This is a genomic window from Kitasatospora purpeofusca, from assembly GCF_036010405.1.
In the GTDB taxonomy this organism is placed as follows: Bacteria; Actinomycetota; Actinomycetes; order Streptomycetales; family Streptomycetaceae; genus Kitasatospora; species Kitasatospora purpeofusca.
This window is the reverse complement of record NZ_CP108561.1, coordinates 1720454-1775977: the sequence shown is the minus strand read 5'-3', so window position 1 is coordinate 1775977 and position 55524 is coordinate 1720454. Positions and strand designations below refer to the sequence as shown.

Sequence of the window (55524 nt, the reverse complement as noted above, 5' to 3'; positions counted from 1 at the left end):
AGGCCGACGAGCTCCCCGCCCGCGGGGCGCTCGGCCTGCGCGCCAGGAAGGCCGTCGACGACGGCCACGCCAGCGCCCTCACGGGCTTTCGCACCGCCGCCGTCGAGACCGAGGGCGACCACCTGGTCCTGGTCTCCGAGGACGGGCACCGCAGCGGGCCGGTCGACCGGGTCGTGGTCCTCACCGGCCTGCGCCCGGACCTGTCGTTCCTGTCCGAGGTCCGCCTCGGCCTCGACGAGCGCCTCCAGGCCCCCACCGCCCTCGCACCGCTGATCGACCCCAACCAGCACTCCTGCGGCACCGTCTACCCGCACGGCGCCGCCGAACTCGCCCACCCCGAGAAGGACGTCTACCTGGTCGGCATGAAGTCCTACGGTCGCGCCCCGACGTTCCTCGCCATGACCGGCTACGAGCAGGTCCGCTCCGTCGCCGCCGCCCTCGACGGCGACACCGAGGCCGCCGCCCGCGTCGAGCTCACCCTCCCCGAGACCGGGGTCTGCGGAGGCGCCGGCCTCTTCGACGAGCCCGACGCCGCCCAGGACGGCGGCGGCTGCTGCTCGGTGCCCGCCGCGCCGCAGCTGATCACCCTCGGCACCGCCGACTCCGGATCGTCCTGCTCCACCACCGGCGGCGGATGCTGACCGCGCCCGCGAGCACCGGCAGGGCCGCGGTCGGACCGGGGGGACCGGCCGCGGCCCCGCACCCGCCGGTGCCACCTCGCGGCGCGCCTCGGTCGGGGATGCGAATGCAGTCCATAACCTGAATCAACGAATTGGTGCTTACATGCACCGATTGTCGGTTCGGGCAAAACGTGCGCAACGGAGGAAAGGGCCCATGGGGACGTGGGATGATCCGGGCATGCCCCGGAGCAACAACGACCAAGTGCCCGCCGCATACGTGGCCACCGGTCAATGGCCGCGGGCGGAACTCGCTCCCGACGCCCCGGTGAGCGCGTACTACGGCCAGGCCTTCGCCCGCAATCTCGTCCGCGCCATTGAATCCGCCGGTCTGGGAACCCGAACCCTCGGGGAGAAGTCCGGCGTCGCCCACACCACCATCAGCCGCCTCATGCGCGGAAAGGTCCTCTGCGACATCGGCACCGTCGCCCGCCTGGAGATCGCCCTCGCCACCGACCTGTGGCCGGGCACCGCCGCCGTCGACCAGGCCCCCGCCCAGCGCGCCCGGGCGACCACGCAGCCGGCCGCGACAAGCTGACTCCGCCGCCTCAGGCGTCCAGCGTGATCATGCCGTCCGGGATCCACCCGCCGACGTAGCCCTCCAGCAGGACACCCAGCTCCAGCGGAAACGTTGCCACCCCGGGCCCGCCGAGCCGCCCGATCGGCCACCACGTCCCGCCCTCGATACCGGGAGGCCCGGCCACCGATGCCGGCTTCACGATGAACAGCCGGAACTCCTGACACACCGGCCTGCCTTCGACGACCGCCTCGCGGCACAGCCGGGCCACCACCGGCCCGACCCGGCCCGCGGCGAGAACGGGATCCCGGAGCCGCACCTCCCGAAACGCAGAAACGACTGCTCGGCCGCCGCCGTGAAACGCAAAGGCCACCACCAGGAATCGCCCGATTCCTGCTTGAGCAGAACTCTCCCGTCATGCGATATCACGACGACGAGAAGCTCGCGGGACTGTGTCAGCGTGGCACGGTTCACCCGGCCAATATCAACGCGGTATCCGTCAGGGGCCAGCGAGACGAAGCGCTCAAGCGAACCCGTGAGCAGCCACCAGAAGACTCAAGCCGACCTCGCGACCACCGGCGTGACCGACACCTGGCCTGACCTGCGAACAATCGCCACGCGTTCCGAGATGAGCACTCACGCGTTCTCGGGCTCTGCGCTCATGCGCACCCGACCTGCAGCGATCGAGTTTCCTGCAAGCCCCGTGTGAGGTACGCACGGCCCTCTATGGACACGTCGCTTACTAGCCTGTCAGTCCGCAAGCTCACATGATGCCGCCCCCCGGTGGCATGCAACCGGAGATGCCCTGCTTCTGATGATCTAGTAGCTTCGCCTCGCCGGCTGGGAATACGACGCACCAGGAATAAGTGACCTCCGCCGGTATAGGCAGCAGCTGAGTTGATCTCGCCCCGCGCCAGCTCCGCAGGTGCGGGTGCGCTGTCGTTCCCTGCCTGAGCGGGCCGTAGAAGCAGCATCATGCGGAGAGGCAAGGGGCACCCGCATAGCATTCGGTGGGGCCTTGACCACGGTTGGTCGGGCCGGGGGAGAGGAAGGCGATCGATGGCGCTGCAGACCGGGCTCTACTACCCGTACGTCCACCTGCGGGACGAGACCTGGGCGAAGGCGGCGGCACTGTACTGGCGCAACCTGGCCCGCGTCGTGCCGGAAGGATTCCCGGTGCGGGACCGCGCTGTCGTCAAGGAGCTCAACGAGGGCTCCGGGTTCCTCATCGACCGTGATCCGCGCCCGGCGGCCGTGGCGGTCGCGCCGGCGTTCGTCGCGGCCGTTCGGGACAATGCCGAGGCCCTGCGCGCCCGATTCGACGTGGAGGACCGCCGGTTCACCTCGCGCTGGCAGTCGGCCCCGATGCTCGCGCCGAGCACCCGGGACCTGACCGGCCTGTACCCGGAGGAGGTGCCCGAGGAACTGGAGGAAACGCTGCGGGAGGCCGGACTGGCCTACCGCGACTGGCGGCAGACCGTGGGGGACCAGCAGGTGTCGTGGGTCGTGGTGGACCCGGCCTTCGCCTGGGCCTACAAGTGCGCCATCACCGAGGAGCTCGCGCGCCGGACGGCGTTCACACCGGTCACCGACCAGCTGGACGCCTACACCGCGGGCGGCGAGTGGAGTGCTGGGCGCATCGCCGACACGCTCCTGGGGCGTACGGCGCCAGCCGTCGGCCGCGACACGGCAGAGAGCAGGATGGCCATGATGGCCGTGAAGTGCGTCCTGCCGGCAGACCTGCGCCACGTCCCGGCGGACAAGATCGTCCGGCTGCGGACCGACTACGCCGACGAGTTCACCGCGTTCTCTGCCGCCGTCGAGGCGGCCACCGCCGACGTGCTCGGAGCCACCCAGCAGGTGACGGACCGGGCCGCCTTCGAACTCCACCTCCAGAGAGCGTTCGACCACCACCTCGCCCTGCCGCTCGACAAGCTGCGCAAGGCCATCAACGGCCTGAAGCTCGACACCGTCTACACCACGCTCACGATCAGGCCGGAGGTCTCCGTGCCCGGGGCCGGGCTTGCCTGGCTTCTCGGAGGAGGGACCGCAACGGCGGTGGGCACCGGCATCGCGTTCGCCGCCCTTGCAAACCGCCAGGCCGTCGCTCGCGAGCGCGACAGCATGGTCGCCTCCTCGCCGGTGGGCTACCTGCTGCGCGTGGAGAAGGAACTGAAGCCGGCCACGGTGCTGAAGCGGGCGGGCCGGGTCCTCGCGCGCACTGCGGGTGTGGGGATCTGACGTCGGAAGCACGTGCGGCCCGCACCGCAAGCGGCGGTGCGGGCCCCACGTGCTTCTGCTGATGGGCTTCGGTCAGACGCAGGTGTAGCGAACGGTGCCGTCGACGGAGTCGACCGGAACGACGAGGCCAGCCCGGGAGAGGCGGCGCAGGCTCAGATGGACCGGGCCGCGGCGGCGGACCAGGTGGCGGGCGAGGTCACCGGCGCCGCAGGGGCTGTCGGCGAGGCGAAGACGGTGCAGGACGTCGGCGTCGGTGATCTTGTCCCATCGGGACGAGGCGAATCGGAGGCTGAAGACGGCGAGGGCCACGACCGTCAACTCCCCGGACGCGACACGGTGGTGCCGGACGGCGTCGTACATCACGACTGCGGCGCAGGCGACGGCGGTCGCGGCGCTTGCGCAGACCCAGGTGAGCACGGTCGCCCTGACGGCGAGGTTGTACGGGCGGGGGCGGGCGGAGGACTTCACGGCGACTCCGGATCGGCGAGGGAGCGAGGGGGCGGCCAGCGCGGGAGTACGGGGCGGGCGGTTCCCCGTTCCAGTACCGCTAGTCTGACTGGCCGCGCTGCTGCGGCATCCGGGCGGTGGTTGTCGCGGCCACCACGGCGCTCTGGAGCCGCTGGAGCTTGATCTGGAGGGCGATCTGCTGGCCGCAGGTCAGGCCGAGCGCGAAGGACAGGAACCCGAGGTCGAGGAGCGCGCAGACGGCCGTGGTGGCGGCGGTGGAGACGGTGCCGACGACGGCCAGGTAGCGGACCGAGGCGAAGTGGCGGGCGACGTCGGCCTCGGGTGCGGTGGAGCTGGAGGTGATGGCGGACTCCTTGGCGGGGCTCAGCGGGTGGGACGGTCGTACAGCGCTGTGATCAGGTCGATGACCAGCTCGACCGGGGCCTCGCGGTCGAAGGTCGCCTTCCACCCGGCGTCGCGGTCCGTGCCGGTGACGGCGACGGTCCAGGTGTCAGCGTTCGGGTCGTCGGGCGCGTAGCCGAGGTAGACGCCGGTGTCGGGGCTGGCCGCGTGGAGGCTGCCCCGCGGGTCGATGACCCAACTCCAGCCCCGGGCCGCGAGGACGTCGGAGATCAGGTACGGGCTGCCGGGTCCGACCAGCCAGGTTCGGTGCTCGACCGGACCGCCCGGCTTGAGGCCGGGAACGGTCGGGGCGGTGATCGCCACGGTCACATGGTTGCCTTCCTGTTTGCGGGGAGACATCCATGTTTCCTTGGGTTCAGGGGCTTTGCGTAGTCGATCGTGTCTGCCCCAGGCGAACACCAAGTGCGCATCGTGCGTCGTCAGTTGCCGGTTTGCGAGGCGGCACGTGGCGGTGTCCTCCGCTGGCGGCGGCGTCGGCCGATAGCAGCGGCGGTTGTGGGTGGGCTGCGGTACAACGGGGGTTGGCCCGATCGAGGGAGGGGACTGGATGATGCGCAGGGCGAGCAGCGTTCGTTACGGCCCGGGCGACAACTCGGCGCTGAGGCTCGCACTGTGGGAGGTGTGGAAGCGCAGGTGCTACTTGTGCTTGAAGCCGGTGGAGTTCGCCAGCTGCCAGATCGACCACATCATCGCGAAGGATGTCTCCGACGACCTGCTGCGGGACCTGCGGCAGCACTTCGGCCTGCCGGACAACTTCGACCTGCACGACCCGCACAACCTCGCGCCGATCTGCGTCCCGTGCAACGGGCCGGCCGGCAAGGCCAACACCACCTCCGTCGCGCCGGTCGTTCGGATCCAGCTGGACAAGGCGGCCAAGTACCGTCCTGCCGTCGTCGCACGTGTGGAAGGGTTCGGCCGCTCCGGCAAGGTCGCCGAGCATCTGCTGCAGGTCATCACGACGGACCTGAGCCGGCGCGAAGCGATTCACGGGGCGACGGGCTGGAGGATCTCCAGGGTGATGTGGTGGTCGCCGGCAGCTTCTCGACCTCGATGTTCTGGGACCTCACCGCTGCGCTGTCCGGCCTGGAAGCGGGGGACTGTCTGATCGACGAGTGGAAGCTCGACACCTTCTCCCTGTTCTGATCCACCGGGACGACGACCCGGGCGGAGGTCGGTCCCCTGATCGGTGTGGAGGCGGGAGTCGGCGGAGTACTGCGATCGTGTCCGTCGGCAGGATGCCCGGTTCATCTATCGCGAGAACGCCGGTCGGATCCCGCCGCGGACGAATGCCGGGCCGGACTTGACCGAGACGGAGGGTTGGGCCGAGCGGATCAGAGGGGAGCCGGCATGGGCTGCCAGCGCACGGCTGTTCCCGCGTACGGGAGCGACCGGGGTCACGGTGGCGCACACCGGAAGGTGCCTGAGCTCGCTGCCCTCGCGGCGGACCGGGACCGGGTTCACGACGGCGCCGTAGAGGCCGGCGACCAAGCGCGTCGGGGTGGCGGATGACGCGGTGATCCACCAGCGTTGCTCGTCCGTACCGCCGTTGACGATCCAGCGGGCGCTGGTTCCCGCCAGTTCGCTCGCGCGGTCCAGGTCGCCGGGAATGTGGTGGACCTCGGCGTAGCCGTCGGGGGACTGCGAGAACGCATGGGGAAGCCGCTCGTCCTCGACGGTGCTCCAGCCCGCGGCGAGCAGGGTCTCGCCGAAGGCGATCGGATGGTTGTCCGTCAGGTAGGCCGCAGGGCCCTCTGCGTGCACGCTGGCGAGAGTGCTGGCGAAGTCGGCCACGATCTCGGCCGGCGTATGGTCGCTCATCGTGACGAGCCACGCGGCCTCGCCGTGGAACGGGTCGTTGGCTGCGGTGGCCTTCCACAGCGGGCCCGGCGTCTCGGGGAGGAACCCGAAGCGGATGCGCAGGTCGGGACTGGCGAGGTAGACGTTGGCGACGTCGTCGCCGCCGTGGAGCCACCGGGCGGCGGTGAGGCGCTGCAGCGCGGTGTCGGGTATGCCCGCGCCGGGGGTGAGGTGGCGCGGGGCGACGTGGTACTCCCGTGAGGCGTTCAACGGGTGGTGCGGGGAGGACGGGTCGGGGGTCGGGTCGGTCAGGGGAGTCTCCTGGAGGGCGGTGTCGTCGATGTGCCGGAGTCCGGCCGGGGAGAGGGAGCGGCGATCGGCGGGCCGGATGTTGCCCGCGTCGCTGTCGGGTGCGCGGCGAGGGCCCGCGCGGAGGCGGCCTGGCGGTAGGCGCGGATCATGGTGGGTGCGCGGGAGGCCCACACGGTCATCTCGTGCCACACCTCCGCGGCGGTCTCCTCGCGGGACAAGGAGCGCTGGAGGTGCGAGTTGTCGCGAATGGTCGCGTGGGCCGAGGCATAGGCGCCGAACAGCTCGCTCCTGCCGTTCTTCAGGAGGTCTGCCTGCGCGGGGGCTTCGGTCGCGGGGCGGATGTGGAAGAGGAAGGCGGAACCGTACGCGAGGATCTGGGTGAAGTGCTGGTAGGCGGCGAGGTTGCGTTCGACGATGCGGGTGCCCCAGCCCTCGCTGTCGACGATGGCGCCGCTGTCGTCGCAGAACGAGTCGTTGACGGCGTCCCAGTCGTCCATGGCCCGCTGGATTCCTCGGACGGCGTCTTCGACCACGGCGATGGCCACGGCGGCCTGGATGGCGCGGTACATGCTGGGGATTGCGGGTCTCCTTGTCGCTCAACGGGTCCGGTGCCGCGCTTTGGGCGGAGGGCCACCGGCTGCGGTGGTGGCCACGGCGGGGCGCGGCGGTGGTGCCTTGCTGCGCAGGGCTGCGGCAGCGGAGCGGGCCGGTTCGGGCGGTGCGAGCGCGGTGACGACCGCGTAGGGCCAGTGGTGCGGGGGCACGTCCTCGGGGAAGCGGACCAGTGGCTCGGGGGCGGCGACGGCCTGGTACATCGCCGCGACGATCCGGGGCGGGGTCGTGGGCGAGAACCGGGCCGTCCAGTTGCGAGGGCTGTCTCCGGGACCGCCGTGAAGGCTGTATCCGGCCTCCTGGTCGGAGGGGCCGGAGGCGGTGGAACGCACCACGAGACAGGCGAGGGAGTCCGGGGCTTCGTGGATCCAGGAGGAGCCGTCGGCGTGGGAGAGCCGCCAACCCGGCAAGGGTTCCCAGGCGTCAGGGGCGATGGTGCAGGGGCGTGCCCGGCCGTGGTGACCGGCCGGTTCGTCGCGCACGGCGGTGGCCACAGTGGTCAGGACGGGCAGGAGGATCTCGCCCGGGGTGTTGGGGCTGATGGCCGCCTTCCACAGCGGGCTGCGATCGTCGGCGGTCACCTCGATGGTCAGGGCCGGACCGCGCGTGGCCCACCGGAAGTCGAAGACCCGCGCGGTCGAGCACGGGCTCCGGGCATCCTCGCCGCGGTTCTGCAGAACCGAGGACCAGCCGTACTGCTCCCGCAGATGCCGCAGCTGCTGGTGGTAGTTCGAGTTCCAGCCTGCGACGTAGCGGGGCGCGACCGCCACGCGGCGCTCCCGCTGCTGATCGTCACCGCTCACCGGGCGTTGCCTTGCGGTGCCGCAGGAGGGGTACCGGTGGCGGGCGGTGCCGCGCCAGGATGGACGGCCGGGACTGGCCGGGCCGGGGATGCGAGCGCCGCCCGCGCGCGGACGGAGGTGCTGGTCCTGGGCCAGTCCCCGTCGCCGGGAACCGGCGCCGGCAGGGCGTGGTCGGCGAGGCGGATTTCGGTCCACAGCGGTGCCGGGTCGGCCGAGACCCGAAGCCTGTGCGCGGTGGGCAGGTCGTCGAGAGGCCGGACGGCCGGCCGCAGCAGAGTGGCGGCGGCGGTCTGCAGGAGGACAGCGGGGGTGCGGGAGCTGAAGGTGACGGTCCAGGTGCCCCGCTCGGCCGCGCCGGTCAGCACGGTGGGGGCGTCCTCGGAGCCGAGGGGGCGGGTGAGCGCACCGAGGCGGTCGGGGGCCAGCAGGACCTCGTGGCCGTCCCGGTGCTGCGGTGCCCAACCCGCCCGGACCAGGACGCCGAGTGCGGCGTCCGGGCCGGGCATGGCGTACAGGACCTCCTGGGGCTGGTGCTGCAGGGCGTGCGCGAGGGCGTAGAGGACCGCCGCGGCGATCTCGGACGGTGCATGGTCGTCGAACGCGGCTGTCCACCCGGATCGGGTCCAGTGGCGGCTCGGCACGGTGACGTCCCACTGACCCGTCGTCGGTCGCCAGGCGAGATGGGCCTGGCCGTCGGGACTGACGAGCAGGATCTCGTCGTCGTCCGTGGGCGGGGGGACGCGCCAGCCGAAGTGGGTGACGAGGTTGAGACCGAAGTCAGGGTTGCCGCGGCCGGCCAGGTGGAGCGGGCGGACGAGAACATGGTCGGCGGGGGCAGTGGGCACGCGGGGCTTTCTGGTGATCGGCCCGGCGGTCAGCGGCCGGGCACGGAGGTGCGGGAAGCGGTTGCCGTCGGCCGCGCAGGCAGTGCGGCGGCTGCCGGGCTCGTGGAGAGGATCCGGGTGCGAGCCCTGGCGGCTCCGAGTCTCGGGGAGGGCACGGGCTCGGCGAGGGACTCGGCGGCACGGCGGAGCACGTCGTACTGATCGGCCGGAGACCGGGCCGACAGCCGGCGCAACTGGGCGGGGATACCGGGGTCGAACAGCGAACCGGTGGGAAGTCCTGCGGCGGACAGGACGGCCTGCACGGCGGCGGCCTCGACCAGCGGTGCCATGTCGTAGTCGAGTTCGACACGGTCGCAGACGTACTCGCCGCCACCGGCCAGGGCCTCCAGCACGTCGTACGACTCGTCCGCGAGGCGTAGTTCGGCGACGAGCAGCAGGGTGCGCACGGCGTGGCGCAGGACGGGGGAGTCGGTGCGGTGACTGGTGAAGGGCAGGTCCGCAGTGGAGTCGATGCCTGCGAGCAGCTGCCGGATAGCCCGGTCGTAGCGGGGCAGGAGGCGGTCGGTGACGGCGGAGGCCGCGCGCGGGGGGTCCGGGTCGACCGCGATGCCGTGGGGCGCCAGGTCCTCGTGGTCGTAGGCGGAACCGAGGGCCTCGGGCAGCAGCGCGGCGACGATGTACTGCCCGGCGTGCGGGTGCGGCCGGGGGAGGACGAGCAGTTCGCGCCCGCCGGGGCCGCGCAGGAGCCCGGCGCGGTCGTAGACGACGGTCTGGAGAGCCCAGGAGGCGTGGGCGAGGTCCCACAGCCTGGCGTGGACGTTGTTGCGGGCGTCGCTGGTGGTGAGCGGGGTGGAGGACGGCGTCCACCGGTCGGGCAGACGGGATGCGAGTGCCTCGGTGAACGCGGCAAGGCTGTGCCATCCGGGCGCCGGGGTGGGGGAAGTGGTCATGGTGTGGCCTTACGGGCGGATCGTGGCGACGGCGCGGGGTCAGCGGGTGCGGGTTCGGCCCGGGGCCGGGGGCGCGGCGGGACCGGGGGTGGGCGCGGTGCTGACGACGGGCCCCGCAGCACTGCGGGAGTTGCCGCGGGAGGCTGCCGCGGCGCGGGCGCTCGGCGAAGTGCGCGGCTGCGGGAGCGGTGCGTCGGGGTCCTGGGTCCAGGCGCGGGCAGCGTCGACGGTGGGGAAATGGCCTTCGCGCAGGGTGTACGTGTCGTCGTCGACCTGGCGCCGCTCGTGGAAGACCCGTACCGGCAGCTGCGGGTCGTCGGTGCGGGTGTCGGTGGCGATGACCCAGATGTCGTACGGCTCGGTGGTGTACGTGTAGTCGTCGTGGACGGTGAAGCGCTCGGGACCGGTCTCGCGCAGCAGGGTCTCGACGCGCCGGGTCTCCCGGTCGGCGGGCCCGATGGGGGTGCGGGAGGTGAACCTGTCGGGGGCGGCCCCGCGGCCGACAAGCCAGTTCTGTGCCATCGCCACCAGCGGGAAGGAGGCGGATTCGATGGTGAACACGCCTGCGGTCCGGTCGCGTTCGACGTGGACGGCCCGCAGGGACGCGAGGCCCGGGACGTCCTGCCACACGTTGGCGGTGTCGAACGCGACGTAGAAGCTGCTGGTCTGCTCAGCGGTGTGCTGGTCGGACAGGGGGATCAGCTCGGTGGCGATGACGCAGAGATAGTCGGCGGTGTGCTCGCTGGCCGAGTCGCCGGGTTCCAGGTCGCCGATGCCGAAGTCGGCTGCAGTGCTGCTGGGGTGTGTCGGGATGGCGGGGGTCTTCCGGTGGTGGTCGGGTCAGCGCCGCCGGACGGGGGTCCGGGGCTGGTCGGTCGTGGAGCGGGGCGCTGCCGTCTGGGGGGCCGGTGCGGCGCGTCGGCTGCGGGCGAGGGCGGCGGAGCGTCTGGCGGTCGTGGCCGGAGGGTCCGTTGCCCGGGCTCGCAGCCAGGCCAGGGCCTCCCAGGCGTCGTCGGCGCGGTGCAGGCGCACGGTGTAGGTGCCGGCCTGCTGGTCACGGGTGATGCGGGCGGCCAGGACACTGTGCGGGCCTGCGCCCAGGAAGTTGCTCGCGGCGAGGCCGGGCTCGTGCTCCTGGGCGAAGACGAGGTCGCTGGCGAGCAGGATCCGGGCGTTCGCCATGTCGTCGACACCGGCCGCCTCCAGGCCCGCCAAGCCGAAGTCGGCTCCGTCGGGCTCGGGCCCGTTCACCGGCCGGTGCGTCGGGACTGAGCTGTCCCGGGAGCAGGGGAGCTGCTGGCCGGCGGCAAGGGGTGTTCGGTGGTGGCCGGGGAGAGGCTCCGCGTAGTGGAGGCAGACACACGGTCGGCGGGGAAGTAGGTCCGGTGCCAGTCGCCGAGGGCGGTGTGCAGGTCGGTCAGGTGCCCGAGGAACTCGACCGATATCCGGTTGCTGGGCTCCTCCCCGTCCCGCTTCGTCCGGCTGAGGGTGTCCAGCAGGCGGGCGACGCCGTGGGAAGCTCCCCTGAGCGGGACCGGGAGACGCTGCATGGTGGAGACCGCGTCCAGGACGGCCGGATGACCGGCGATCTCCAGCGCCCGCTCGACGGTGATCCCGACATGATCCTGCGCGAGTTCGGGGGCGGCGGCGTAGGAGACTCGGAGGGCCGAGAGCCAGACCGGCCACAGCTCGCGGGCAGCCGTGGTGGTGGACTGCCGGCTGATGTCGTAGTCGCCGGTGTGGGCGAGGAGCCGTGCGTCCTGCAGCCGCCGCAGGTGCTGGCGGACTTCGGGTTCGTCCATGCTGTCCGTGGCGGGCGGGCCGGCGGCCCGGGCACCGGGGTCCTCGTGGTAGTTGACTGCGAGCAGGACCCGGACGGTGCCGGGCGGCGCCAGCAGTTGCAGGGCCTGCTGGGCGTGGTGAGTGGGCTTGCTGGCCAGGTGGTCTCCAAGGATTGGGCCGGCCGGAGGCAGGACGGGGCGTAGCCGGGCCGCAGCGACTGGTCGCGGTCTCGGGCTCATCGGCGCCGTGCTGCTCGGGGTTCGGCGGTCGGGGGCGGCGGGGAAGCGGCGGAGGGGCTCTCTGCCGCGGCGGCGGTGCGCGTGCGGGCGGCGGTGGCCCGCGGGCTCTCGTCCGCCGGGGCGGTCGTCGCCCGGTACAGGTCGAGCAGGGCGGTCAGGTGGCGGTGGCGGTCGGCGCGTTGGGCCATGGCCGGGCCGAGCGCCGGGGAGACCGAATAGGCGGGCACGTCGCGCGGGTGGAAATCGCCGCTGGCGCCGAGGGCCACAACGTGGAGCTGGCTGCGCACGGCGTCCAGGGCCTGGAGCGAGAGGTCCGCGGCGGCCTGCACGTCCTTGTGCGCCTGGTCCAGCTGCGCGGCGGCCTCGACGATCCGGCGCACGAGCTGTCCGGCGGCGCCGTCGTCGCCGTAGCCCGGAAGCGCGCGCAGCCGGTCGACTCCGAGCTCCCGGAGGGCCCTGCCGGTCCCGATCTCGTGCCGCAGGAGCGGGCCCGGCGTATAGGCGACGGTGTACGGGGTGTCCGGGTCGAGGACGGTCCGCAGGCGCTCCAGGCCGTCCAGCCACTGCTCGCCGACCTCCCGCTGCCCGGCACGGTTCCACGCGTCCATGTCGAACTGCACGTCGCCGAGCACGCGGTCCAGGGCACGGGCCGCCATCGGACGCAGGTGCTGCGGCAGGTCGGGGATCGGCTGCTTCGGGCGGTGGCCGGAGGCGACGGCGTCCGCACCGCCCGGGTTCTGGGCGGCGACGAGGAAGGCCGCCGCGATGGCCTCGTCCCGCAGGCGGTAGCCCTGGCCGCCGGCGAGGTAGCGGGTAAGACGCTCCTCGATGACGGCGTGCCGCGCGTCGGGGAGGGCATGGTCGACCTCGTCCCCGAACTGCTCGGCGTGGTCGCTGTCGAACGGGCCGATGCCCCAGGTGCCCAACGGGTGGATCCTCCTCGGTGCGGGCGGTGCGCGCTCAGTGGCGCACCGCGCCGGTGGTGGGTGCGGGCGGGTCGGAAGCCGGCAACCGCGCAGGCGGGTGGAAGACGGCAGGTGCGGCGGCGCCGGTGCGCGACAGCGCGGCCTCGCGGCGTGCGTTGTCGGCAGTGGTGTCGGGGCGTTCGGCCGCCTGCCGGTAGAGGAAGACGGCCATGCCGAGCTGTTCGACGGCGAGGTGGTAGCGGGCGGCCCGCGTCTCGATGTCGTTGCCGAGATTGCGCAGCAGGCCCCAGGACTCGACGTCGCGGTGGTCGCCGTTCAGGCTCCGGGTGACGCGTCTGATCACGAGGTCGGCAGCGCGGCGCAGTTCCTCGTCGGCGTCGTCCACACGCTGTGCGTGACGTGCGAGGGCCCGTGCCAGGCTGCGCAGTTCACCGGGTTCGGGGTGGCGATCTTCCAGCCCGTAGGTGTCGATGCCCAGACGTTCCAGGACGATGAGCCGGCCGGCGAAGGCCGCTGTGCCGTCGACCTGGCGGGCGGGCGCCGGGCCGCGGGCCGCAGCGGTACTCATCGCCCCGCCCGGGGGACCTGGTGGATGCCGGCCATCGGCGCGGGGGCCTCGGGGCTCGCGGCGGCGGCCGGGGACGCCTGCCGACTGGCGGCGCCGACGACTGCGGCATGGAGGCGGGTGCCGGCCGCGGTCAGGCGCAGTTTCTGTCCCTGGTAGAGGCTGGTGCGGGTGTCGGCCTCGACGAGCTTGCGCTTGATCAGGGCAGTGACCGAGACGGCGCTGACGGGCTCGGACGTCGTGACCCGCGCACTGCTGCGGACGCTGCCCGCCTGGAGGTGGACCCGGCCACGGGCGACGGCGTCCAGCGCCTTGCGCTGCGCCTCGTTGAGCTTGGCGGGGCGCTGCGGCCCCCCGGCGGTACGGGCGGCGGCGGGGCCTTCCGGCTGGACGGGCGTCGCGGGTGGCCGGTTGGCCGCGAGGATCTTGTGGAGCTGGGTGAGGGCGTCCAGGTGCTGGTGGAGCTCGGCGCGCCGGGCGCAGAGCAGGTCGAGCGCGAGGGCGCTGCTGCCGAGCAGGCCGTGGGTCTGCGGCAGGTCGACGTCGTCGCCGTTGACGACGCGCTGCATGTCGCGGCGGATCGTGGAGGCCAGGGAGACCATGCTCTGTTGGACGTGGTCGAGGCGGCGGGCGGTGCGGTGGATCTCGTCGGCGGAGCGGCCGAGCGGGCTGTCCTCGTCGTCGTGCCAGCCGGGGATCGCACTGAGCCGTTCGACACCGAAGACGGCAAGGACCAGTGCGGTGCCGACCTTGGTGGGGTCGGTCGCGGGCGGGCCCGCCGGTGGGGAGGGGAGGGTGCTCACGTGGCGGCCGTCGTCCGGGCGGCGACGGCGGCGAGTCCGGTCTCGACGGCCTCGGCGAGGGTGTCGACGAGCGGGGCGCCGGCGGTGGCGAGGCGCTGCGCGCTGTGAAGGCCGCCGGTGTGCAGGACGGGGAAAGCGCCCACCGCGTGGGCTGCGGCGGCGTCGTCGCAGCTGTCGCCGATCACGACGACGCGCGCCGGATCGACGCCGGCGCCGAGCGCGCGCAGGTGTGCGGCCAGTGCCGGTGCCTTGCTGGTGACGGAGGGGCCGTGGCGGCCGTCGACGCGGTCCATCAGCGCGCCGATGCCCACGCGGTGGACCTCGCGCTCCAGCCGGTCGTGCGGGGCGAGGGACAGCAGGGACTGGCCGATGCCGCGGGCGCGCAGATGCATCATCAACTGCCGTACGCCCGAGCGCAGCCGAACCGGGCGGGCGTCCAGCGCCGCGAGGAACGCGGCGTCGTTGGCCTGCCATTCGGCGTCGGTGATCGTGCGGCCCAGCAGTTCGTCGTAGAAGGCGCGGATCGGCACACGGTGCTTGGCGCGGTAGTCCTCGACGGTGACAGGCCGGCCGCCGAGAGCCGGAAGGGTGGCGTTGAGCGCGGCGACGTGGTCGGCGACATCGTCGCGCACCGTGCCGTTCCAGTCCCAGACGACGCGGACCGGGGAGGTGATGCGGTGGGTCAAGCGGACTTCTCCCGAGGGGTGTCGGTGCCCGCGAACAGGTCGGTGCGGGCGATCAGGACAGCGGCGGCGAGGGCCGCGGCGAGGACCGGGACGGCGGCGACCGCAGCGGGGCCGTGTTCGGCGAGCCGCCCGGCCAGCGCGGTGCCCGCGGCTTGGCCGACGCCGATCACCGCGATCATCCAGGCGGCGGCCTCGGTGGCGGTGCCGGGTGGGGCGAGGCGGTCGGACAGCATGAAGGAGACGGCCAGCAGCGGCGAAAGGTACAGGCCGGGGCAGGCGCTGAGTGCCACGGTGGGAGCCGGGGCGTTGGTGAAAGCGAGGGGTGCGAAGAGAATCGCGTACCCGCCCGCGGCGCACAGCAGTTGCCGCGACAGCGGCATCGACCAGGGCGAGCGGGCGTAGACCAGGCCGCCGAGCAGGCTGCCGGCGGCGAGGGCGGCGGGCAGCAGTCCGGCGAGCCAGCCGCTGGCGTGGCGGTCGGCGAGAGCGACGGCCAGCACGTTGAAGCTGCCGAGGTTCACGCCGAGGAAGGTCATGGCCGCGAGCAGCAGAAGAAGGCCCCGTGAGCGCAGCGGACCGCTCCAGCGCACGGGCGCCCGCCTGGGCGACGCCCAGCGGGCGGGAATCTGGACCGAGACGGCGAGGCACCCGCCCGCACCGAGCAGCGCGGACGCACCCAGCGCGGCGGCAGGGGAGGCGAGTTGGCACAGGAGAGTCGCAACGAGGGGGCCTGCGACGAAGATCAGTTCCTGGCTGGCGGAGTCGAGGGCGAAGGCGACGCGCTGCGCGGCGTGGTCGGGGACCAGGCGCGGCCACAGGGCCCGCAGTCCCGGCTCGGTCGGCGCGGTGGCGGCGCCGGCGAGGACGGCGAGCGCGGTGGCGGCGAAGGGGTGCTCGGCGCACCCGAGCACGGCGAGTGCGGCGAACGCTGCACCCGTGACCGCGCCGGACACCGCGGTGACGGGGGCGAGGCGGGTGCGGTCGACGACCCGGCCGAGCAGGGGCTGGCCGATGGCGGCGGCAAGGCCGTAGAGGGCGGCGAGCAGGCCGCCGAGGAGGACGGGTCCGCCGTCGGCTCGGACGGCGAGCAGGAGCGCGACCGGTGCCATGGCCGTGGGCAGCCGGCTGACGAGGGTCCCGGCGAGCATCGCCGGGACGTGCGGTCGGGCGAGAACGTCGCGTAGCCCCGGGCGGGACGAACGGGCGGGGGTGAGGGGCATGCGGGAGGAGGAGTCTCCTGACGGGGCGGATCGGCGGGCGGCGGCTCAGGTGCCGGGGGCCTGGCGCAGCGCGGCGGCGGCGGCGCCGAGGTGGGCGGCGGCGCTGGTGAGCAGGACGGCGGCCCTCAGGCGCCCGGCCTGGACGAGCCCGGCGGTGTCGGTGATGCCGCTGTCGCGCTCGGCGAGCTGGTCGAGGACGGTGGTCATCGACCCGCCGGCGGAGAGCAGCGACTGCAGGGCGGACTCGATCCGTGACAGGGCGGTGCGGTGCGCCGCGGCCGGCGTCTCGCCGGCGTCGACCACGGCGGCGGCGGAGGCCGCGACGGTGGCCAGGTGCACCAGGACGTGCAGGAGGTTGCGGCTCAGCAGCAGCGCCGGGTCCTCGGCGTGGTGCGGCAGGTCGAGGGTGCGCGCCAGGGCCTGCACCTGCTCGGACTCCTCCGCGAGGTCGGCGGTGAGCAGGGCGTTCGCCTCGCGCTGGTCGGCGGCGGTCAACGGCTTCTCCGGACGGTCGGCTGGGCGGTGGCGGGTGCGACGACGGGGGCGCAGGGGCCGGCGGCCCGGGCGGCAGGAGAGAGGCTGCGGGCGGCGCGGTCGGGGTCCGGGCCGATGTCGAGGTGGCGGCGCATCCCGGCGGACAGGTCGCCGATGTGCCGTCGGACGGGTGACTCGGAGGCGAGGAAGCCGACGAGGGCCTCGACGAGGATGTCCGGGCACTCGCCCGCCATCGCCGCCTCCCAGCCCTCGCCGTCCATTCCGACCGTGACCAGCCACGCACTGGCACGGGGCATGCACAGGACCTCCGCGAGACGGTCGGGGGAGACCATCCGCACGATGTCGGTGCCTCGCCATGAATCGGTGCCGATCCAGCGGGCTTCGGCGAGGTCGTCGATGGCACCGTCGATGTCGGCGCGGTCGGGCGCTCCGTCCACTTCGACCTGGGTGGCCTCGACCAGGGCCTCGGCGACGGCGGCGGTGATCTCGTCGGGTGCTCCGGGACTCAGGACCACCCGCCAGTCGGGCCCTTCGGCGTGGAGCACGTCCTGCTGCTGGAACGCCTCGGTGGTGGCGAGCACGATCCGGATGCCGCCCCGGGTGAAGCCCTCAGCCCCGTCCCCGGGCAGCGGGTCCCATTGCGCGTCGCGCAGGACACGGCGGGCGGACGCGGTGGGAGCGGAGGTGGCGAGCGCCAGGTAGGCGGGGCGGACGCCGACAAGGTGTCCGCGCTGCCAGTCCGGCCGGACGTAGGGCCTGGTGCCGGGCGGGACGCCCTTTGCGGTTGCGGCGCGGCGCTTGCGGGCCGCGCTGTCCGCGGGAGTGGGGAGGGAGAGGGGTTCCATGCGAGTCCTCAGCGCCGCTGGGCGGCGGTGGAGTTGGCGACGGGGGTGGGCGGCGCGGGCTGCGGAGCCGGCTCGTGACTGAAGACGAGCGCCGCGGCGACGGAGCGCAGGGAGGCGGCCTGGGCACGGACCGATGCCCGCTCGGCCAGAGACGGCGACACCGCCGCCGCGTGGAACGGCGCGGGCGTGCCCGCCGCCGAACGAGCGGGCACGGCCTTCGGGGCCGGCTCGGCGGGCGCGTGGACGCGGGTACTGGTGCTGTGCGCCGGCCAGGAGCTGCGGTCCGCGGGCGGCAGGTGGCGCTGCGCCCACTTGGTCAGGGCCTTCAGGGGTTCGGACAGCGCCTGTCCGGCGGGGGTGAGCCCGTAGAGGTAGTTGCGCGCGGTGCCGGTGCGTTCGACGATCCCGGCCTCCTGAAGCTGCGCGAGGCGCTGGTAGAGGTTGCCGGGGTGCATGCCCGCGGGCAGCGTGGTGTCGAGGACCTCGGAGGGGTACACCGGTTCGCCCTCCGCCGCCAGCGCCATGATCGTGGCCACGCTGTGGGTGCGGTTGAGCGTGGCCAGCGCCTGCTCGGTGTACGCGCCCAGGCCCGTGCCGGTCTGCGGGGCCTGCTGGTGGGCGGAGGCCCACTGGGTGAACGGGATCTGGACGAACAGGGCCTCGCGGCCGGCGCGGGTGAGTGTGACGGTGGTGCCCGCCGCCTCGTTGCTGCGGGTGAGCAGCCCGTCCTCCTCCATTGCCGACAGCCGGGAGGCGAGCTGGCCTTCGCTCATCCACGGTGTCTGCTCGGCGAGTTCGGCGACCGGGAGGGTGTCGCCGCTGCGCTTGAGGCGGCGCAGCACGGAGATCGTGTTCTGCGGGCCGAGGATCGACAGGGCGTTCTGCAGCCGCTGGGCCTGGGGGCGGGTGAGTACGACGGAGGTGGAGGCGGGCATGCGTGGTCCTTCGCGGTGATGGGTCGTGCGACGGGCAGGCGCGGGGGTGTCAGGCCGCGGGGCGTGCGGCACCGAGGAGTTGCAGGCGGCGGGCCGCCGTGTTGTAGACCTGATGGCCGCTGCGGGGGCCGGCGGCGACGAGGTAGATGCCGCCGGAGCGGGAGGCCGGGGCGGGCGGGCGCTCCTGGTAGACCAGGCGCCAGCACCGGTCGGCGTCGAGGTAGACCTTCCGGCACCCCGTCAGGTCCCACGGGCCGCGCCGCCCCAGGGCCGGTCCGCGCTGCTGGCAGGTCACCAGGCGGCGCAGGTGGTGGACGGCGGCGTCCTGGAGAGCGACGGGGAGGCTGCCGAGGTCGGTGAGCGCCGCCGGGTGGGCGTCGAATTCGAGGATCGCGGCGGCGGTCACGGGCGTGGGTCCTTGGTCTAGGCGGGCGGGCGGATCGGTCCCGGCTGCGGCAGGGAGTCGGGGTCGGTGAAGACGGGTGCGGGCAGCAGGCGGTGGCTCAGGTGGTCGGGGTTGGTGGTGCACGCCGCGAACGGCCCGTCGGGGCTGCGGAGTTTGAGCAGCAGCGGCTCCAGGTGGTCGCGCTGCCACACGCTGGGACCCGTGGCGCCGGAGCGGGCGTCGGTCAGCTCCTGCCAGGCCAGCCAGCAGTGGTGGATGCGGGCGAGGGCCTCGTCGTGCTCGGGCCAGCGGGTGCACCACGGCCGGCCGGAGGTGATCTCCTGTCCGTACACGGCGAGGAGGATGTGGTCGACCCAGGGCACCATCGTGGCGACTTCGGTGGCGAGCGCGTCGTCGTCGAAGGCCAGGATCGTCAGAGGGCCGGTGTCCGGGTGGTCGTCGGGAGCCTCGTCGGCGGGCACCTCGTCGGCCTCCTGCGGCTCGTACTCCTCGGAGAGCCGGTCGGCGACCACGGCGAGCGAGTCCCGTTCGGCCTGGAGCCGGGTCAGGGTGGTCCGCCACTCGGCGAGGGTCTCCGGAGTGACGGCGGGGCGTCCGGGCAGGTCGGCGGGGTCGGGGGGCGTCAAGGGCGGCTCCGGGAAGGTCGGGGGGTTCGTCGATGGGCAAGACTCTGCCCGCCGGCCAACTCCTTGTGCGGGAGATATCGGGTGGTGTATGGGCGTCGGGAATTCAGGCGGAATGGAATTGATGATTCCCGCAAAGTGGAATTCCGCGAGTCAGCAACTCCACTGCAAGAGCTGCTTGTTGGGGGACCACGCCATTTCCGAGGGCGGTGAGCTGGGCCGAGCGGGAAAGGCCTGTGATCTGTGTCACCCAGCCTTTTTCGAGGCCCATGACCCATTCCACGAATTCGGGTGAGAGGCGCCCTCTGGTATCGACCGGATCGGGTGCCGGGCGGGTGGCGGCCTCCCACCGGGCGATGGCCGGGGCGTAGTCGCCCCAGCGGCTCAGCTGCGCGGATCCGCGTCGTCCATCGGCAGCGGTGTCTGCCCCGGCAGCGGGATCTGGGTGCCGGCGCTGCGGCGCCCCGGCGCTGGCCGGTCCCGAGCCGGGGATGCCGGATCCATCCTCGCTGCGGCACTCGGCAGCGTCAGGTCGCCCCTGGAACCGCGTTGGTTCGGGCCGCCCTTCGTGCCGTCGGTCGCCCGGGGTGTCGGCAGCAGGTGCTCGACCAGGTCGCTCAGGTTCGGGCCGTGGCCGCCTGCCTTGCGCCGGTCCGGGTGCTGGGAGCCGCCGATGCTGCCGAGGTTCGAGGTCGGGGTGAGCAGCAGCGTGACCACATGTCCGAGGTCCTCCCGTCCGGGGTCCGGGCCCTTGAAGTCCCTCGCCCGGGGGGCCGGCAGGCCAGGCGGCGATGAAGACGCGCTCCCTGCGGTGGGGGGCTCCGACATCGGAGGCTCGTAGAACCTGCCACCGTGCATCGAGCCCCGCGTCGGCCAGGTCTGCGAGTACGGCACCGAGTGCCCGCAGAGAATGCTCATCGCCGGTGTCTCCCAGACACCACGGGCACGGTTCCACGTCGCAGTCGGAGGGCGCGTTGGCGGGGGTGGACAGCAGGCCGCGGACGTTTTCAAGAACCACCAGACATGGTTGAAGAGTTGAGATGGCGCGGGCGATGGTGTGCCACAGGCCCGAGCGGGTGCCCTCCGCGAGCCCGGCCCGGCCGCCGGCCACACTCACGTCGGTGCACGGGAACCCGGCGACCAGCACGCACACCGGCTCGACCCGGCTGAAGTCGACCTGTGTGATGTCGCCCAGGTTGGGGACCTCGGGCCAGTGGTGGTCGAGGATGGCGGCGGCGGCCGGGGCGGGGTCGGCGTGCCAGGCGATCGTGCCGCCGAGGACGGACTGGACGCCGAGGTCCAGGCCGCCGTAGCCCGAGCACAGGGAGCCGATCCGTATGCCGCCCGGCCCCGTCATCGGGGCTTCCGGGCGGTTGTGGCTGCGGTGGCGAGCGGGTCGCGGTGGGCAGTGCTCGTCGCGAGGTACTGCGCGGTGTCGGCGAGAGCGGTGGCGATGGTGTGGAGCAGGGCGGACTGCTCCTCGGCGGAGAGGGAGGAGGTGGGCAGGGGAGGGCTCCGGTAGGAGGTGTGTGGGGAGAGGTCAGTGCCGCCGCGGTGCCGGGGGCACGGCGTGCGGGGCGGGAGGCGCCGGACTCGGGGCACGGTCCTTGCGGAACGGAAGGCGCAAGGAGGTCCGAAGCCGGGCCGCGGCACCGCGTTTGTCCGGTGCCGAGGCTGCGGCCGGTGCCGGGCGGGTGCGGGCGGCGCGTGGTGGCTGGATGTGCTGGCGCAGGTGGATGGAGGCCGAGGAGAGGGCCTTCGCGGCATCCCGGTACAGCCACTTGGCGTGGTCGACGGCGATCTCCGTCGCCGGCTGCCCCTGCGCGGCGAGGACCAGTTCCATCACCTCGCAGAGGCGGTGGTCGGCGAGGGCGGACGCCGAGGAGGCGCGGGCGGTGGCCAGCGTGCCGCGTCGGGCGGCGGCGGCATCGTCCGGGGCGGCGTACGGGGCGGGTTGTTCGGCGGCGGCCTGCAGGAGCGCGGTGCGGATCGTGCGCAGCGTGATCAGTTGCAGGAACACCAGTCCGACGGAGGGGAGGTGGGCGTCGTCCTGGGAGTCGGTCCAGGAGGCCGCGGCGTCGTCCATGGAGTCGGCCAGGATGATCAGGTCGGGGCGGTCGGCGAGGGTGGGCAGGAAGCGCTCCAGGTTCAGCGGTTGCGGCGCAGCGGGATGACGGGCGCTGTGGGGGCGGCGTCGCCGCGGGAGTCCGGGCCGGCGGGTCGGACGCTGACGACGCGGGAGCGGGCCAGCGCCGCGCCTGCCTGCGCGCCGCGGTGGCTCGACAGGTCGGTGACGGCGGCCACCGGTCCGGTGGACACGCGGTCGGCGGCCGAGCTGAGCTCCCGCGCGGTGGTCGTGACGAGTGCGCGCGCGACGGAGTGGGCGTGGCTGGCCTCGGCCGGGGATGCGGCGGCGGGCGGTGCGGTCAACAGCCGGTGCGCGGAGTCGGCGACGACGGCCAGGGCCTGGGCGGTGCCGGCCACGGCGGCGGCGAACGCGGCGAGCGCGGCCCGGTCGGCGCCGGGGTCGGCGGTGCGGAACAGGACCTCGTCACTGGCGTCGGCGGCGATGGCCACCAGGTGGGTCATGGGCCACGCCGTCTCGGCGGGGTGGCCGGCCGCCGAGGGCAGCAGCGTGCGGTTCACGGCCTCCAGCCGGTCGGCCAGGGAGCGCATCACCGCCGACGGGTCGGTGTCGATCAGGGCACTCCGATCATCGGGGGTGGACGGGGGTCAGCGCCGGGAGGAGGGAGTCGTCGCGGCGGCGGGGGATCGCGAGACGATCCGGGTGGCACCGGAACGGCGGGACGCCGCCTCGGCGGTGGCGGCGGCTTCCTCGGCGAACCCGGACGGCACGATGACCAGGGGCTGCTTGCGGTACTCGGCACGCGCGGCGAGGAAGCGTGCGGCCTTGCCGTCCGGGTCCGCCAGCGCCTCCTGCTCGCGGGCGAGTTCGCGTTTGCGGACCTGGGCTAGGCCCGTGCGGAAGCGGCGGATCGTGCTGATGGTGTGGGAGAGCATGCCGTCGACCTCGGCGAACTGCTGGGCCACGCGGGTGTCCAGGCCCGGGGAGTAGAAGTGGGAGCGGGTCTCGCCGCGGGGACGGACCTGGTTCGCGAGGTCGCAGGCCTGGTTGAGGAGTTCGGTGAGCCTGTGCAGAACCGGGCTTGCCCGGGTGGCGGCGAAGGTGGGCCCCCAGTCCTCGCCGACGTTCGCCACGGCGGGCCCAGTGCGGTGAGAGAGTTGGGCGCGCAGCAGGCAGGCCACGGCCACGTAGTCGGCGAGCGCGCCGATGTCGCGGGCCAGCAGGTCCGGAACCTTGGCGGGCGGGGCCTTGGCGGTGTGCCGCAGGTCGCGGCGGAGCTGAGCGAGGTTCGTGGCGAGATCCGCGAGGCGTTGGACGTCGTCGGCGCTGATGTCGCTCATCGCCGGCGCCCGCCCGTCTGCGCGACAACGCCCGCGGCTGCGGCTGGCGCCGCGGAGACCGGGCGCCTCGGGCGGGCAGCGGTGGGCGGCTGCCGCTGCACCGGGGAGGGGAGTTCGGCGCGGATCTCGGTGATCTGGCGCCAGCCGGCGACCAGGGCGTTGTGGGCCAGGGCCGTCGAGTTCAGCACCTGGTAGCCGAGCGCGTCCTCGCGTACGTCGGGCGTGCGGCCGGTGCCGTTGTCCTCGGGGCTGCATTCGAGGGCGACGGCGGCGTCGAGCGCGTGGGCGAGGTGGCGGTGGGCCCGGGCGGCGTGGGCCCGGGTGGCCTGGAAGCCGCGGGCGGCCGTGGCCCGGGCCGGGTCGGTGGGCCCGGCCCGGAGGGCCTGGGCCCGGGTGGAGCAGTGCCGCAGCACGGTGAGCATGTGCTCGGCCCCGTCGGCCAGGGCCGCGGGGGTGGGCACGCGGGGGTGGCCGGGCACCGTGTCGGCGCGGTTGAGGGTCTCGGCGACATGGGCCATGACGTTCGCGAGCATGACCAGCTCGGTGTCGAACCCGGGGGTCGTGGGTGGGGCGATGGAAGGCTCCGGAGGTGAGGGGGCGTCAGCGGCGGATACCCGCGGCGGTCGGCAGGACGGCGGGCGTCGGAGCCGGGTGCGGGGCGGTGATGAACGCGGCTGCCGGGTGGGCCGCAGTGCTGCGGGCGACGGCGGCTCGCAGGCGGCCGGGAGGCAGCGCGGCGCCGTCGCGTCCCGAGCGTGCTTCGCGCCGCAGGCCCTCGCCGGCGTCCTCCAGGGCGAGCCGGGTCCGGGACAGGGCGAGGTTCAGCTCGCGCCCGGCCCGCTCGCGCACGTCTTCGGCCCGTGGGCCGTCGAGGCCGTCCACCTCGTAGAGCCGGGCGGCCATCGCGCCGGCCCGGCCGACGGTGGCGAGGGCCTGGCCGACGCGGGCGGCGGCGTCGGCCAGGGCGCGGGCGAGGGCTCGCTGCGCGGTGTCGGCGTTCGGGGCACCGGTCAGAGCGGCGGCGGTCCCCAGCAGCACCTGGTGCTGTTCGCCGATCCGCACCGCGTGCTCCCGGAGTTCTGCCACCGAGGGCGGTCCCTGCTCGCTGTAGGCGCCGGGGAGGGCGGCGGTCAGCTCATCGATGGTGGTGGCGGCGGCTCGCAGCCGGGTGGAGGCGGGGCTGGGCGGCCGGACGGGGGTGGGCATCGGAGGTCCTTCGGCTGGGAGAGAGGAGAGGGTGGGCAGCGGTTCAGTGGCTGCTGCGGATGGGCGCGCGGGCGCAGGCCGCCTGCTGCGCGGGCGACGCAGGGCCGGTCGTCCCGGTGTCGGGGACGGGGGCGAGTGAGCGGGCGCGGGCGGCGTCGCGGCGGTGCTCCGGCTCGTCGGGTTCGCCGACGGGGTTCCCGTCGGCGCCTGCGGTGCCGGTGGCGGCACGCCAGCGCTTCTGCACCGCCTCGGTGCCGCGCAGGGTGTGCAGGGCCGATCCGAGGAGGCGGGCGGCGGGCAGCGAGGTGTCGAGGGACAGCATGCGCACCGTGCCCGCCGCGGTGAGGGCGGAGCGCAGGACGGAGCCCTGGAGGACCTGTTCGGCCCAGTAGCCCGGATCACCGCTGAATCCGGCCCGGGTGACGGCGCGCACGGCGTCGGCGGTGGTCGTGCCCGAGGCCAGGTCTCCGTGGTGCTGGATCTCCCACAGGACGGTCAGCGGGTCGATCGGCTCGCCGCGGTGGGCCAGTGCGGCGACCGCCCGGTAGACGGCGCGGTGCCCGCGGTCCAGGAAGTCCGCCGGGTGCAGCCAGGGGGAGATGTCCCGGACCTCGCGCGGGAGGGCGGTCAGGGACGCGAGCAGCGCAGCCTCCTGCCGCAGCGTCTCCTCGACGGCGGGTGGGGGGAGTTCGAGCGGCCACGGACCGGGAAGGGGCCGCGGGTTCTCGTCCAGCGACCCCCAGGCGTCGGCGAGTTGACCGATGGCGGCCCGCAGGTCGCCGGTGAGGCGGAGCGTGCCGTCGACGGCGCCGGTGCGGGCGGCGGCCAGCAGCCGGTGGGCGTGCTCGTGCACCTGCCTGCGGACCGCGGTCTCCAGCACCATCCGGCCGTACGCGGCGGCGTGGCCGGTCACGGGGCACGCCGCGATCAGCGTGTGCCCGTACCCGGGTGTGAAGCCGGGGCTGGCCTCGGCCGCCGAGGCCATCGCCTGCGTCGCCCACGCGGAACTCGCCCCGTCGGTGTCCGGGGGAGCGGGGTGCCCGGCCGCGTCCTGGGCGAGCAGAACTTCGAACAGGGCGGCGTGAGCGGGCCGGTAGAAGTGCTCCGGCCGCAGCCAGCCGGCCACGTCCCGCAGCCGCTCCGGCGCCAACAGGATCGCGCCGAGGACCGCCTGCTCGGCCTCCATCTGGGGGTTCACCGCGTCACCTCCGCCCGCGACGGGGAGGACTCGTGGCGGGCGGGGGCCGAAACGCCTGGCCCGCCGTCCTGGGCGGGAGCGACTGCCGGGCCGGTGCGAGGCCCGTGACGGGGTCGGTGGCGGGCATCGGCGCGGGCGCGCGCGGGTCGATCCGGCGCAGGACGTCTTCCGCCTGCTGCTTCGTGGGAAAGCCGCCCTCGGTGATGCTGTAGGTCGCGCTGCGCAGGTAGACGGTCTCCAACTGGAGCAGGAACCGGCGACCGCTCGCGCGGGGGTGGCGGTCGAGCAGCAGTGCCCAGTTGGCCTCGCACTCGCCGCCGCTGGAGCCGCACGAGTAGGCCATCTGACGGCCGAGGAGCGTGTAGCGCGAGCCGGAGCGGCGGATCCGGTGCTCGGCGCGCAGGGTGGCGCCGTCGCCGGGGCGGGCGAACGCGTAGTCGCCGCCGTCCAGCAGCCCGTTGAACTCGTGCGGGGAGCCGAGTCCGTACGGGTCTACCGGAACAGGGTGGTAGGCGGCGAGGGCGTCGGGGCGCGCGCCGCGCTCGACGAGCCAGTGGCCGGCCCAGGCGTAGGTGACCGCCGAGGACATGCGCAGGTGGAAGGTCCGGGCGGCCGGGTCGAGCCGCAGATGGATGCCGGCGGCCCTGTTGATGCCGGTCATCACCGAGGGCGCGCCGCGGTCGGCGGCCACCAGGAACTGTTCGGTGGCGCTCTGCTGGGAGGCGACGACCTCGTAGAGAGCGGGCTCGGCATCCAGCCGCTGAAGGGTTATGGCGCTGGCGGGATCGCCGGGTGTCCAGTCACGCAGTGCGTGGACGGCTTCTTCCATGGACTTCCTGAAGGAGTAGGGATCGTGGACCCGGCGCCGGGCTGCCGAATCGGTCATCGCGAGCGCTGCGGGCGACGGCGCTCCGCAGCCGGCGGCGGGAGTTCCGCGGGAGCCCCCAGGGCGTCCAGGCCCGGCAGGCCCGGCGCGGTGCCGGCGGCTGTGGCGCGGCGGGAGACGGGGCGCGGATTGGCGGAGGCGGCGCGGGCCTGCGACCGCGGCCCGTACAGGTTCTCCAGGTAGCCGCGCACCGCCTCGCGCCATGGTCGGCCGAGGAGCGTGCCGAGGACGCGGGCGGCTTCGGTGGGTGCGACGACATCGCCTATCTGGCGGAACCGGGCGGTGTCCGAGCCGTCCCAGGGGTGACCGGCGGGCATACCGACGAGCAGGGATGCCTCGCCGGTGGTGATCCGCCGCTGCGGGTCACCGGCCCAGTACCAGCTGCGGCTGCGTCCGGTGACGGCGGTGGCGGTCTCGTCCGCGCTCCATTCGTTGCCGCCGGGCGTCGCGCGGTTCCCGCGGGTGTTCACCCGCACGCCCTTCTGCCAGCCGAGGGCCTGCGCGGCGGTGCGGGCCGGTGTCGGGTCGATGGGCTGGGCGGTGCGCAGACTCACCATCTCGTGGCGTCCGGCGACGAGGTAGGTGCGGCGGCGGTGGGAGGCGAGGCCGACGTCCGCCGCGTCCAGCTTCCAGTGGGCGCAGTCGCGCCAGTCCGCCATCTCCAGCACCTCGCCGATCGCGTCCGGCACGATCGAGGGCAGCGCGCTGGACTGCTCCATCGCGAGCCATTGGAGGTTGTCGTAGCAGGCGGACAGGCTCAGCGCCCAGAGCACGGACTCGGCTACGAGCCCGATTCCCGGGTCCGTCATCCTGGAGATGGGCTCGCGGGCGTCGTTGCGGGTGATCAGCGGGCCTGTCCACCCGCAGTTGCCGTCCCAGACCGGATCGGTGCAGATCAGGCAGCTGTCCCCCTCGTCGCACTCGCCGTCGTCGTGCCAGTGCCCGAACGTTGCCTCCAGCGCGAGGGGGAGCACGTCGAGCAGCAGCTCCAGGTTCGCGTAGGCGTGGCCCTGCCGGAGTCCCGCGGGGCTCCAGGTGATGCAGGGCGCGCTGACGATCAGGCCCTCGACGTACCGAAGAGCCGGGTGGGTGGGGTCGAGGTGGCGGACATCGGCGACGATGCGCCGGAAGCCGGCCGCCCGCGCGGTGGCCGCAGCGTTCTCGTCCAGCTCGACGCCGACGGTGTCGAAGGGCGTGCCGCCGTCCGCGAGGATCTGGAGACCGACCTCCCAACCGCCCGGGCCGGCGAAGAGGTTGACGATCCTCGGCGGGTCGCCGCGTCGCGGCGGGTACAGCCAGGAGACCGGCCAGGGGTGCGCGAGCGCGACCAGCTCCCGGTGGGACCAGGGGCCCGTCTGCCGCAGCTGGGGAAACCACGCCGGATCCCCGGCCGTGGAGAGGTTGGGCCACCGGCGGGGCGGCAGGGACGTGTACTCCTGGCGCGTCACCGCGTCCGGCCCGCAGCGGGCGCTGCCGGTGGCGCTGCGGGAGACGGGCGAAGCACCTCACCGTCTGCGCCCCTCGCGGCGCCGGTCGGCGGGGGAGCAGCGAGCGAGGGTGGAGCGGTCGCGGAGGTGCTCAGGGCGGCGGCCCTGCGCGGCGAATCGCCCGCGACGGCGACCGGCCGGCGCAGGCCGGTGGTGATCTGCGAGGTGATCTCGTCCAGCGTTTCGACGTGGCGGCGGAACTCGTGGCTCAGGTGGTTGCCCGTGACGGAGGGGCTGGCAAGGTCCAGCAGAGAGGACCGAAGGCCGCGCAGGAGCTGCAGGTCGTCCTTGACGGAGGTGGTCCGCGCGCCCTGGACGGCCTCCCACTCGCCCGTGAGGCCTTCGAGATCGTTGTAGATCCCGCAGGCCACCTCGTTCACGAGGTCGGGATCGAGGTACGGGAGGGAACGGCCCGCCAGGGCCTGCGGGTGGGTCGCACGGAGGTCGACGAGATGCTCCGCAAGCCACCACAGGCCGTCGATCTGGTGCATCGCGGTGAACTGCGGGGCCTCCGCCGGGGCGAAGACCCGGACGTAGGTGTCGACCGCTTCACGGACCGCGTCGGGCAGGATCCCCTCGGCACAGAGCAGGTCCCGCTGGTTCTCGGGGGTGAGGGCGCCGGCGTCGGAGCGCCCGTTTCGGGCGTCCCGGGTGAACGTGGAGTGCTCGGCAAAGCCGAACCAGTTGCCGGGCAGTGCCCCGTACGCAGCGGAGACGATGCGGACGTCGATGCCCGTCCAGGCGTCGTGGCGACTCCCCTGCGCGAGCGTGGCGATGATGACGGTGTCGGCGCGGCGGGCGATCTGCTGGAGGCCGGTGGTGGTGCCGTCCGGAAGCGGACGGATGAAACGCAGGGCCTTCGCCTGGTCGACGGGGGTGTTCGAGAACATCAGAAATGGCATCCGAGGAAGGCGAATGCGGGCGGAGCCGGCCACCACGCCCGGGAGCGCACGGCGGGGCGGGGGTGGTGACGCGGCCGGCGCCGCGGTGGACGGGGCACGGGGTTCCCCGCCCACCGCAACTGCGGTCTCGGGCGGGGAGCGAGGAGGTCAGGCGGGATCGCCGGAGCGGCAGGAGTACGGCGAGCACCCGTCGGCGGGACCGAACTCGGCCTCGTCGGCAACGAGCTGTTCCTCCAGGGCGAGCTGCTCGCGGCGGGTGAGGCGGTCGATCGGCGCCTCGGACAGCGGGACACGGGAGCGGTGCAGGTAGGCCTGGCCGAGCAGGGGCCGGCCGCCCGCACTTGCCCGGGCGTTCCCGGCGCGGATCTGCGCGTCGAAGTCGACGACGTCCGCCCACTCGGCCGGGTCGCCGTCGCGGATCGCCCGCCACTGGGCGTTGCCGTGGAACGGGCACCCCAGGCACGCCGACTTCGGGGTGCTCTCCAGACCGTGCTCGGCGAGCAGACCCAGGCAGTCACCGCGCGACAGGCCCAGCTCGATCAGCGGAAACCTGTTGCGCGTGTACTTGACGTCGGCATCCTTGGCCCGATGGAACTCGTCGGTGGAAATACCGATCCACTGCTCGGCAAACACCTCGGCCGGTATTCGCGCAGGATACGGATACCCGAGGATTTCCCGAACCTGCCGCTTAATGGGCTTGATTTTGTATTCGCCAGTGCACTGGCGCCGCGTCATCCCAGGTGAACCGTCCTTGTTCAGGATGTAGAGCGGCATGCTGGCGAAGCGGTGAGCAGGGTCCAGGGCATCATTTCTGATATTTCCGGAGGACACCCGGAGGATGGGAATTCCGGCGGGCTCGGCTATCTCCCGCTCGACCCGGTCGAGATGGGAATAGACCGCCTTCGGCTCCCAGTCCGTGTCCGCGAAGACGGCGAAATCCAGCTTCGGCAGCTCGCCGAGCGCGGACAGGAGCAGCAACGTGGTCGACTGCACCCCGGCCCCCAGGGACAGGGTGCGTACGGTGGGCGCGGTGCCGGTATCGGTCACGGCGCCTGCCACAGCGAGACGACAACGGGCCCTTCGCCCGGCCGCGCTCTGCGACGAGCGGTGGCCCGCCATCCCGCGCGTCGGGCGCGCGCGGCGCTCTCGTCGTCACGGGCGTAGGTGACGAGTCGGGTGTAGCCGAGGGATTCGGCAGCCCGGCGGCAGGCGGTGTACAGCAGGGAGTCCTCGACCGGGGCACCGGTGCCGACATCGGCGAAGGTGACCTCCAGCGTGGTGCCGTCGTCGAGCAGCCCGGCGGTCGGCCGGTGGGCGACGGCGACAGTGCGAACCCTCCCGTCGTCGTCGGCGCCGGCCACGGCGAACACCCGGCCTCGCGGTGTTCGGCGATGGCGCAGGCGGACGGAACGGACGGCCTCGCGGTCGCGGACGGGCACAAGGTGGAGACTCATTCGGCCACCGCCTTGGCGCGGGCACGCTCGGTGATCGCCGCGGTCTGCCGAGCCGAGGCCTTGCCGATCACGTCGGCACCGCGCTCCTTGTACCAGGGCCGCAGGTGGAGCAGGGCGGGCTTGATCCCGGTGGCGAACAGGAGCCCGGTGCCCTTCGCGAGCGCTCTGATCTGGTCGGCGGGCAGGATCCGTTCCTGGCGCATCGACACGGAGGTGGAGCGCCCGGACTCGCTGGTGGAGCGCGAGACGGTCTCCACGTCGTGCTCGCCGACGAGCCTGGAGAGCTTGTCGGCGAAGTCCGCGTCGTCGATACCGGAGCCGACGAGCTTGATCGTGGCGGCGGACCAGAGCGCGTCCATGCCGACCTCGCCCCACACCCGCTGGCCCTGCCGGTAGGACTGCAGGATCGTGATCGGGATGACCCCGCGGGAGCCCAAGTGCGAGTACAGGTCGGGCAGGTCGCCGATCTTGCACACGTTCGCGGCCTCGTCCAGGATGCACAGCAGCGGGGGGTCGAGGCGTCCGCCGTCGCGTTCGGCCTGGACGACGGCGGTGCGCATCACGCTGTCGGCCGCGGCGGCGATCAGTGCGGACGCGCTGCCGCCGCCGTCCTTGCTGAGCAGGTAGAGGGTGTCCGTGCGGGTGACGAAGTCGGCGGGCTTGAACTCCGGAAGCTCGCTGTTGGGGGTGACCCAGGCGGCGATCTTCGGGTCGAGCAGGCACGAGGCGTACTGGCGCGCGGTCTCATAGATCCCGTCCCTGGTCTCGACAGCGCCGGACACCGTGCCCTGCAACTGGGCTGCAATGGCGGACAGTTGGTTCGACTTGAGGATGTCGATGGGGGTGCGGTCGGCGGGCTGGGCGAGCCAGGCGAGGACGTCGGTGATCGGGCGCCCGTCGGCGCCGGCCGCCAGGAACAGCGCGGTGAGCGTGTTGGCGGCGGCGGTGCTCCAGAAGTCGCCCTGCTCACCCTCGTCGACGGCGGCGGTGACGAAGTGCTGGGCCAGACGCCGGGCTCCGGGGAGGTCGTTGGCGTCGGCGAGCGGGTCCCACCACATCGCCTGCTCGGTGTGGGCGATCTGCTGGGGGTCCATCACCCATACCCGGCCCACCTCGGCGCGGGCCTCGACCGTCACGGTGAAGGCGTCTTTCGCGGCCTTGTTCGAGGTGATCATGGCCGGGCCGGGGGCGCTGAGGATCGAGGGGACCGCGAGGCTGGTGGTCTTGCCGGAGCGCGGCGCCATGATGGCGACGGCGACGTCCTCCCACGAGGTGCGGACCTCGGGGCCCTTCTCGCCCAGGGTGCCGAGCAGGATGCCGGTGTCCTCGGGGCGGATCGTGCCGGGCTTGGCGGAGGCGAGGCTGGGGCGCAGGCTCCGCGCCTTGGTGGTGATCTCCTTGGGCAGGAGGACGGCGAGGTCGCGACTGGTGGCCAGGCCGTTGCTCTTCTTGCGGACCTTCAAGTAGATCCGCAGGCCCACAGCGGCGAGGCCGAGGGTGACGGCGGCAGGCAGGACCCGGGCGCCGAGGAGCAGGGTGACGGGCCCGAGCCCCGGCCACAGCCGCTGGGGGTGGAGCGCGGCCGTGACCGGCTGGTAGACCGCCCACGGGCCCTGCCCGAAGAAGAGGTTGGTGGCGTTGCCGAGGGCCCAGGCGATCGAGCCGAAGGCGATGAGGAGGAGGCCGGCACCGATCAGGGCGTAGAGGAGGGCGTCGGTGCCGGGAGATGCGGAGGGTGACTTGGGGGAGGAAGCGGGGGGCAGGGTCGTCCTTGCGGGGATGGCCCAGGCGCACGGGATCGCAGGCCCTCAGGGGCCGCGGGCGCAGGGCGGGAGACGGCCGGGCGCCGGGCGCGGTGTGCTCACGCGCCGGGGACCAGGGCCGGGGAAAGGTGGGAGGACGCTCAGCGGTGCGGGGCCGCAGGGGCGGGCGTGCCGCCCCACGGCGCGGCGCTGCTGCGCAGGGCGGACGCCGGACGGGTCTGGGCGGGCGCGGTGCGGGCGGTGGAAGCGCGAAGGCGGCCGGTGCGGTCGAACGAGGCGAGCTGGCAGGCCGCGTGAGCGAGGGACAGGTCGCGCTCCAGGTGCGGGGCCGAGCCGTCGGCGCGCATCAGCGGGGCGACGATGCGCGCCTCGTGGTCGCCGATCCGCAGGGCGATCCACCGGCAGGCCGCAGGATCGTCGACGGGCACGATGCCGGTGGCGGCCAGGATCCGGCGGACGGTCGAGGCCCACCGTTCGTCCGGGAGCGGGGCACTGTCGGGACGGGCGCGTACGGTGCAGTGCCACACGTCCCGGCTGCGGCCCGGCCGCAGGTCCCGCTCGGGCCGCCGGGCGCGCAGATAGGCGTCCAATTCGGCTGCGAGGGAGTCCAGTTCCGAGCTGCCGGGAGCAGGCAGTCCGGCGATCGGCTGCCAGGCGTCGAGGACGGTGACCCGGGGGGTGCCCGGCAGGCGCACGGCGTGGTGCTGGGCTGCGACGAGCAGGTCGCGGGTGCTGGCATAGCGGGTGATGGACGGGATCAGGAGAAACGTTTCTCCAGGGGCGGGTGGTTCAGCGCCTGCGTGGGGCGGGCCCTGGGCCGGGTGGCTGGGGCGGGGCCGGTGCCGGCGGGGCCACGGGCCGCGCGGCGCTCGATCGGATCCGGGCGGGGCGGGCGGCCACGGAGCGCAGGCGCTCGGGTGTGTCGGTGATGTCGGTACCGGCCTGCCAGATCTCGTCGGCGGCGAGGGCGAGCGGCTGCCACAGGTAGCTGCCGCCGGGCGAGTCCTTGACCCACCGGCTGGCGGTGGCGAGGGCGTCGGAGAGCGCTTCGAGGGTGCCGCCGTCGCGGGTGATCGCCTCGACCAGGTCGGCCACCTCGGCGGGACCGGAGGCGTCGCGCAGCTGCTCGCAGACGAGCCGCAGCGCCTCGGTGGCCCGGACTGCCGGGGACGGCTGGGGCATGGGGGGCAGGGTCTCCTGCGGGCCGGTCACCGGGCCTTGCCCGCGGCGGCCTGCGGAACAGCAGTGTGGGTGGGTTCGGCCGAGGTCGTGGACGGCGCCGCGGACGGGCGGGTGGCCACCCGAGCGGCCAGCGCGCGGCTACTCAGGTCGGAGGCGAGGGGCCTGCGGTAGTCCCACGGCCAGTGGCCGCCGATGGCGTACAGGCCCCGCGCATCGGCGGCGACCTGTTCCTGTCCGCCCTCGCCGTCGTACTCCTTGGGCCAGGTGAACTGCAGGGTTCCGTCAGCCTTGAACTCGGCGGTCATCCCGCAGTCGTCCTTGCGCAGGTCGGCGACGATCTGCTCGGCGCCGCTGCGGGTGAACAGCGGGTTGCCGTACGGGTCGACGTAGCCGGCGCTGGGGGTGGCGAGGGCCGGGACCGGGACGTGGGTGGAGCCCTCCGGCCAGAACAGGTAGACCCGTTCGCCGTCGGCCGGTGCGGGTCCGGTCCACAGGGCCTGCTCGACGGCGTGGCGGTTGGCCGCGGCTTCGGCCGGGCTGAGGTCCTGGGCGAGAAGCGTCAGCGCGGCCGAGAGGTGGGGGCCGGACTTCCCCAGCGCTTCGTCGATGGCCTCCAGGGCATCGGCGGCGAGGTGGCCGAGTTCGTACAGGTCCTCGGCCGCAGGGTCGGAGCGGTGGGTGCGCTCCAGGCCGTCGAGATCGGCACGGACGGTGACGGCCATGGAGGAGGCGAGTGCCAGCAGGCCCTTGTCGGCGAGGAGGGTCTGGAGCAGGGCCTGGCTGGGGGTGCGCTGCTGGGAGTCCAGTTGGTCGGCCAGCGCCCGCAGCCGCTGGGCGTAGGAGGTGACGGTGGTTGGCTTGCTCATGCGCGGGTCCTTCGTGGGCCGGGGGCGGGTTCGGAGGGTGCGGCCGGGGTGACGGGCCGGGCGGTGGAGGCGCGGGCGGCGGGCGAGCGGGTCCGGGCGGCGTGCACGCGCGGACCCGTCACTGCGGGCGCGGGATATCCGGTGGCAGCTGCCGCCGTCGCGATGGCGCGGGCGGCGGCGGCGCCGTCCATATGCCAGGCCTGAAGGTCGGCCCGCTCATGCAGGGAGCCGTCGGCGCGCAGGGAAGCCCGGGCCCCGGCGGTGAACAGGGCGTGCAGCGCGTCCCTCGTGCTGTACGGGCCGGTGACCATCTGCGCGCCGACATCGGCGAGGTCGCGCACGTCGTCCATGGAATCGACGAGGGCGGTCAGCTCCCCGAGGCGGGCGGCGATCTCGGCCAGGACCTCCAGGGCCTGCTCGCCGGCGGGGGACAACCGAAGCTCGGGGTCGACCTCTACCCGGTAGCCGGCGCGCTCCAGTAGCCGCGCGGCCTCGCCCACCAACGCCCGCAGCACGAGCGGGCCGTCCGTGCTCTGCAGGGTGAGAGGGCGTTCGGCGTTGCGTGGCGGGGCGAAGCCGAGCCTGGCGAGTACGGCACGGGCCCGCTGGTCGGCTCCGGTCGCCTCGGCGGCGCCGAAGGAACCCGGTGCGATGCGGACCGGCTCGCTCAACGGGCAGTGCCCCGGGTCGCGGGTGCTGCGGCGTTGGCGGGCGCCGGCGTCGGCGCGCCCGGGTGGACGGGCCTGGCGGCGGACTGCGCGAGGCGGCCGTGTGCGGCTGCCGCCCGGGGCGAGCGCGTGGCGGGCTCCGCCGGGAAGGCGAGGCCGTAGCCGGCCAGGCGGGTGCTGATCTGCTCCAGGTGCAGGCGAAGCAGGACCGCGGTGGCGCCAGCCTGTCCGAGCTGCTCGGCTGTCTGCCGGGCGGCGCGGGTGCCGCCGTCGGCGGTGCTCTCGGCGGCGAGTCGCAGGGTCTCCTCGACCTCGGCGAGCAGGGGTTCCAGCAGCGCGAGGGGCCTGGCGATGTCGGCGGGCATGCTGCTGTCGGCGAGGGAGTCGCCCAGGCGCCGCACGGCCTGCGCGGCGGTGCGGGCGCTCTCGGCGTCGTCCGGCGGGCAGGGGCGGGCGGTGGCGGGGGTGGGGGACACGGTCGGGGCCTCGCCTAGAACGGGTTCTCGGTGCTGCGGTCCGCGTCGGTGGCGGCCTCCAGCAGCTCGGGCAGGTCACCGGGCGCAGCATCGCGCTGGTCGATCCACCAGCCGGCGCGGTCCACGGTGCGGGCACGGTTCTCGACCTCCTCCCAACCGCCTTCCGCGAGCGTGCCCTCGACGACGAGCGCCTGGTAGGCGGTGGTGACGAGCTGGTGGCGCGAGCGCTCGCCCCAGGCGAGGATCGTCTGCGGCCCGGTCAGCGGCGGCATGCGGTACTGCTCGGCCCACGCGGCGGCGGCCTGCTGCTCCTCGGCGCGGCGGGCGGCGATCCACGCGGCCCGTTCCGCGCCGTCGCTCTCGCGTTCGGCGCGCCAGCAGTCCGTGCAGTCGCGGCCGGCGAGCCAGCGGGCGTAGCCGGCACGCCGGTCGGCCGGGCGGGCGGACAGGTCGTGCTCGACCTCGTGTCCGCAGGAGTGGGTGACGGGCCATCGGGTCTTCAACCCCGGGGAATTGCATTGGATGCGTGATCCGGAGTTGATTGAGCTGGTGTTCTGCGGCTTCATGCCGATTACCTCTCTTCGGAGTTGAGGCCAGTGGCCTGGGGTGTTGCGCGCCTGAGTGCATCTGATGCATGATTCGCGCGGCTAGTGAAAGGGGTGGGCGGGTGCCCAGAGCGGAACTGCGGGAGGCTTCAGCGCAGCTCGTGCTGCTCCAGGGCGTGTCTCTGCTGCATCCAGAGGACGCGGTCTTCGAGGCGATGGTCGAGGGCTGGGGGCGGCAGCAACGCGGCGGGCGCCGACTGCAGCCGGACACGATCAGCGACCGGCAGAGTGTGGTGCGGCGCTTCGCCGGATACACCAACGCCTATCCGTGGCAGTGGTCGGCATCTGACCTCGATGAGTGGATGACTTAGACCGACCGGCAATAGGCAGTCGCTGTCGCACGTAAGGCGGGGTGGATGCAGTACGGGCACGGGTCCACGTGATCATGGAGTTCTCTACGCTCAGTGATCACGAAGGACGGCCGTGCCCGCGCTGCCATCTTGCCTGCTCGAACCCCTCTGGGACCAGTTCGCTGCACTCTTGCCTGCCCGGGAAGCGTTCGTCGCGAACCATCCGCTGGGCTGCCACCGCCGCCGGATCGCTGACCGGACGGTCTTCGAGCACATCGTGCTCGCGCTGGTCCACGGCTCCGGCTACGAGCGCGTCTCCACCCCTGGATGCTCCGACCGCACGATCAGGCGGCGTGTCAAAGAGTGGGCCGAGCAAGGGATTTCCGAATCTGTGCACGCTCTCGCGCTCGAGGCCTACGACCGGATGATCGGCCTCGGTCTGGGCGAGATCTCGGTGGATGGCTGCATCACCAAGGCCCCGTCCGGCGGTGACAAGGCCGGGCGCTCGCCGGTCGACCGGGGCAAGCAGGGTCTGAAGCGCTCCGTCGCCACCGACGCCTGCGGCGTCCCGCTCGGGATCGTCTCCGACGGGGCCAACCGGCACGACTCGCCCCTGCTCGGCCCGACCCTGGACGCCGCCAAGGACCAGGTCGGCGCGCTGCCGGAAGCCGTCAACGTCAACCTCGACCGCGGCTACGACAGCGCCAAGTCCCGTTCGCTGATAGCCCAGTTGGGCTTCACCGCGGAGATCGCCCGCAAGGGCGTGCCCGCCCCGATCCAGGCCGGCAAGCGCTGGGTGGTCGAGCGCACGCACTCGTGGATGAACGACTACGGCAAGCTCCGGCGCTGCACCGAGAGGAGCGGCAGCGTCGTGGACTTCTACCTCTACCTCGCCGCCGCCCTCGTCACGCTCCGCATGCTGATCCGCCGGGCAACGAGCCGCTACCGCTGGGACGGCCGGCCCACCACCCGACGCCTCAAGTGATCCATTTGCCGGTCGGTCTTACCTGATCGCCGAGTTGAAGCGGGCGGAGTCGACGATCCGCAGCTATCAGGGCGCGATCCGAATGTTCTGCGACTACGTCACGTCGCCGCATTACCAGTGGCCAGCCGAGTGCGAGACCCGCTTCGGGGTCCACCCGGTGCAGATCTGCCATGAGTGGAACACTGTCGCGCACTTGGCGGACCACGAGGGCGGTGCCGAGCGCCGGCCGATGACGCGCGAGGAGATCCAGGTTTTCCTCGATCACGCGGACGCCCAGGTCGACCGGGCGATCCGGCTGGGGCGCAAGGGAGCGCTCGCGGCCTACCGGGACGCCACGGTGTTCAAGCTGATGTACGGCTGGGGCACGCGCTGCACCGAGACCTCACGGCTGGACGTCACCGACTTCTACCGCAACCCGAGGGCGCCGGAGCTGGGCAACTTCGGTTCGCTGAACGTGCGTTACGGCAAACGGACCAAGGGGTCGCCACCCCGTCGGCGCACGACGCTCAGCGTCATGCCCTGGGCGGTGGAAGCGGTCGAGGACTACGTGGCCAACGCCCGGCCCCGCTACGCGGCAGCGCCGGAGCAGGCGGCGCTGTGGCTGACCGAGCGTGGTGGGCGGCTTCAAGCCCGTGAGATTGAGGACCGGTTCGCGACCTACCGCGACGCGCTGGGCCTGGACAAGGCCCTGGTCCCGCACTGCCTCCGGCACAGTCACGTGACCCACCAGATCGAGGACGGCGCGGACCCGGCCTTCGTCCAGCGGCAGGTCGGCCACCGTTACGCCTCCACGACCGCCCTGTACACCGGGGTGAGCGGGGACTTCATGAACACGATGATGCGCAAGGTCCTGGACCGCGCCCTCCAGGGCGGACAGTAGGGAGATGATGTGACGCCGAAGCTGGACTACCGCTGGCATCTGCGGGAGGTGATGGCCACTCGCGGCATGTTCTCCACCACGGACCTGCGGCCCCTGTTGGCGGAGCGCGGCATCGACCTGTCGCCGAGCCAGACCTACCGCCTGGTGGTGGAACGGCCCGAGCGGTTGAGTCTGAAGACCCTCATGGCCCTGCTCGACATCCTGGGCTGCAGTATGGACGAGCTCATCGAGCCTGTCGCAGCGGCCGGTTCGCGGCGCCGTCACAGCACCGCTGCCGGGGGCGGACAGGTGCCCGGGCAGAACGTAGCTGTCGGCGAGTTCCGGCCCAAGCGGGCCCGGATCGTCCCCGAGTAGGCGCCGGTCGTGCCCGCCCCTGAGCTGCCGCGCTCCGCTACGGAGCCCGAGGCCGTCATCAGTGAGCTCGTCCGGTCGGCCGACTCCGCGTGCGAGCGGATCGACGTCGCCGCAGTACTCCGTACGGCCTTCCGGCAGCGACCCCAGCTGCGGGCGCTCGCCGAAGTCCTCAAGGCCAGACCGGACTTGCTGACGTCCGGTCGTCCCGAAGGACCACGGGCGATCGAACGGCTCATCCGGGCACTGCGCGAGGCCGGCGCGGAGAAGCTGGCGCTGCCTTGCTGCGGCGACTGCGGGCGCGAGCGCCCGCTGACCGGCCTCGGCGACGGCGTGCGCATCTGCGCCACCTGCACCAACCGTCGCGTCGTACGGGCCAACCCCTGCGTGATCTGCGGTAGCACCACGCTTGCCGGACGCGACCGCGCTGGCCGGCCCCGCTGCCGGGCACATCCACCTTGGGGCTCCACGGACCCGGCTCGGGAACTGGCCGAGCTGATCGCCGCCGGCCCCTTCGGTATCTCGCCCGAGACCGCGGAGCAGGCTGTCCGCTCGGTCGAACCCACCCGGCCCGGTCAACTCCGGCTGCTGTGGGCGCTGGAGGACACTCCTGGCCTGCTGACCGGGCGCGGCGCCGAGGGACCGCCCAAGCTCTCCGCCCTGACCCAGGCGCTGATCGACCGGGGCGCCCACGGAGTGGTCGTCCCCTCCTGTCCGTTCTGCCAGCGCGTCACCGCCCTGAAAGAGCGTCGTGACGGCCTGCGCTGCTGTGGGCAGTGCTCGCGCGATGCCAAGATCGTGACCTGTACGGTGTGCCGACGTGCCCGGCCGATCGGCGGCCGGCGCTTCGACGGCGAGCCCCTGTGCGGCACCTGCCGCCAGCACGACCCCTTCAACCACCGGCCGTGCAGCATCTGCGGCCAGCTGCAGTTCAGGAGGTCCCGCACTGACGACGGTGGGGTCTGCGCCGCCTGCCGGGAGATCCCGACCGCGGTCTGTGCGACCTGCGGTGAACACGGACCCTGCTACTTCGCCGCCACCGACGCCCCCAAGTGCCTGTCCTGCAGCGCCAAGGAGCGCGAGGAGGCCGTATGCGCCAGCTGCGGCAAGCACCGGCGTGTCAACAACCGCACCGCCACCGGCGAGCCGCTGTGCGGAACCTGCGGCAACAAGGCCAAGCCCTGCACCGGCTGCGGCGGGATCTTCCGCACCAGCGGCCGGACCCCCGAAGGCGATGCCCTGTGCCAGACCTGCTGGGCCAAGCACCCCGCTGCCCGTCGTCCCTGCTCCGAGTGCGCGACCGTCGAACGGCTCTACCGGCACGGACGATGCGCCGACTGCGCGCGCTCCGCCGACCTGCGTGAGGTGCTCAGCCCGCCGGGCGGCCTCGTGCGCCCGGACCTCGAACCAGTCTTCCAAGCGCTGCTGACCCCGCCGCCCCGTACTGTCCTGCACTGGATCCACAAGGTCCCCGTGCGCCGGGCCGTCCTCCAGACCCTGGCAACCGAGACCGGGCCGGTCACGCACGAGGTCCTCGACCGCTTCGCCGCCGCGCCCACCGTCGAGTATCTGCGTGCCGCGTTGGTCGCCGCAGGAGCCCTGCCCGCCCGCGACGAGCAACTCGCCCGATTGGAAAGATGGTTGGCCAAGACGGTCGCCCGCGTCTCGTCCGCCGAGGAACGCAGGATCCTGCGCAACTACACGAACTGGCAGCCCCTGCGGCGACTCCGCGGCCTGCCCGCCGGACAGCTGGTCAGCCACGGCCGAGCCGAGACCGTCCGGATCGAGATCCGCAACGTGGCCCGCCTGCTGGAGTGGCTCCACGACGACAACATCACCCTGGCCGACTGCACCCAGGACCAAGTGGACACCTGGCTCAGCGAGGGCCCCAGCACCCGCGCCACGGTCCGCGGATTCCTGCTCTGGACCGGCAGACGCGGCCACAGCCGGCCACTGACCGCGCCGGTCATCAGTAACTCCTTCACCGCGCGCACCATCGGCAAGGACCAGCGCTGGGCCCTGGTCCGCCACCTCGTCCACAATGAGCAACTCCAGGACGCCGACCGGGCGGCCGGCCTGCTCCTGCTGCTGTTCGCCCAGCCCGTCGGCCGGATCAGCCGACTCACTACCGAGCACATCGTCGACCGTGGCGACACGCTCGCTCTGAAGCTCGGGCGCGTCCCCGTCGAGATCCCCGCTCCCCTGGACGAGCTCATCCGCCAGCTCGCTGAGCGCCGGAACGGCCGCGCAGCCACCGTCCCGCTCGAGGAACCAAAGTGGCTGTTCCACAGCACTTACCCCGGACAGTCGATCGACCCGCACACCCTCGGCCGACGACTGAAGGCCATCGGCGTCTCACCCCAGCTCGCGCGCCACGCGGCGCTGATGGACATCGCCTCGGAGCTGCCCGCCGTCGTCATCAGCCGACTGCTCGGATTCCACCAGACCACTGGAGACAACTGGGCCCGCGAGGGCCAGGGCTTCGGCGCCGACTACGCCGCTGAAGTCAGCCGCAGGTGAGCCCCTCGTGCGCGAGCTGACTCCCCACGACGACGGCTGAGCCGCCTATGCCCGCCAGGGACTGGCCCTGTTCACGCTCTCCGACTACGCAAGGGACATCGCGGACAGCGGCGTCGCCGGGCAGCCAGCGATTTGAGGGATCTACGTACTTATCGCGCTAAACAGGATTAGGATGGCACTCAGTCGGTCGCGCACATGGGATGGTACAGAGCATGCGGATCAGTCGAGTCCTTGTCGAAAACTACAGGAACTTCCAGAAGCTCGTGATTGATCCGTTTCCGCCCTCTGCGGTCATCGTAGGTGAGAACGGCGTCGGTAAAACGAACTTCCTGCGGGCTCTGCGCATCGTGCTGGATCCCGAGCTGCCTGACTCGGCGCGTTGGCTTCGCCCTGAAGATATCTGTGAAGCCTCTGCAACGAGCTATTCAGATGGCGTCACGGTTCGCATCGAGGTCGACATCACTGATTTCGCAGGGGAGCTCGCAGCGGAAGCGTCGCTGGACGGCTGCTTCGTCAGCCTTGACCCGCTCACTGCCCGGCTAACCTATGTATTTGAGCCGCTGGCATCCGTGGCGGAATCTTCCGGAAGGCAGCTAACTCGGGACGATTACACGTGGGATATTTCGGCGGGGATTGACGGAGACCGGGACGGAAAGCGGATTCGTCGCGATATCAACTTCACGGTCCTGCAAGCATTGCGTGATGCGGTTGGCGACCTGTCTAGGTGGCGAGACTCTCCGCTGCAAGATCTGCTCGAATTGCGGCGTCCGCAGCAGGCTGTGTTGACTAGCACTGCTGAGGGAGTCGGGACGGCTATGGAAACTCTGGCTCGCGAGCCGGAGATCGGTCGGCTCGCTGAAGAGTTGTCGAACCGTCTCACGTCTATGGCGGGCGAGCGGACCGATATCGCCCCGAGCTTCGGTTTTGCCTCGAGCGATCCGAACCGGCTTCTTAGGTCTATCCGGCTCTTTGTGGATCGGGCTGGGAAGCGAAGTGTCTCGGATGCATCGACCGGGAATGCCAACATTCTCTATCTTGCTTTGCTTCTGGAGCGTTCTCGACTCCGCAAAGAGTCGGATGTAATTGTTGACACAATTTTGGGTGTCGAAGAACCCGAGGCGCATTTGCACCCTGTCTTGCAGCGGCAAGTCTTCAGTCACCTTCTTCATAGCGAAGCGTCGCTGATGGTGACAACTCACAGCCCACACATTGCGGCGGTGTCACGATTGGATTCGTTGATCCTGCTACGGAAGGCCGCTGACGGATCCACCGAGGCGTCTTATACATCACGTGCCGATTTCTCGGCCGATGAAAAAGAAGACTTGGAGCGCTATCTCGACGTTAGTAGGGCAGAGGTGCTTTTCTGCTCAGCGGCGATCTTGGTTGAAGGAATTGCTGAGGTCTACCTGGTCCCTGCTCTTGCTCAGGCTCTGGGGTTCAACTTGGATGCCTGCGGGGTTATCGTTACTAGTATCGGCGGGACAGATTTCCTGCCATTCCGCCAGTTGCTGGGCGAAGACTCTCTGAATATTCCTCATGTGATCCTGACTGACGGGGACCCAACTAACAAAAAAGGCGAATACCTTCACTACGGGTTGAGTCGGGCAGCTAAGCTGATGCATGGTGCTGCCGCCGGTGATTTCACTCGGAGAGTGGAAGAGTTCTTGGCCAAGGATCCCGAGTCCGCCACCCTGGATCTGAGACTGGACGCCGCCAAGGTGGGTGTATTCATGGGGCCGAAGACCCTGGAAGTGGACATCGCTCCGTTGCTGGGCCCGCACATGGTCAAAGCGCATGGCCAGTTCAACGATGTTTCGGAGAATCTCAAGGAAAAGTTCGAAGAGGCTGTCGATGGACTGAGCAATGGGGACTCTTCACATCAGAAGCAACTGCTTCTCCGGATCGACTCTATCAGCAAAGGCCGCTTTGCCCAGCGCTTGGCTCACCACGTAGAGCAGGATGGATTGGCAGGCTTCCGTGATGCGATGCATGGACGGGATCCTTCGGAGTTGCTGCCGTCCGGCGATTCCTACAGGTTCAGCGAGCGGTTGTTCACTGATTCGACCTACGGATACTTGATCAGTGCCCTGGATAATGTGTCCCGGCAGGTCAGGAACCACGGCCTGTTCGAAGTAAAGCCGGCGCTTCCTGACTTGGAGGCCCAGTGACCAAAGATCTAAGGGTCCGTCCAGTTCTCGCCCGCGAGATACTGGCGCTCAATGAAGACCAGCAAGAGGCTGCCACGCATGATGGTGATCTCGTAGTTCTTGCTGGGCCGGGGTCAGGCAAGACGCGCACGCTGGTGGCTAGAGTCGGATACCTTCTCGAAATGGGGAACTCGAGTAGTCGTGGCGTGGCTGCAATTACTTATACTAACCACGCCGCCAGAGAGATTAGTGAGCGGCTGGCAAGGTTGGGGATCTCTGCGAGCGGTAGACTGACGGCTGGAACTCTCCATTCGTGGTGTTTGTCAAACATCCTCCGCCCCTACTCGACCCTAGTTGGCAGGCGCCATCCGGATCGACTAACCGTCCTCGACGACAAATCCAAGGAGTGGGTGAACCTCCTAGAAGAGTGCTTCGAGCGCGCTGGCGTAATGCTTATTGCGAAGTATGAGATCCCCGCTTTCACGAGGGCGCGACGTCGCCTCGCAGTTGGAGATTCCGGCGAGCCCGGAGATCCGATGGTCGAGGCTGTGCGGACGTTCGAGAGCGAGATGGGCAACAGAGGTTTTATCGATTTCGATCTAATGGTCTCAAGCTCTCTATCGCTACTCGTGGAGAATCCGCGAGTAGCTCAACTTGTCGCTGCGAAGTATCCGAATATTGTAGTCGACGAATACCAGGACTTGGGGCCAGTTCTGCACGGACTGGTGACTTTACTCAATGAAGCGGCTGGCATCCAGGTCTCTGCCTTTGGCGATCCAGATCAGACCGTCATGGGTTTCACTGGTGCCGACCCGCGCTACTTGAACGAGCTTACGGAGAGATTCCATCCCGTCGCGCTAAAGGTGAACTATCGCAGTGGGCGAGCGATCATCGCAGCGAGTCATGCTGTCCTTGGAGAGGAGCGCGACCATCAAGCTCGCGAGGATCGCGAGGACCATGGAGTAATCGAGCCGATCGAGGTGCGTGGCGGGCTGCGTCGGCATTCGCAGATAGTGGTCCAGAAGATTTCTGAGCTCACTGCTTCGGGAATTCCGGCACATGAGATTGCGGTACTCTATCCACGTAAAGGGCCGCTGCTAACATCGCTGCTTCGCGAGTTTTCCGTCGGATCTGTCGAATATATTCATGAGCGGGATGAGCTACTTCCCTCCGGTCCGATAGCAGATTTCATTCGCGCATGCGCCGCAAGGGTCATATCGGGTTACCAGCCGTCGATCGGCAGGGAGTCATCCGCGGACGCTGTTCAAACGGTTGGCGAGCTCGCTGCTACATACAGAGCACTTCGACGGGACAGTGGGCTGGAGGATATTCCGCATAGGTTCGTATCAAAGAGAATTGCTTCCCTTGTTCGACTGAACTCATCAGGGGAGATCCCTGGGACTCTAGAATGGCTTGATAGGCTGGTTGGAAATCTAGAGTTGAGTCAACTCGCGCAGGCTAGTCCGCGCCGCCTCGACGTCAACAGCATTGAAGGCTTCAAGGAATGCTGTATAGACAACGCCCTGACTCTAGTTGATATCTCGGCAGGCGAGCTAAGGACTGGAAAGGTTGCTCTCACTACATATCACTCGGCCAAGGGCCGGGAATGGCAGGTTGTGATCCTTCCGGGCTTGGTAGATGGAATCATGCCGAGTAGATTCTGGGATCGCAAGAGGAAGCTATTTCCAGAGCCGCCGCTGAGCCGGCTCAAGCAGGACAGGCTGACGTTCTATGTGGGCCTTACCAGGGCGAAGAGTGCTGCCGTCCTCCTATACGGCGACCACTGGGAAACAGACTGGGGTGGGAGGAACACGCTCGGGATTTCTCGCTTTGCGCGTGATGTGCTGACTCAGCTATCCGCCTCTGGGGATTAACTGAGCCCTCCTCGATGAGGCGGATGTAATTGACCGCGATTTCAAATTTCCGTGAGCTGTACAGATTTGGCGTTTGCTTGGCTGGATGGTCACGCCCTTTTGGGGAGCGGAGTGGTCGGGGCTACGGTGTTGCGCGTTCCCGAGGGGACCACCTTGCGTCGGATCCTCCGGATCGCCCTTCCTGCGTCACCCGCGCCTCGCAGGATGGGCGATCCCTTGCCACCTGGCGGTGTCGAAGCCGTGAAGGCCGCCGAAGCAGTGAGAGCGGATGCCCCGATGTCATTCCGCATCTTCGGATAGCCGGGCTTACCGACAACTGCCAAGTGGGAGGGCTCCTTCGCGGGGTTCAGCGGGCGTGGATGCTGTAGGCGTGGCGCGGGTCGACCGGCTGCGCGGCGGCCTCGACCGGCTGGGCCGCGCCGACGCGGCCGAGCTGGAGGCTGGTGGCGCGGGCGGCCTTGGCACGGGCGCCGAGGTTGGCCTCGACGGGCGGCCGGGAGGCGGGGGCGGCGGTGCGGGTGCGTGCCGGGGAGGCGGCGGAGATGGTCTCCAGGTCCTTGCGGACGCCGCCGAGGGTGGTCTGGGCGCTCTCCAGCACGGCGGAGACCTGCTCGGGGTCCAGGGCCTGCGGGTCGTCGCGCAGCTGCTGGGCGAGGCCCGTGAGGATCTCCTCGATCGCGGCCAGGGTGTTCTGCCGGTTGGTCAGCAGGGCGCCCATCCGGCTGCCGGGTTCCGCGAGGGCCGGGTGCAGGCGGGTGGCGAACGGGTCCTGTCCGCCCTCCGGTTCGGTCCGCTTGCCGGGACCGGGACCGGGGCTGAGGTGGGGCGCGGGGATGATCCGGGTGGCGAACGGGTCGTCCTCGGACGGGTGCTGCCGGGAGGAGGACTCGGCGACCTTGATCAGGTGGGTGCGGAACTGGTCCGCAGCGTTGTCCGGTGAGCGGTCCGGGTCGTACGGCAGGTCGGCCGCGACGCTCAGGCCGGCCGCGCGCAGCCGGGCCACGGTGTCCATGGCCCGCTCGGGGCCGTTGGCCTGCTGCTCGGTGAGGGAGAACAGTGTCGGGTGGCCGGGGACCCGGTAGAAGCCGGCAGCCGCGAGGTACTTGGCGGCGGCGGGGTCGACGGTGTTGTTGGTGGCGGTGATGCCGTGCTCGTGGTGGGTGCCCACCGTGACGTCGGCCCGGGCCGACGCGGCGGGACCGGTGAGGAGCGGGGCGTCGGGCGAGGGGGAGACGCGGCCGGTGACGATCTTCGTGCCGGGCGCTGCGGCGGCCGAGGAGGGGGACGGGTAGCCGGGGTGGGCGTCGTACTCGAACGCCGGGTCCGGGCGGACGTCCGCGCCGGTGGAGCGCAGGGCCGCCACGGTCTGGCGGGCGTGGAGCAGCAGGTTGTCGGTCCGGCCGGTGAACGCGAGGTCGCCGCTGGTGCCCGCGAGCGGGGTGAAGCCGTAGTCGGCCAGCAGGCGCCGCTGGCGGTAGGTGGCGTGTTCGAGACCGGTGACGGCGACGCCGTGCTCGGGGTGGCGGGTGATCTGGACGACGGGGCGGTCGGTGATGCGGGGCTCCTAGAGGCTGGCGGCGTGCGTGGGGGCGGTGGAGATCACCTGCGCGGACGGGGCCGCCTGGATGATGGGGCCGGCGCCGAGCCCGCGGGCGGTGACGGCGCTCGCGGCGGTCGCCCGCACGCTGCGCGCGGTCGCGATCGGCGCTTCGACGACGGAGCCCAGGTCGGTGAGGCCGGCCTGCAGGTCGCGCAGGGTGTCGGACAGGCCTGTCACCTGGCTGAGTGCGATGTCGGCGCGGGCGGCGAGCAGTTCGCCCTGCTCGGCGGCGACCTGGTCGATGAACGTGCTCATGTCGGCGAGCAGCTGGGAGAGGTTCGGCAGCGCCCCGGACTTCGGGTCGAGCGCGGTGTCCAGCAGGTCGGCGACGTCCCGGCTGTCGGTGAGCGTGCGCAGGTTGACCTGTTCGAGGACCAGGTCCTCGGCGGCCTCGGCCAGGCGGTCGGCGGAGGCAGGGGGCGTGGCGAGGCCGACGGTGGCGACCTGCAGACCCAGGCCCTGCAGGACCAGGCTCGCCCGGGCCGCGGCGATCAGCGACTGGCGGTCTCCGGCTCCGGCCGGCGGCAGGTAGATGTCGCGGTCCGGGGCGGACCCGTCGTAGCGCCACCCGACCTGCCGCAGGACGTCGGGCACCAGGCCCTGGGTGGCGTCGGTGGCGGTGGCGGCGACGATCCCTTCGGTCTGGTGGCGTGCGAAGACCACGTCGGCGCCGAATGTTGCCGCGCGGACGGGGTCCTCCCGGGCGCCGGTTTCGACGGTCAGCTCGCCGGCGTCCAGCAGGTACGCGGACTGGGCGGCGCGGGAGACTGCGTCGTCGCCGTGGAACTCATACGCCCCGCGGTCGTCCTGGAGCGCGAGGGCGCCGTTCTGTTCCAGGATCCGGTGTGCCGCGTCGGGCGCGCGGGGGCCGAGTCGGACGGTGATGGCGCCGTCGGCGCCGGTGCCGAAGGTGATGTCGGCCATGGATTCCTCGCTTGTGGGTTGGGGGTGGGGGGATCACCGTCGGCGGGTGGGGACCGCGGTGGCGGGTGCAGGGGCCGGCGCCACCGGTGCCTGCCGGCTGCCGGGCACGCGGCCGGCAGCGCGGGCGGCGTGCATGCGGGCTGCCGTCGGCGGACGGGTCTCGCGCAGGACCAGCAGCCGGAATTCGCGGCGGAGATGGCCGGCGAACGTCTCCGGCGCGTCCCCGGTGATCGACAGTGCCCCGGTGGGCCGGTGATGGCGCAGTTCGAGGTAGCGCCCGGTGCCGCGGTCGGCGGCGATCATCCATTCGTCGTCGTCGAACGTGCGCCGGGCCTCCACCTCGACCTCGCCCCGGGCGATCTGCTCGGTGACGGCCCGCGTGTCGGAGCTCAGGCGGACGCGGCCCAGCCGGGTGGCGGCCTCGCTCCGGGCCCGGCGGGCGGTTTCCGCGGCGTCGGGGAACGGAGCCTCGGAGTTCAGCCACCCGTAGTGCCGCAGTACGTCGGTCGAACCCTGCTGCGGCTCGTGCCAGTTGCGCACCTCGACGCCCTCGGCGATCAGGCGACCGATCGCGGCTTCCGCCGCGGCGCTCTGCTCGAACATGGGCAGCGAGGTGCCCATGTGCCACGCGCCGAACGGCTCGGACCGCAGGTGGAAGCCGGTGTCCGCCAGGACCCGCGTGACGGCCGGCCGGGGGTAGCGCGGAGCCAGGACGAACTCGCCCAGGTCGTAGTTCCAACCGAAGCGAAGTGGCTGAAGCCCCTCGCGGCCGGTCACCGGCTGCGCCGCGGTCCGACCGGCTCGGCCGGGGCGGTGACGGCTTCGGCGCCGTCGCGGTGCTGCAGGTGCTCCAGCAGGTCGGCCTCCGCCCGGTCGCGGGCGGCAGTGGCGTTCTTCAGGACCTCCAGCTGGGTGCTCAGGTCCGCGAGCAGTTGTGCGTCGACCCGACGCTGCCGGTCCGCGCAGATCGTCAGCCGCATACGCTCGAAGGCGACCGTGGTCTCCGCCCGTGTCAGCGTGCGGTGAGCATTCAGCACGCGCGCGGCGGCGTCGGTGCGTGCCTGCTCGGCGTGCAGCATCGCGATGCCGGCGCCGAGGGAGGCCTCCACCCGGGAGTCGAGGCGGGTCAGGGGTGGTGGGACGGGCAAGAGGTGTTCCTTCCGGACGGCGGCAGGGGCGATCGGGTGTGGCCGGTCGGGGTCACAGCGCGCGGCTCGGCATGGCCTGGTGGGGCGCGGGCGGTGCGGCAGGGACGCCCCCGGCCGGGGCGTGCGGCACGACGGAGCGGACACGGGCAGAGGTCGAGCGGGCGGAGGCGGCAGCGGCCGGACCAGGGCGGGAGAGGATCGGCAGCGGCGCGTCCGGGCGCCAGGCGCCGGGGGTGTCGGTGAACCGGCCGAGCGGGTCCGTGGACCACGGCACGACGGGGCCTCGCCGGTGCTCGCCGAGCCCGATCACCTCGACACCGTGGGCATGGAGCACATACGCCCAGGTGAGCCTTTCGCTGGTGCGCTCAGTGATGACCGCCCGGGGCTCCACCCGGCCGCCTGCCGACGGCTCGGAGCTGTACTGGCGGCCGGGCCACCGGCCGATGCCGGGGGCGGTGCGCAGCTCGTCCGGTGCGCCGTCCAGCAGGTCCGTTCCGAGTGCGGACCATCCGACCGGGACGTCGTCGACGAGGTGGCGGGCCAGGGCGTCGGCATCCTCGCCGAAGCGGTACTGGAACGCGCCCAGGATCAGGGGGAGTTGGTGGCTGGGCTGGCCGTCCTTGTGGCAGTAGATCCCGCGGAAGCCGCTGGGTGTGGGGCGGGCGATGACGGAACGCGTGGACAACTGTGTCTCCGAGGGTCGGAACGAGGCCGCAGGGGCTACCGGCCGCGACGATGCCGCCTTGGCCTCTGCGGGCGGGGGTACGGGCCGGCCGCCACAGCGACATCTCCTGGCGGGGCAGGAACCTTTCTCGCTCAAGGACGCCGACGGCGAGCTCGGAGTCCATGGCCGCCATCGTGATCTGCGGCAGCACCGGGTGGCGTGCGATGGTCACCAGCGGCAGGTACGACGGCCCGCCGCTCACGGGCGCAACCTGGCAGCGCGGGGTGCCGGTCCGGGGGCCGGTGCCTCGGCGGGCAGGTCATCGCGCCGGGGCTGGAGCACTGCGGCGGACCGGGCTGTCGCGGCATCCGTCCGAGGAGCCTCCGGGGTGGGAGCCGGCAGGGTCGCCGGGTGCCCGAAGGCGAGCGCCGCCGCGTCCAGGTCGCCGAAGGTGGCGACGTCGTAGAAACGGCCCCCGTCGGTGGTGAGTACGGCTGCGGTGCCGTCGGCCGGGTAGCTCGCCAGCAGGCGGGTGGGACCGGCGGCCTCGGTGAGGCGCGCGTGAACCACCAGGCGCCCGGCCGCTACGTCGGCGGCAACCTGGTGTACCCAGATCGTGCCCGGGGCCCGGGTCAACGGCGCGACGTCGATGGCGGGCCCGGTGACGGCCTGCTGCTGTTCGTCTTCCCCGTAGAGGCGCAGGACGTCGTAGCCAGCAGCGGTGAGCAGCCGGGTGGCGTCGAGGACGAGCCGCGGTGCGACCGAGGACGAGGTGTCCCGCCGGGGCCGGTGGAGTCCTGTGGCGTCGTCGCGCACCAGACCTGCCTGCTCCAGCCACTGGCGGCTGGCACGGTCTGCGGCTTTGGCGGAGAGGAGGCTGCTGGACGGTTCAATGGCGAAGGTGATGGTGGGTGAGGGCACAGGATTCCGTTGCGGGTGGTCGGGGCCGCGGGGCTGCGGCCCGGATGGGGGCGGCGCGACGGCGGGGAGGACCTCGGCGCCGACAGGACGGCCCGCTCAGCGCGAACGGCCCTGCTGCGGGGTCGTGTCCGACGAAGTCGCGGGTGCCGCTGGTGCCGGGCGGGGGGAGGTGGCGGGCACACTGCGAAGACGTGCGGCATCGGACCGGCTGCGGCGGCCCGGGCCGGCGGCTTCGGCCAGGGACACCAGGTGGGCGGACAGCGCCGCGAGCGGGCCCTCGGCCACCACCGTGGCGAGTGGCCACGCCAGCTCGTTGCGCAGTTCCTCGGCGATGAACCGGTCCGCCACGGCGTTGCCGTCCGTCCCGACCATGCAGGCCGTGACCTGCTGCCAGCCGGCCCTGACCATCTCCAGCTGGGCGAGGGTGCCCCTGATCACGTCGAGGAGCTGCAGATCCATTCCGAGGGGATGCGGCAGGTCGGCCTCGCTCAGCGGGGCGGCCTTGATCTCAGTGATGAGGGTCTGCCCGTGCAGGATCACCGCCTCGATGTGCGGCCACGCGACCCGGTTGCGGGCCGTGTCGGCCTCCTCGTAGTACGGACCACCGTCGTCTTCCCACGACTCCTCCTCCTCGTCGTCGAGGCTGTCCTGGGAGGGGCCCCAGTCGACGGCTGCCTGTCGGATCGCGGCGAGGGCGCCTGCTACGGCACGGGCGCGTGCCTCCAGGACCTCCTGCCGGACGAGCGGCAGAAGGATGTCCTTGACCTGCTCGGCCGCGGACGCCGGGGCGGTGTCGAGGGAGGTCGTCAGGCTGACCGGTGTGTCGAACGGGGCGCCCGCAAGCGCGCCGGTGGCATCGGGCCGTGCGGGGGCGATGAGGAGGTGCGGTTGCCCGGAGGGCTGTGCGACCACCAGGTGTTCGCCCGCGGGGCCGGTGAGCTCGAAGGCTTTGATCGGCGTCTGTACCGGCGTGGAGCCGGTTTCCGCCGCAGACCACGGCCGTGGTCCGGGACCGGCGGCCACGTCCGTGGGGCGGGTGGACCATCCGGGCAGGTGCTCGGTCAGCGCGGCGACGAAGGTGGGAAAGGGCAGGCTGGCGGGCATGGGGTCCTCGGCGGCGGGAGGTTAGTCGATGTCGGGGTGGAGGTCCGGGTCGTGGACGTAGCCGAAGACGATCCGTTCCAGCTGGCCGAGGAGCAGGTCGCCGTGCTGGCGGAAGGCATCGAGGCGCTCGGCGACGTAGTCCTGCCGGTCGGCCTCGGCGCGCGCGACGCGCGCGAGGTTGCGGGTCGAGAGCCGGCCCCATTCCAGGAGGTCGGTCGGCGTGGCCAGGTCCATCCACACCCAGACCCCCGAGCCCAGCTTCAACACGCCCTCGGGGTGGAACATCCCGGACTTCCGCCGGGGGTTGGGGCTGCGGCGCTCGCCCCACCCGCGGACCAGCCCGTGCACGAGCTTGTCGAGGGCAGCGGCCTGGACGTGAGCTTCGAGATCGCTGGCGGCGAGGCGCTGGCGGACCGCGGCTTCGAGTTCGCCCTTGCGGAAGCGACCGCTCTCGTCGGTGACCGCGCGGGCGGCATCGTCAACGACCTCCCACAGCCGGAACTCGGCGTCGGTGCTCATGCGGCCTCACGCTCCCGCCACGCCTGGGCCATCTCGGAGAGCGCGGCCATCGCCTGCTCGATCACCTCGCCGGTGATCGCCCGGCCGGTCAGCATGAACTGCGGGTCGTACAGCGCCACGGTGTCGGTGCCACGGGCCTGGGCGAGCGGCGGAACCACCTCGCACAGGAACTGGGTGGCGACCTGACGTCGCCGAACCTCTTCGTCGGCCCGCTCCTTGCGCTCGACCCAGGCAGCCGCCAGGCCAATCTCGCCCTCGACGACCTTGTCCGCCAGCTCCGGGTCCTCCGCGCGAAGCCGAGCCAGCTGGTTCTCCGCGGAGTCCGCCTGAGCCTTGGCTTCCCGCGCGGTCTTGTAGGCCTCGTCCAGGCCGACGGCCCCGCTGATTACCTGGTCCATCAGGTCGGGGGCATGGCGCGCCACGGTCATGGCTTGGCCGATGCGTCCGAGGGAGACGCCGATCTGTTCAGCAATGGAACGAGCGGACAGTTCAAATTCGATACGGCCACTTGGTTCCGAAACGGAACAGGCCTTCGCCGCGACCATGGCGCTCTGCCCCTTGGTCAGGTTCCGTCGCCGAATGTTGATCCGGAGGGCGTAGGCGCCCGGGTTGGGACCGTTGTAGGTGGCGAACTCGGGCTCGACGCCAGCAACCTTGCACGCCGCGAGGCGGTTGCGGCCGTCCAGAAGCCTGCCGTTGGGGTCGAGCATGATCGGGATGTACTGGCCGTTCGCCTTGATGTCCTCAGCGAGGGCAAGCAGCTCCTCGTCGTCAAGCATCGGGAAGGCGCTGGCAGAGGGGTGGAACTCGATGATGGTGTCCTAGAGTTGATGGGTAATCCGGCTGCCGACCTCTGCGTCGAAGCCACGCAGTCACGCACGGGTGTCGACCGGTTCGCGTGGGCCGGCCTGCATCCTGGCGTCGGTGTCGAACAGTTCACGCTCGGCCGGGTGCAACAGATGTTGAACCACGAAGGACCTTCCGGCGATCTTGTAGAGGCCTCGGCCGCGGGTGAGGGCGGCGATGGCCTGGGTCTCGACGCCGGTCAGGCCGAGCAGGCTCGCGGTGGCGGCGAGCTGGTCGGGTTCCTGGCGGTAGATGATGCGGGTGGCGCAGTCGCTGAGGAGGCCCTCCGCGAGGGCGCGGCCCCGGGAACCGGCGTCGCCGGCGGACAGCAGGTCCGACAGGCGGTGGATCACGAGGAGATTGGCGATGCCGAGGCCTCGGCTGAGCTTCCACTGCTGCTGCATGCGCTCCAGCAGCGGCAGGTGACGCATCAGGCGCCAGGCCTCGTCGTAGACGACCCAGCGGCGTCCACCCGCGGGGTCGGAGAGGGCGGCTTCCATCCACGCGGACGCGCAGGTCATGGCGAGGATCAGGCCGGTGTCGTCGCCAGCGGTGCCGAGGCTGGAGAGGTCGATGCTGAGCATCGGCGCCGTCGGATCGAACTCGACGGTCGACGGGGCGTCGAAGATCCCGGCCAAGTCCCCCTGGACGAGACGGCGCAGGGCGTGTGCGAGGTCTTCGGCAGCGGCGCCGAGGCGTCGGGCCGGGTCTCCTAGGGCGTCGTCGAGGCGTCGGGAGTTGCCGAGCATGGCGGCGACGTCGCCGAGAAGCGGCACCCGGTCGGTGCGTCGGGCCTCTGCGACGACCTCGTCCAGCGCGACGTCGAGAGCGGTGTGCTCCATCGGCACCAGGTCGCGGTGCAGTACGGTGCGGGCCAGCGAGGCGAGGAGCAGGAGGCGGCGCTTGCGGACCTCGGCCGCCCACTCGGCCGGGTCGGCACCACCTGGAGCCGCAGGGGCGTCGAGCGGGTTGAGCCGGCCGCTCATGCCCGGGCCGAGCGCGATGGTCCGCCCGCCGAGAGCCTCGGCCACCGGGCTCCACTCGCCCTTGGGATCACAGGGGATGTAGATCTTGTAGCCATGGGCGATGCTGCGCAGCGCAAGGGACTTGGCGAGTGCGCTCTTGCCCATGCCGATGACGCCGGCCAACAGCAGGTTCGGATTCGTGAACCCTTCGATGCGGCCGTACAACTCGAAGGGGTCAAACGAGAAGCCCGCTTCGGCGTGGACGTCGCGGCCGATGTACATCCCGCCGGCGCCGAGGCCGCCCTCGGCGAGGAAGGGGAACGCTCCGCTCGCGGTCGCGGTGGTCATGCGGTGGGCGGGGAGCTTGAGTTTGCCGCCGCGGGCGGAGGCGGGGCCGGGGCGACCGGAGGCAGGGTAGACGGGGCGGGCGTCGAGCTCGTCGACCCGGGTCGCGGTGCGGCGGCGGGGCTGGTTGGCGAGGCGGGCCTCGCGGTGGGCGGCGGCGAGGTCGCGGCGGGCCTGGCGGCGGCGGGCCCGGTCGCTGCGGCTGGGCGTGAACAGGGCGCTGGCGCTGGTGCTTCTGGTCAAGGGCGGGCGGTCTCTCCGGGCTCAGCGGCGGATCAGGTCGGTGGGGGTGCTGATCTGCCGCACGCGGGCGGAGGCCTTGAGGTGGCGCTGGCAGATGGTGAGGTCGGGCGCGCCTTCGGGCAGGCGGAGCGCGCAGGCCTCGCGGGTGGGCGCGCGCCCGTCGGCGCGGGGGGCGACATGGTAGGCGGCGTGCAGGTGCTCGCTGACCTGCCACATCCGGATCCTGGCGTGGTGGAGCTGGTCGCCCTCGGCGGCTGCGTGGGCGCGGGTGCGGACCGTAGCCTGGTCGAGGAGGACGTGCAGCGTGACGGCGTGCTCGTGCAGGGCGTCGAGTTCGACGCGCGTCAGTGGCTGGTCGCTGGTCAGCTCGGTGTCGCGGTGACAGGCGAGGGCGGTGGTGGCGAACCCGATCAGGTTCGGCTCGTCGTGCATGGGGTGCCCTTCGGCGGTCAGAGGCGGGCCAGCGGGAGGGCGGCGGCGGTGAAGGCCTCGGCCTGCTGGAGGGTGAGGCGGCGCAGGTCGATCAGGGCGGCGACGGCGGCTGTCTCGACCTGGGCGCAGGCGGCGCTGAGCTGCTCGGCGTCGTCGGCGGACACCACGAGCAGGCCGGTCATCGCGACGTCGGCGTGCCCGGCGATCAACTGGAGCTCGCGGGCCTTGACGTCGGCGTACTCGACGGTGTCGGCCTCGGAGTCGACCTGGCCGCGGCGCACACGCTCGGCGGCGTCGGCCACGATGGTGGCCTTCTTGCGCTGGACGTCCCGGAGCGCGGCGTCGATCTGCTGCGGCGCGTACTGCAGGGACAGGGTGCGCCGCACGCCCGAGGAGTAGAGGAGCTGGTGGAGGAACCCGGCCGAGGTTTCGGTGCGGGGCCACTGCTCGATCCAGAACACGGCGTGGTGCGCGCTGTCGGTGCGGACCTTCTCCGGTTCCTCGACGAGGACGACGGGACCGGCGGCGGCGACGTCGGCCTCCGGGCGGCCGGAGTCGGACCAGCGTTCCAGGGCGCCGAGGACGGCGGGGTCGTAGGCGGTGCGCACGACCGCGGCGATCTCTCCGGCGGTGAGCCAGCCTCCGGGCACCAGCCCCGCGCCGCGCACGGACTGGTCGAGGGAGGCGGTGAGCTGGGCGAGGACCGCGAACGCGCCGGCCAGTCCGCCGCCGGCCTGGTTGATCAGGCGACGGGCCTCGCGCAGGTCGAGGGCGATGGCGATGTAGGCCTCGTGGGGGGCCGCGGCGGGTCCGGCGGCTGCGAGCAGGTCGGCGTAGATCGGTCCGGCGACCGGGGTGTTGGGCAGGCCGTGCTCCAGCCAGTACCGCTGCAGGGCGTCGCCGCTGTCGGGGACGGTTCGCTCCAGGACCTGGATGCGGGCGATCTGCCCGGAGCGGGACAGGGCGGCGAGCGCCCGGCCCCAGCCGCGGACGTTGTCGGACTGCGTGGCCGGGTCGAGCAGGGCGAACGCCCGGGAGGAGACGCGGGTGACCGCGGTGAGTGTTCCCTGCTGCTGGTCGTGGACGGCGCCCAGCCGCCCGTCGGGCGAGGTGACCGCGCGCAGCGAGGCCGCAGTGCCGGGCAGGTGCAGCAGGCCCTCGACGGTTGGCCGGGTGGAGGGCCGGGCCAGCCAGATCAGCTGCCCGCAGGTGCGGCGCAGCCAGTAGCGCAGGCCGATCGGCGCCCACTCGGCGAGGGAGCGGCCGCGTATTCGGAAGACGACGGCGACGGCGAGCAGCACCCACAGCGGGGTCAGGGCGAGGGCGCCGAGGATACCGACGGTCATCAGGGCGGTGAGCAGGAGGGCACCGCCGAAGGCGGTGGCGACGAGCTGGGAGGGGGTGAGGCCGAGGAGGATGCCCCGGCGGGAGCGGGAGGGGAACTTGATCGTGGCGGGTGTCTCGCTGGGGGTCAGGGGATGCTCTCGGGGTGCGGGGG

The 55524-nt window shown here is 72.1% G+C and carries 64 protein-coding genes and 1 pseudogene (1 of these 65 running past the window's edge); 11 read left to right on the top strand and 54 right to left on the bottom strand.

The features are described 5' to 3' along the window. Together OG715_RS07500 and OG715_RS07495 are read left to right on the top strand one after the other, a co-directional pair. On the top strand, positions 1 to 641 hold the final stretch of the coding sequence (locus tag OG715_RS07500) for an NAD(P)-binding domain-containing protein (protein WP_266277405.1). Its footprint begins 742 nt before the window's first position; only the last 641 of its 1383 coding nucleotides appear in the window; its start codon lies beyond the left edge, outside the window; the stop codon is at positions 639 to 641. A gap of 217 nt (positions 642 to 858) precedes the next feature. Further along, entirely contained in the window at positions 859 to 1215 is a 357-nt protein-coding gene (locus OG715_RS07495) for a helix-turn-helix domain-containing protein (protein ID WP_266276218.1), read from the top strand. A 10-nt stretch (positions 1216 to 1225) separates the two neighbouring features. On the opposite strand, the gene OG715_RS07490 is transcribed toward OG715_RS07495, so the two are convergent. After that, positions 1226 to 1570, bottom strand: coding sequence for a hypothetical protein (locus OG715_RS07490; RefSeq protein ID WP_266276220.1), 345 nt, complete (start codon positions 1568 to 1570; stop codon positions 1226 to 1228). 683 nt (positions 1571 to 2253) lie between these two features. Between OG715_RS07490 and OG715_RS07485 the strand changes: the two genes are divergently transcribed. Continuing rightward, positions 2254 to 3435, top strand: a complete 1182-nt coding sequence (locus tag OG715_RS07485) for a DUF6236 family protein (protein ID WP_266276222.1) — start codon at positions 2254 to 2256, stop codon at positions 3433 to 3435. Between the two features lie 72 nt (positions 3436 to 3507). Here OG715_RS07485 and OG715_RS07480 read toward each other — a convergent pair whose 3' ends face one another. The 3 genes from OG715_RS07480 to OG715_RS07470 all read right to left on the bottom strand — a co-directional run bounded on the left by OG715_RS07480 (position 3508) and on the right by OG715_RS07470 (position 4644). Beyond that, complete coding sequence (locus tag OG715_RS07480) at positions 3508 to 3903, bottom strand: hypothetical protein (protein ID WP_266276224.1); 396 nt, start codon at positions 3901 to 3903, stop codon at positions 3508 to 3510. A gap of 79 nt (positions 3904 to 3982) precedes the next feature. After that, entirely contained in the window at positions 3983 to 4351 is a 369-nt protein-coding gene (locus tag OG715_RS07475) for a hypothetical protein (RefSeq protein ID WP_266276226.1), read from the bottom strand. After that, the gene (locus tag OG715_RS07470) at positions 4267 to 4644 is read right to left on the bottom strand and encodes a DUF317 domain-containing protein (RefSeq protein WP_327064126.1); all 378 of its coding nucleotides are present in this window, start codon (positions 4642 to 4644) and stop codon (positions 4267 to 4269) included. Before OG715_RS07470 ends, OG715_RS07475 begins: the two co-directional genes overlap by 85 nt. Positions 4645 to 4960: 316 nt before the next feature. Here OG715_RS07470 and OG715_RS07465 point away from each other — a divergent pair, with 316 nt between their 5' ends. Next, complete coding sequence (locus tag OG715_RS07465) at positions 4961 to 5410, top strand: hypothetical protein (RefSeq protein ID WP_266276230.1); 450 nt, start codon at positions 4961 to 4963, stop codon at positions 5408 to 5410. A 143-nt stretch (positions 5411 to 5553) separates the two neighbouring features. Here the strand turns inward: OG715_RS07465 and OG715_RS07460 are convergent, their stop codons facing one another. From OG715_RS07460 to OG715_RS07275, 38 genes and pseudogenes are all read right to left on the bottom strand, one after another. Further along, entirely contained in the window at positions 5554 to 6372 is an 819-nt protein-coding gene (locus OG715_RS07460) for a DUF317 domain-containing protein (protein WP_266276232.1), read from the bottom strand. Between the two features lie 38 nt (positions 6373 to 6410). Then, a complete protein-coding gene (locus tag OG715_RS07455; protein ID WP_266276234.1) occupies positions 6411 to 6983 on the bottom strand; it encodes a hypothetical protein in 573 nt (190 codons plus the stop codon). Positions 6984 to 7010: 27 nt separating this feature from the next. After that, the gene (locus OG715_RS07450; protein ID WP_266276236.1) at positions 7011 to 7829 is read right to left on the bottom strand and encodes a DUF317 domain-containing protein; all 819 of its coding nucleotides are present in this window, start codon (positions 7827 to 7829) and stop codon (positions 7011 to 7013) included. After that, positions 7826 to 8674, bottom strand: a complete 849-nt coding sequence (locus OG715_RS07445; protein ID WP_266276238.1) for a DUF317 domain-containing protein — start codon at positions 8672 to 8674, stop codon at positions 7826 to 7828. The genes OG715_RS07450 and OG715_RS07445 overlap by 4 nt, the downstream gene beginning before the upstream one ends. A 29-nt stretch (positions 8675 to 8703) precedes the next feature. Then, positions 8704 to 9624, bottom strand: a complete 921-nt coding sequence (locus tag OG715_RS07440) for a hypothetical protein (protein ID WP_266276240.1) — start codon at positions 9622 to 9624, stop codon at positions 8704 to 8706. A 39-nt stretch (positions 9625 to 9663) separates the two neighbouring features. Then, positions 9664 to 10254, bottom strand: coding sequence for a hypothetical protein (locus tag OG715_RS07435; protein WP_266276242.1), 591 nt, complete (start codon positions 10252 to 10254; stop codon positions 9664 to 9666). Between the two features lie 210 nt (positions 10255 to 10464). Then, positions 10465 to 10875: a hypothetical protein gene (locus tag OG715_RS07430; RefSeq protein ID WP_266276244.1), complete on the bottom strand. Its 411-nt coding sequence runs from the start codon at positions 10873 to 10875 to the stop codon at positions 10465 to 10467. Continuing rightward, the gene (locus OG715_RS07425) at positions 10872 to 11645 is read right to left on the bottom strand and encodes a hypothetical protein (RefSeq protein ID WP_266276246.1); all 774 of its coding nucleotides are present in this window, start codon (positions 11643 to 11645) and stop codon (positions 10872 to 10874) included. Before OG715_RS07425 ends, OG715_RS07430 begins: the two co-directional genes overlap by 4 nt. Continuing rightward, on the bottom strand, positions 11642 to 12571 hold the full coding sequence (locus OG715_RS07420; protein WP_266276248.1) for a DUF4259 domain-containing protein: 930 nt from the start codon (positions 12569 to 12571) through the stop codon (positions 11642 to 11644). Before OG715_RS07420 ends, OG715_RS07425 begins: the two co-directional genes overlap by 4 nt. A gap of 34 nt (positions 12572 to 12605) precedes the next feature. After that, positions 12606 to 13139, bottom strand: a complete 534-nt coding sequence (locus tag OG715_RS07415; RefSeq protein WP_266276250.1) for a hypothetical protein — start codon at positions 13137 to 13139, stop codon at positions 12606 to 12608. After that, the gene (locus OG715_RS07410) at positions 13136 to 13939 is read right to left on the bottom strand and encodes a hypothetical protein (protein WP_266276252.1); all 804 of its coding nucleotides are present in this window, start codon (positions 13937 to 13939) and stop codon (positions 13136 to 13138) included. Before OG715_RS07410 ends, OG715_RS07415 begins: the two co-directional genes overlap by 4 nt. Then, on the bottom strand, positions 13936 to 14625 hold the full coding sequence (locus OG715_RS07405; RefSeq protein WP_266276254.1) for an HAD family hydrolase: 690 nt from the start codon (positions 14623 to 14625) through the stop codon (positions 13936 to 13938). Before OG715_RS07405 ends, OG715_RS07410 begins: the two co-directional genes overlap by 4 nt. Beyond that, on the bottom strand, positions 14622 to 15845 hold the full coding sequence (locus OG715_RS07400) for an MFS transporter (protein WP_266276256.1): 1224 nt from the start codon (positions 15843 to 15845) through the stop codon (positions 14622 to 14624). Before OG715_RS07400 ends, OG715_RS07405 begins: the two co-directional genes overlap by 4 nt. A 45-nt stretch (positions 15846 to 15890) precedes the next feature. Further along, on the bottom strand, positions 15891 to 16340 hold the full coding sequence (locus OG715_RS07395; protein ID WP_266276258.1) for a hypothetical protein: 450 nt from the start codon (positions 16338 to 16340) through the stop codon (positions 15891 to 15893). After that, on the bottom strand, positions 16337 to 17185 hold the full coding sequence (locus OG715_RS07390; protein ID WP_266276260.1) for a hypothetical protein: 849 nt from the start codon (positions 17183 to 17185) through the stop codon (positions 16337 to 16339). Before OG715_RS07390 ends, OG715_RS07395 begins: the two co-directional genes overlap by 4 nt. Before the next feature lie 8 nt (positions 17186 to 17193). Beyond that, positions 17194 to 18120, bottom strand: coding sequence for a winged helix-turn-helix transcriptional regulator (locus OG715_RS07385; protein WP_266276262.1), 927 nt, complete (start codon positions 18118 to 18120; stop codon positions 17194 to 17196). A 49-nt stretch (positions 18121 to 18169) separates the two neighbouring features. Beyond that, on the bottom strand, positions 18170 to 18526 hold the full coding sequence (locus OG715_RS07380; RefSeq protein ID WP_266276264.1) for a hypothetical protein: 357 nt from the start codon (positions 18524 to 18526) through the stop codon (positions 18170 to 18172). A gap of 17 nt (positions 18527 to 18543) precedes the next feature. Beyond that, complete coding sequence (locus tag OG715_RS07375; protein WP_266276266.1) at positions 18544 to 19152, bottom strand: DUF4913 domain-containing protein; 609 nt, start codon at positions 19150 to 19152, stop codon at positions 18544 to 18546. Between the two features lie 381 nt (positions 19153 to 19533). Further along, positions 19534 to 19866: a hypothetical protein gene (locus OG715_RS07370; protein WP_266277489.1), complete on the bottom strand. Its 333-nt coding sequence runs from the start codon at positions 19864 to 19866 to the stop codon at positions 19534 to 19536. A 127-nt stretch (positions 19867 to 19993) separates the two neighbouring features. Then, positions 19994 to 20506: pseudogene (locus tag OG715_RS07365) on the bottom strand (DNA cytosine methyltransferase); the annotation flags it as partial. 183 nt (positions 20507 to 20689) lie between these two features. Then, on the bottom strand, positions 20690 to 21235 hold the full coding sequence (locus OG715_RS07360; RefSeq protein WP_266276268.1) for a hypothetical protein: 546 nt from the start codon (positions 21233 to 21235) through the stop codon (positions 20690 to 20692). A 62-nt stretch (positions 21236 to 21297) separates the two neighbouring features. Continuing rightward, complete coding sequence (locus OG715_RS07355) at positions 21298 to 21828, bottom strand: hypothetical protein (protein WP_266276270.1); 531 nt, start codon at positions 21826 to 21828, stop codon at positions 21298 to 21300. Between the two features lie 54 nt (positions 21829 to 21882). Beyond that, entirely contained in the window at positions 21883 to 22575 is a 693-nt protein-coding gene (locus OG715_RS07350; RefSeq protein WP_266276272.1) for a hypothetical protein, read from the bottom strand. Next, entirely contained in the window at positions 22572 to 23108 is a 537-nt protein-coding gene (locus OG715_RS07345) for a hypothetical protein (RefSeq protein WP_266276274.1), read from the bottom strand. Before OG715_RS07345 ends, OG715_RS07350 begins: the two co-directional genes overlap by 4 nt. A gap of 67 nt (positions 23109 to 23175) precedes the next feature. Further along, the gene (locus tag OG715_RS07340) at positions 23176 to 23781 is read right to left on the bottom strand and encodes a hypothetical protein (RefSeq protein WP_266276276.1); all 606 of its coding nucleotides are present in this window, start codon (positions 23779 to 23781) and stop codon (positions 23176 to 23178) included. Between the two features lie 43 nt (positions 23782 to 23824). After that, positions 23825 to 24979 carry a DnaB-like helicase N-terminal domain-containing protein gene (locus tag OG715_RS07335; protein WP_266276278.1) on the bottom strand — a complete coding sequence of 385 codons (1155 nt, stop codon included), beginning with the start codon at positions 24977 to 24979 and terminating at the stop codon, positions 23825 to 23827. A 4-nt stretch (positions 24980 to 24983) separates the two neighbouring features. Further along, positions 24984 to 25808: a hypothetical protein gene (locus OG715_RS07330; protein WP_266276280.1), complete on the bottom strand. Its 825-nt coding sequence runs from the start codon at positions 25806 to 25808 to the stop codon at positions 24984 to 24986. Between the two features lie 53 nt (positions 25809 to 25861). Next, entirely contained in the window at positions 25862 to 27313 is a 1452-nt protein-coding gene (locus OG715_RS07325; RefSeq protein WP_266276282.1) for a DNA cytosine methyltransferase, read from the bottom strand. Continuing rightward, positions 27310 to 28254, bottom strand: a complete 945-nt coding sequence (locus OG715_RS07320) for a hypothetical protein (protein WP_266276284.1) — start codon at positions 28252 to 28254, stop codon at positions 27310 to 27312. The genes OG715_RS07325 and OG715_RS07320 overlap by 4 nt, the downstream gene beginning before the upstream one ends. A 147-nt stretch (positions 28255 to 28401) precedes the next feature. Beyond that, a complete protein-coding gene (locus OG715_RS07315; RefSeq protein WP_266277407.1) occupies positions 28402 to 29232 on the bottom strand; it encodes an adenine nucleotide alpha hydrolase family protein in 831 nt (276 codons plus the stop codon). A 65-nt stretch (positions 29233 to 29297) separates the two neighbouring features. Beyond that, positions 29298 to 29708, bottom strand: coding sequence for an XF1762 family protein (locus OG715_RS07310; RefSeq protein ID WP_266276286.1), 411 nt, complete (start codon positions 29706 to 29708; stop codon positions 29298 to 29300). Further along, on the bottom strand, positions 29705 to 31471 hold the full coding sequence (locus OG715_RS07305) for a TraM recognition domain-containing protein (RefSeq protein WP_266277409.1): 1767 nt from the start codon (positions 31469 to 31471) through the stop codon (positions 29705 to 29707). The genes OG715_RS07310 and OG715_RS07305 overlap by 4 nt, the downstream gene beginning before the upstream one ends. A gap of 140 nt (positions 31472 to 31611) precedes the next feature. Continuing rightward, complete coding sequence (locus OG715_RS07300; RefSeq protein ID WP_266276289.1) at positions 31612 to 32166, bottom strand: hypothetical protein; 555 nt, start codon at positions 32164 to 32166, stop codon at positions 31612 to 31614. Positions 32167 to 32260: 94 nt separating this feature from the next. After that, positions 32261 to 32653 carry a hypothetical protein gene (locus tag OG715_RS07295; protein ID WP_266276291.1) on the bottom strand — a complete coding sequence of 131 codons (393 nt, stop codon included), beginning with the start codon at positions 32651 to 32653 and terminating at the stop codon, positions 32261 to 32263. A gap of 26 nt (positions 32654 to 32679) precedes the next feature. Further along, positions 32680 to 33519, bottom strand: coding sequence for a hypothetical protein (locus OG715_RS07290; RefSeq protein WP_266276293.1), 840 nt, complete (start codon positions 33517 to 33519; stop codon positions 32680 to 32682). Continuing rightward, positions 33516 to 34190: a hypothetical protein gene (locus OG715_RS07285; protein WP_266276295.1), complete on the bottom strand. Its 675-nt coding sequence runs from the start codon at positions 34188 to 34190 to the stop codon at positions 33516 to 33518. Before OG715_RS07285 ends, OG715_RS07290 begins: the two co-directional genes overlap by 4 nt. Continuing rightward, positions 34187 to 34663: a hypothetical protein gene (locus OG715_RS07280; protein ID WP_266276297.1), complete on the bottom strand. Its 477-nt coding sequence runs from the start codon at positions 34661 to 34663 to the stop codon at positions 34187 to 34189. Before OG715_RS07280 ends, OG715_RS07285 begins: the two co-directional genes overlap by 4 nt. Before the next feature lie 14 nt (positions 34664 to 34677). Then, the gene (locus OG715_RS07275; protein WP_323182286.1) at positions 34678 to 35166 is read right to left on the bottom strand and encodes a hypothetical protein; all 489 of its coding nucleotides are present in this window, start codon (positions 35164 to 35166) and stop codon (positions 34678 to 34680) included. 164 nt (positions 35167 to 35330) lie between these two features. Between OG715_RS07275 and OG715_RS07270 the strand changes: the two genes are divergently transcribed. From OG715_RS07270 to OG715_RS07240, 7 genes are all read left to right on the top strand, one after another. Continuing rightward, positions 35331 to 35579, top strand: a complete 249-nt coding sequence (locus OG715_RS07270) for a hypothetical protein (protein ID WP_266276301.1) — start codon at positions 35331 to 35333, stop codon at positions 35577 to 35579. A gap of 112 nt (positions 35580 to 35691) precedes the next feature. Continuing rightward, positions 35692 to 36543: an IS5 family transposase gene (locus OG715_RS07265; protein ID WP_266276092.1), complete on the top strand. Its 852-nt coding sequence runs from the start codon at positions 35692 to 35694 to the stop codon at positions 36541 to 36543. A 193-nt stretch (positions 36544 to 36736) separates the two neighbouring features. Beyond that, positions 36737 to 37423: a tyrosine-type recombinase/integrase gene (locus OG715_RS07260; RefSeq protein ID WP_266276303.1), complete on the top strand. Its 687-nt coding sequence runs from the start codon at positions 36737 to 36739 to the stop codon at positions 37421 to 37423. A gap of 9 nt (positions 37424 to 37432) precedes the next feature. Next, positions 37433 to 37777 carry a helix-turn-helix domain-containing protein gene (locus tag OG715_RS07255; protein WP_266276305.1) on the top strand — a complete coding sequence of 115 codons (345 nt, stop codon included), beginning with the start codon at positions 37433 to 37435 and terminating at the stop codon, positions 37775 to 37777. 9 nt (positions 37778 to 37786) lie between these two features. Further along, positions 37787 to 40294 (top strand): hypothetical protein, encoded by a 2508-nt coding sequence (locus OG715_RS07250; protein ID WP_266276307.1) that lies wholly within the window; start codon positions 37787 to 37789, stop codon positions 40292 to 40294. Positions 40295 to 40506: 212 nt separating this feature from the next. Continuing rightward, positions 40507 to 42462 (top strand): ATP-dependent nuclease, encoded by a 1956-nt coding sequence (locus tag OG715_RS07245; RefSeq protein ID WP_266276309.1) that lies wholly within the window; start codon positions 40507 to 40509, stop codon positions 42460 to 42462. Next, positions 42459 to 44315: an ATP-dependent helicase gene (locus OG715_RS07240; RefSeq protein ID WP_266276310.1), complete on the top strand. Its 1857-nt coding sequence runs from the start codon at positions 42459 to 42461 to the stop codon at positions 44313 to 44315. The genes OG715_RS07245 and OG715_RS07240 overlap by 4 nt, the downstream gene beginning before the upstream one ends. Positions 44316 to 44661: 346 nt before the next feature. Here OG715_RS07240 and OG715_RS07235 read toward each other — a convergent pair whose 3' ends face one another. The 12 genes from OG715_RS07235 to OG715_RS07180 all read right to left on the bottom strand — a co-directional run bounded on the left by OG715_RS07235 (position 44662) and on the right by OG715_RS07180 (position 55501). Further along, positions 44662 to 45678: a hypothetical protein gene (locus OG715_RS07235; RefSeq protein WP_266276311.1), complete on the bottom strand. Its 1017-nt coding sequence runs from the start codon at positions 45676 to 45678 to the stop codon at positions 44662 to 44664. 201 nt (positions 45679 to 45879) lie between these two features. Then, on the bottom strand, positions 45880 to 46839 hold the full coding sequence (locus tag OG715_RS07230; protein ID WP_266276313.1) for a hypothetical protein: 960 nt from the start codon (positions 46837 to 46839) through the stop codon (positions 45880 to 45882). Positions 46840 to 46872: 33 nt separating this feature from the next. Then, the gene (locus tag OG715_RS07225) at positions 46873 to 47616 is read right to left on the bottom strand and encodes a hypothetical protein (RefSeq protein WP_266276314.1); all 744 of its coding nucleotides are present in this window, start codon (positions 47614 to 47616) and stop codon (positions 46873 to 46875) included. Beyond that, positions 47613 to 47987 (bottom strand): hypothetical protein, encoded by a 375-nt coding sequence (locus OG715_RS07220; RefSeq protein ID WP_238863392.1) that lies wholly within the window; start codon positions 47985 to 47987, stop codon positions 47613 to 47615. The genes OG715_RS07225 and OG715_RS07220 overlap by 4 nt, the downstream gene beginning before the upstream one ends. Before the next feature lie 52 nt (positions 47988 to 48039). Beyond that, positions 48040 to 48672: a hypothetical protein gene (locus OG715_RS07215; protein WP_266276316.1), complete on the bottom strand. Its 633-nt coding sequence runs from the start codon at positions 48670 to 48672 to the stop codon at positions 48040 to 48042. Positions 48673 to 48909: 237 nt separating this feature from the next. Then, positions 48910 to 49572 (bottom strand): hypothetical protein, encoded by a 663-nt coding sequence (locus tag OG715_RS07210; protein WP_266276318.1) that lies wholly within the window; start codon positions 49570 to 49572, stop codon positions 48910 to 48912. 96 nt (positions 49573 to 49668) lie between these two features. Then, the gene (locus OG715_RS07205; protein WP_266276320.1) at positions 49669 to 50676 is read right to left on the bottom strand and encodes a hypothetical protein; all 1008 of its coding nucleotides are present in this window, start codon (positions 50674 to 50676) and stop codon (positions 49669 to 49671) included. Between the two features lie 21 nt (positions 50677 to 50697). Continuing rightward, positions 50698 to 51195, bottom strand: coding sequence for a hypothetical protein (locus tag OG715_RS07200; RefSeq protein WP_266276321.1), 498 nt, complete (start codon positions 51193 to 51195; stop codon positions 50698 to 50700). After that, a complete protein-coding gene (locus OG715_RS07195) occupies positions 51192 to 51974 on the bottom strand; it encodes a ParB N-terminal domain-containing protein (protein ID WP_238863397.1) in 783 nt (260 codons plus the stop codon). The genes OG715_RS07200 and OG715_RS07195 overlap by 4 nt, the downstream gene beginning before the upstream one ends. Before the next feature lie 93 nt (positions 51975 to 52067). Continuing rightward, positions 52068 to 53594: an ATP-binding protein gene (locus OG715_RS07190; protein WP_266276322.1), complete on the bottom strand. Its 1527-nt coding sequence runs from the start codon at positions 53592 to 53594 to the stop codon at positions 52068 to 52070. 21 nt (positions 53595 to 53615) lie between these two features. Beyond that, complete coding sequence (locus OG715_RS07185; protein WP_266276323.1) at positions 53616 to 54026, bottom strand: DUF6238 family protein; 411 nt, start codon at positions 54024 to 54026, stop codon at positions 53616 to 53618. Between the two features lie 17 nt (positions 54027 to 54043). Continuing rightward, on the bottom strand, positions 54044 to 55501 hold the full coding sequence (locus OG715_RS07180; RefSeq protein WP_323182296.1) for an SCO6880 family protein: 1458 nt from the start codon (positions 55499 to 55501) through the stop codon (positions 54044 to 54046). Positions 55502 to 55524 lie beyond the last annotated feature (23 nt).

Excerpts from the sequence above, each read along its gene's own strand:
- OG715_RS07205 (WP_266276320.1), bottom strand. The coding sequence starts at position 50,676 with ATGCCCGCCAGCCTGCCCTTTCCCACCTTCGTCGCCGCGCTGACCGAG.
- OG715_RS07340 (WP_266276276.1), bottom strand. The coding sequence starts at position 23,781 with ATGCCCACCCCCGTCCGGCCGCCCAGCCCCGCCTCCACCCGGCTGCGA.
- OG715_RS07415 (WP_266276250.1), bottom strand. The coding sequence starts at position 13,139 with ATGAGTACCGCTGCGGCCCGCGGCCCGGCGCCCGCCCGCCAGGTCGAC.
- OG715_RS07425 (WP_266276246.1), bottom strand. The coding sequence starts at position 11,645 with ATGAGCCCGAGACCGCGACCAGTCGCTGCGGCCCGGCTACGCCCCGTC.
- OG715_RS07360 (WP_266276268.1), bottom strand. The coding sequence starts at position 21,235 with ATGGACGACGCCGCGGCCTCCTGGACCGACTCCCAGGACGACGCCCAC.
- OG715_RS07400 (WP_266276256.1), bottom strand. The coding sequence starts at position 15,845 with ATGCCCCTCACCCCCGCCCGTTCGTCCCGCCCGGGGCTACGCGACGTT.
- OG715_RS07345 (WP_266276274.1), bottom strand. The coding sequence starts at position 23,108 with ATGCTCGCGAACGTCATGGCCCATGTCGCCGAGACCCTCAACCGCGCC.
- OG715_RS07295 (WP_266276291.1), bottom strand. The coding sequence starts at position 32,653 with ATGCCCCAGCCGTCCCCGGCAGTCCGGGCCACCGAGGCGCTGCGGCTC.
- OG715_RS07440 (WP_266276240.1), bottom strand. The coding sequence starts at position 9,624 with ATGACCACTTCCCCCACCCCGGCGCCCGGATGGCACAGCCTTGCCGCG.
- OG715_RS07455 (WP_266276234.1), bottom strand. The coding sequence starts at position 6,983 with ATGTACCGCGCCATCCAGGCCGCCGTGGCCATCGCCGTGGTCGAAGAC.
- OG715_RS07230 (WP_266276313.1), bottom strand. The coding sequence starts at position 46,839 with ATGGCCGACATCACCTTCGGCACCGGCGCCGACGGCGCCATCACCGTC.
- OG715_RS07310 (WP_266276286.1), bottom strand. The coding sequence starts at position 29,708 with ATGAGTCTCCACCTTGTGCCCGTCCGCGACCGCGAGGCCGTCCGTTCC.
- OG715_RS07385 (WP_266276262.1), bottom strand. The coding sequence starts at position 18,120 with ATGCCCGCCTCCACCTCCGTCGTACTCACCCGCCCCCAGGCCCAGCGG.
- OG715_RS07495 (WP_266276218.1), top strand. The coding sequence starts at position 859 with ATGCCCCGGAGCAACAACGACCAAGTGCCCGCCGCATACGTGGCCACC.
- OG715_RS07245 (WP_266276309.1), top strand. The coding sequence starts at position 40,507 with ATGCGGATCAGTCGAGTCCTTGTCGAAAACTACAGGAACTTCCAGAAG.
- OG715_RS07200 (WP_266276321.1), bottom strand. The coding sequence starts at position 51,195 with ATGAGCACCGACGCCGAGTTCCGGCTGTGGGAGGTCGTTGACGATGCC.
- OG715_RS07390 (WP_266276260.1), bottom strand. The coding sequence starts at position 17,185 with ATGGAACCCCTCTCCCTCCCCACTCCCGCGGACAGCGCGGCCCGCAAG.
- OG715_RS07330 (WP_266276280.1), bottom strand. The coding sequence starts at position 25,808 with ATGGAAGAAGCCGTCCACGCACTGCGTGACTGGACACCCGGCGATCCC.
- OG715_RS07195 (WP_238863397.1), bottom strand. The coding sequence starts at position 51,974 with ATGCTTGACGACGAGGAGCTGCTTGCCCTCGCTGAGGACATCAAGGCG.
- OG715_RS07290 (WP_266276293.1), bottom strand. The coding sequence starts at position 33,519 with ATGAGCAAGCCAACCACCGTCACCTCCTACGCCCAGCGGCTGCGGGCG.
- OG715_RS07185 (WP_266276323.1), bottom strand. The coding sequence starts at position 54,026 with ATGCACGACGAGCCGAACCTGATCGGGTTCGCCACCACCGCCCTCGCC.
- OG715_RS07470 (WP_327064126.1), bottom strand. The coding sequence starts at position 4,644 with ATGTCTCCCCGCAAACAGGAAGGCAACCATGTGACCGTGGCGATCACC.
- OG715_RS07320 (WP_266276284.1), bottom strand. The coding sequence starts at position 28,254 with ATGCCATTTCTGATGTTCTCGAACACCCCCGTCGACCAGGCGAAGGCC.
- OG715_RS07350 (WP_266276272.1), bottom strand. The coding sequence starts at position 22,575 with ATGAGCGACATCAGCGCCGACGACGTCCAACGCCTCGCGGATCTCGCC.
- OG715_RS07485 (WP_266276222.1), top strand. The coding sequence starts at position 2,254 with ATGGCGCTGCAGACCGGGCTCTACTACCCGTACGTCCACCTGCGGGAC.